The organism is Gryllotalpicola kribbensis (assembly GCF_039538245.1).
GTDB lineage: Bacteria > Actinomycetota > Actinomycetes > Actinomycetales > Microbacteriaceae > Gryllotalpicola > Gryllotalpicola kribbensis.
In genome coordinates, this window is record NZ_BAABBX010000016.1 from 339,613 (window position 1) to 397,283 (window position 57,671).

General features: G+C 70.3%; 53 protein-coding genes and 1 tRNA gene (2 of these 54 only partly in view). 40 read left to right on the top strand and 14 right to left on the bottom strand.

Translation table 11 applies throughout. The features are described from left to right. Nucleotides 1-389, top strand: the end of a protein-coding gene (gene pyk, locus ABD716_RS13925) for a pyruvate kinase (RefSeq protein WP_344777877.1). It extends 1,057 nt beyond the left edge of the window; only the last 389 of its 1,446 coding nucleotides appear in the window; its start codon lies off the left edge, out of view; it ends in the stop codon at nt 387-389. Here pyk and ABD716_RS13930 read toward each other — a convergent pair. Together ABD716_RS13930 and ABD716_RS13935 are read right to left on the bottom strand one after the other, a co-directional pair. After that, nucleotides 353-853 (bottom strand): phosphoribosyltransferase family protein, encoded by a 501-nt coding sequence (locus tag ABD716_RS13930; protein ID WP_344777879.1) that lies wholly within the window; start codon nt 851-853, stop codon nt 353-355. The two genes, pyk and ABD716_RS13930, sit on opposite strands and share 37 nt — an antisense overlap. Nucleotides 854-862: 9 nt before the next feature. Next, the gene (locus ABD716_RS13935) at nt 863-1,750 is read right to left on the bottom strand and encodes an EamA family transporter (RefSeq protein ID WP_344777881.1); all 888 of its coding nucleotides are present in this window, start codon (nt 1,748-1,750) and stop codon (nt 863-865) included. Between the two features lie 61 nt (nt 1,751-1,811). Between ABD716_RS13935 and ABD716_RS13940 the strand changes: the two genes are divergently transcribed. From ABD716_RS13940 to ABD716_RS13955, 4 genes are read left to right on the top strand one after another with little or no spacing between them, the layout of a single operon-like run. Beyond that, nucleotides 1,812-2,243, top strand: coding sequence for a VOC family protein (locus ABD716_RS13940; RefSeq protein WP_344777883.1), 432 nt, complete (start codon nt 1,812-1,814; stop codon nt 2,241-2,243). A gap of 10 nt (nt 2,244-2,253) precedes the next feature. After that, nucleotides 2,254-2,913, top strand: a complete 660-nt coding sequence (locus ABD716_RS13945; RefSeq protein ID WP_344777885.1) for a histidine phosphatase family protein — start codon at nt 2,254-2,256, stop codon at nt 2,911-2,913. 3 nt (nt 2,914-2,916) lie between these two features. Next, a complete protein-coding gene (locus ABD716_RS13950) occupies nt 2,917-3,303 on the top strand; it encodes a hypothetical protein (RefSeq protein ID WP_344777887.1) in 387 nt (128 codons plus the stop codon). 36 nt (nt 3,304-3,339) lie between these two features. Next, nucleotides 3,340-4,053, top strand: coding sequence for an HAD family hydrolase (locus tag ABD716_RS13955; RefSeq protein ID WP_344777888.1), 714 nt, complete (start codon nt 3,340-3,342; stop codon nt 4,051-4,053). A gap of 99 nt (nt 4,054-4,152) precedes the next feature. On the opposite strand, the gene rlmN is transcribed toward ABD716_RS13955, so the two are convergent. Next, nucleotides 4,153-5,364 (bottom strand): dual-specificity RNA methyltransferase RlmN, encoded by a 1,212-nt coding sequence (rlmN, locus tag ABD716_RS13960; RefSeq protein ID WP_344777889.1) that lies wholly within the window; start codon nt 5,362-5,364, stop codon nt 4,153-4,155. 58 nt (nt 5,365-5,422) lie between these two features. On the opposite strand from rlmN, the gene ABD716_RS13965 reads away from it, so the two are divergent. Then, nucleotides 5,423-5,749, top strand: a complete 327-nt coding sequence (locus ABD716_RS13965; protein WP_344777890.1) for a hypothetical protein — start codon at nt 5,423-5,425, stop codon at nt 5,747-5,749. A gap of 27 nt (nt 5,750-5,776) precedes the next feature. Here ABD716_RS13965 and ABD716_RS13970 read toward each other — a convergent pair whose 3' ends face one another. Together ABD716_RS13970 and ABD716_RS13975 are read right to left on the bottom strand one after the other, a co-directional pair. Continuing rightward, a complete protein-coding gene (locus tag ABD716_RS13970) occupies nt 5,777-5,905 on the bottom strand; it encodes a hypothetical protein (RefSeq protein ID WP_344777892.1) in 129 nt (42 codons plus the stop codon). 115 nt (nt 5,906-6,020) lie between these two features. Then, on the bottom strand, nt 6,021-7,952 hold the full coding sequence (locus ABD716_RS13975; protein WP_344777894.1) for a dipeptidyl-peptidase 5: 1,932 nt from the start codon (nt 7,950-7,952) through the stop codon (nt 6,021-6,023). Between the two features lie 183 nt (nt 7,953-8,135). Here ABD716_RS13975 and ABD716_RS13980 point away from each other — a divergent pair, with 183 nt between their 5' ends. From ABD716_RS13980 to ABD716_RS13995, 4 genes are all read left to right on the top strand, one after another. Next, the gene (locus ABD716_RS13980) at nt 8,136-8,687 is read left to right on the top strand and encodes a hypothetical protein (protein ID WP_344777896.1); all 552 of its coding nucleotides are present in this window, start codon (nt 8,136-8,138) and stop codon (nt 8,685-8,687) included. 101 nt (nt 8,688-8,788) lie between these two features. Further along, a complete protein-coding gene (locus ABD716_RS13985; protein ID WP_344777898.1) occupies nt 8,789-9,379 on the top strand; it encodes a GNAT family N-acetyltransferase in 591 nt (196 codons plus the stop codon). Nucleotides 9,380-9,882: 503 nt separating this feature from the next. Then, nucleotides 9,883-10,380, top strand: a complete 498-nt coding sequence (locus ABD716_RS13990; RefSeq protein WP_344777900.1) for a hypothetical protein — start codon at nt 9,883-9,885, stop codon at nt 10,378-10,380. Between the two features lie 179 nt (nt 10,381-10,559). Then, entirely contained in the window at nt 10,560-11,210 is a 651-nt protein-coding gene (locus ABD716_RS13995) for an HNH endonuclease (RefSeq protein ID WP_344777902.1), read from the top strand. Nucleotides 11,211-11,381: 171 nt separating this feature from the next. On the opposite strand, the gene ABD716_RS14000 is transcribed toward ABD716_RS13995, so the two are convergent. Then, nucleotides 11,382-11,464, bottom strand: a tRNA-Leu gene (locus ABD716_RS14000). Between the two features lie 134 nt (nt 11,465-11,598). Between ABD716_RS14000 and ABD716_RS14005 the strand changes: the two genes are divergently transcribed. Next, complete coding sequence (locus tag ABD716_RS14005; protein WP_344777904.1) at nt 11,599-12,210, top strand: ANTAR domain-containing response regulator; 612 nt, start codon at nt 11,599-11,601, stop codon at nt 12,208-12,210. A 50-nt stretch (nt 12,211-12,260) separates the two neighbouring features. Here ABD716_RS14005 and ABD716_RS14010 read toward each other — a convergent pair whose 3' ends face one another. From ABD716_RS14010 to ABD716_RS14020, 3 genes are all read right to left on the bottom strand, one after another. Beyond that, entirely contained in the window at nt 12,261-12,854 is a 594-nt protein-coding gene (locus tag ABD716_RS14010; RefSeq protein ID WP_344777905.1) for a GNAT family N-acetyltransferase, read from the bottom strand. A gap of 208 nt (nt 12,855-13,062) precedes the next feature. Then, nucleotides 13,063-14,550 carry an AAA family ATPase gene (locus ABD716_RS14015; protein WP_344777906.1) on the bottom strand — a complete coding sequence of 496 codons (1,488 nt, stop codon included), beginning with the start codon at nt 14,548-14,550 and terminating at the stop codon, nt 13,063-13,065. A gap of 95 nt (nt 14,551-14,645) precedes the next feature. Further along, on the bottom strand, nt 14,646-15,002 hold the full coding sequence (locus ABD716_RS14020) for a PaaI family thioesterase (protein WP_425553487.1): 357 nt from the start codon (nt 15,000-15,002) through the stop codon (nt 14,646-14,648). A gap of 141 nt (nt 15,003-15,143) precedes the next feature. On the opposite strand from ABD716_RS14020, the gene polA reads away from it, so the two are divergent. The 7 genes from polA (at nt 15,144) to ABD716_RS14055 (ending at nt 25,211) form a co-directional block, all read left to right on the top strand. Continuing rightward, on the top strand, nt 15,144-17,819 hold the full coding sequence (gene polA, locus ABD716_RS14025; RefSeq protein WP_344778426.1) for a DNA polymerase I: 2,676 nt from the start codon (nt 15,144-15,146) through the stop codon (nt 17,817-17,819). A 20-nt stretch (nt 17,820-17,839) separates the two neighbouring features. Continuing rightward, entirely contained in the window at nt 17,840-19,510 is a 1,671-nt protein-coding gene (locus tag ABD716_RS14030) for a DUF885 domain-containing protein (RefSeq protein ID WP_344777909.1), read from the top strand. A gap of 242 nt (nt 19,511-19,752) precedes the next feature. Beyond that, nucleotides 19,753-21,201 (top strand): 30S ribosomal protein S1, encoded by a 1,449-nt coding sequence (gene rpsA, locus ABD716_RS14035; protein WP_344777911.1) that lies wholly within the window; start codon nt 19,753-19,755, stop codon nt 21,199-21,201. 87 nt (nt 21,202-21,288) lie between these two features. Then, nucleotides 21,289-21,894 (top strand): dephospho-CoA kinase, encoded by a 606-nt coding sequence (gene coaE, locus ABD716_RS14040; protein ID WP_344777913.1) that lies wholly within the window; start codon nt 21,289-21,291, stop codon nt 21,892-21,894. 28 nt (nt 21,895-21,922) lie between these two features. Beyond that, nucleotides 21,923-22,528, top strand: coding sequence for a GrpB family protein (locus ABD716_RS14045; protein ID WP_344777915.1), 606 nt, complete (start codon nt 21,923-21,925; stop codon nt 22,526-22,528). Between the two features lie 83 nt (nt 22,529-22,611). Then, a complete protein-coding gene (locus tag ABD716_RS14050) occupies nt 22,612-24,045 on the top strand; it encodes a class I adenylate-forming enzyme family protein (RefSeq protein ID WP_344777917.1) in 1,434 nt (477 codons plus the stop codon). Further along, a complete protein-coding gene (locus ABD716_RS14055; protein WP_344777919.1) occupies nt 24,042-25,211 on the top strand; it encodes an acyltransferase in 1,170 nt (389 codons plus the stop codon). Before ABD716_RS14050 ends, ABD716_RS14055 begins: the two co-directional genes overlap by 4 nt. Here ABD716_RS14055 and ABD716_RS14060 read toward each other — a convergent pair. The 3 genes from ABD716_RS14060 to ABD716_RS14070 form a co-directional block, all read right to left on the bottom strand. Further along, the gene (locus ABD716_RS14060) at nt 25,156-26,415 is read right to left on the bottom strand and encodes an MFS transporter (protein ID WP_344777921.1); all 1,260 of its coding nucleotides are present in this window, start codon (nt 26,413-26,415) and stop codon (nt 25,156-25,158) included. The genes ABD716_RS14055 and ABD716_RS14060 overlap by 56 nt on opposite strands. Nucleotides 26,416-26,594: 179 nt before the next feature. After that, nucleotides 26,595-27,281, bottom strand: coding sequence for a M56 family metallopeptidase (locus tag ABD716_RS14065; RefSeq protein ID WP_344777923.1), 687 nt, complete (start codon nt 27,279-27,281; stop codon nt 26,595-26,597). Nucleotides 27,282-27,293: 12 nt separating this feature from the next. Beyond that, nucleotides 27,294-27,635: a BlaI/MecI/CopY family transcriptional regulator gene (locus tag ABD716_RS14070; RefSeq protein ID WP_344777925.1), complete on the bottom strand. Its 342-nt coding sequence runs from the start codon at nt 27,633-27,635 to the stop codon at nt 27,294-27,296. 133 nt (nt 27,636-27,768) lie between these two features. On the opposite strand from ABD716_RS14070, the gene ABD716_RS14075 reads away from it, so the two are divergent. Genes ABD716_RS14075 through ABD716_RS14125 form a run of 11 tightly spaced genes read left to right on the top strand, consistent with a single transcriptional unit; the run spans nt 27,769 to nt 41,447 of the window. Continuing rightward, on the top strand, nt 27,769-29,328 hold the full coding sequence (locus ABD716_RS14075) for a cytochrome ubiquinol oxidase subunit I (RefSeq protein WP_344778428.1): 1,560 nt from the start codon (nt 27,769-27,771) through the stop codon (nt 29,326-29,328). A gap of 15 nt (nt 29,329-29,343) precedes the next feature. Next, nucleotides 29,344-30,417 (top strand): cytochrome d ubiquinol oxidase subunit II, encoded by a 1,074-nt coding sequence (cydB, locus tag ABD716_RS14080; RefSeq protein ID WP_344777927.1) that lies wholly within the window; start codon nt 29,344-29,346, stop codon nt 30,415-30,417. Next, nucleotides 30,414-33,797 (top strand): thiol reductant ABC exporter subunit CydC, encoded by a 3,384-nt coding sequence (gene cydC, locus ABD716_RS14085; protein ID WP_344777929.1) that lies wholly within the window; start codon nt 30,414-30,416, stop codon nt 33,795-33,797. The genes cydB and cydC overlap by 4 nt, the downstream gene beginning before the upstream one ends. Before the next feature lie 49 nt (nt 33,798-33,846). Next, nucleotides 33,847-35,919, top strand: a complete 2,073-nt coding sequence (uvrB, locus tag ABD716_RS14090) for an excinuclease ABC subunit UvrB (RefSeq protein ID WP_344777931.1) — start codon at nt 33,847-33,849, stop codon at nt 35,917-35,919. 38 nt (nt 35,920-35,957) lie between these two features. Then, nucleotides 35,958-36,641 (top strand): DUF4129 domain-containing protein, encoded by a 684-nt coding sequence (locus ABD716_RS14095; RefSeq protein WP_344777933.1) that lies wholly within the window; start codon nt 35,958-35,960, stop codon nt 36,639-36,641. Then, the gene (locus tag ABD716_RS14100; RefSeq protein WP_344777935.1) at nt 36,638-37,132 is read left to right on the top strand and encodes a hypothetical protein; all 495 of its coding nucleotides are present in this window, start codon (nt 36,638-36,640) and stop codon (nt 37,130-37,132) included. The genes ABD716_RS14095 and ABD716_RS14100 overlap by 4 nt, the downstream gene beginning before the upstream one ends. Nucleotides 37,133-37,142: 10 nt before the next feature. Then, nucleotides 37,143-38,183 (top strand): AAA family ATPase, encoded by a 1,041-nt coding sequence (locus ABD716_RS14105; protein ID WP_344777937.1) that lies wholly within the window; start codon nt 37,143-37,145, stop codon nt 38,181-38,183. Further along, nucleotides 38,180-39,544 (top strand): DUF58 domain-containing protein, encoded by a 1,365-nt coding sequence (locus ABD716_RS14110; RefSeq protein WP_344777939.1) that lies wholly within the window; start codon nt 38,180-38,182, stop codon nt 39,542-39,544. The genes ABD716_RS14105 and ABD716_RS14110 overlap by 4 nt, the downstream gene beginning before the upstream one ends. Further along, a complete protein-coding gene (locus ABD716_RS14115; RefSeq protein WP_344777941.1) occupies nt 39,541-40,053 on the top strand; it encodes a hypothetical protein in 513 nt (170 codons plus the stop codon). The genes ABD716_RS14110 and ABD716_RS14115 overlap by 4 nt, the downstream gene beginning before the upstream one ends. 39 nt (nt 40,054-40,092) lie before the next feature. Beyond that, nucleotides 40,093-40,815 (top strand): tyrosine-protein phosphatase, encoded by a 723-nt coding sequence (locus ABD716_RS14120; RefSeq protein WP_344777943.1) that lies wholly within the window; start codon nt 40,093-40,095, stop codon nt 40,813-40,815. A 59-nt stretch (nt 40,816-40,874) separates the two neighbouring features. Further along, entirely contained in the window at nt 40,875-41,447 is a 573-nt protein-coding gene (locus ABD716_RS14125) for a GNAT family N-acetyltransferase (RefSeq protein WP_344777945.1), read from the top strand. A gap of 54 nt (nt 41,448-41,501) precedes the next feature. On the opposite strand, the gene ABD716_RS14130 is transcribed toward ABD716_RS14125, so the two are convergent. Further along, nucleotides 41,502-43,076: an ABC-F family ATP-binding cassette domain-containing protein gene (locus ABD716_RS14130; protein WP_344777947.1), complete on the bottom strand. Its 1,575-nt coding sequence runs from the start codon at nt 43,074-43,076 to the stop codon at nt 41,502-41,504. Nucleotides 43,077-43,381: 305 nt separating this feature from the next. Here ABD716_RS14130 and ABD716_RS14135 point away from each other — a divergent pair, with 305 nt between their 5' ends. After that, complete coding sequence (locus ABD716_RS14135) at nt 43,382-44,920, top strand: HNH endonuclease signature motif containing protein (RefSeq protein ID WP_344777948.1); 1,539 nt, start codon at nt 43,382-43,384, stop codon at nt 44,918-44,920. Nucleotides 44,921-44,970: 50 nt separating this feature from the next. Here ABD716_RS14135 and add read toward each other — a convergent pair whose 3' ends face one another. Beyond that, nucleotides 44,971-46,035, bottom strand: coding sequence for an adenosine deaminase (add, locus tag ABD716_RS14140; RefSeq protein ID WP_344777949.1), 1,065 nt, complete (start codon nt 46,033-46,035; stop codon nt 44,971-44,973). Between the two features lie 175 nt (nt 46,036-46,210). Between add and uvrA the strand changes: the two genes are divergently transcribed. The 10 genes from uvrA to ABD716_RS14190 all read left to right on the top strand — a co-directional run. Continuing rightward, a complete protein-coding gene (uvrA, locus tag ABD716_RS14145) occupies nt 46,211-49,105 on the top strand; it encodes an excinuclease ABC subunit UvrA (RefSeq protein WP_344778430.1) in 2,895 nt (964 codons plus the stop codon). A gap of 2 nt (nt 49,106-49,107) precedes the next feature. Further along, nucleotides 49,108-51,084 carry an excinuclease ABC subunit UvrC gene (gene uvrC / locus ABD716_RS14150; RefSeq protein ID WP_344777950.1) on the top strand — a complete coding sequence of 659 codons (1,977 nt, stop codon included), beginning with the start codon at nt 49,108-49,110 and terminating at the stop codon, nt 51,082-51,084. Between the two features lie 22 nt (nt 51,085-51,106). Next, on the top strand, nt 51,107-52,003 hold the full coding sequence (gene rapZ, locus ABD716_RS14155) for an RNase adapter RapZ (RefSeq protein WP_344778432.1): 897 nt from the start codon (nt 51,107-51,109) through the stop codon (nt 52,001-52,003). Nucleotides 52,004-52,026: 23 nt separating this feature from the next. Then, nucleotides 52,027-53,004 (top strand): DNA-binding protein WhiA, encoded by a 978-nt coding sequence (gene whiA / locus ABD716_RS14160; RefSeq protein ID WP_344777952.1) that lies wholly within the window; start codon nt 52,027-52,029, stop codon nt 53,002-53,004. Nucleotides 53,005-53,104: 100 nt separating this feature from the next. Then, nucleotides 53,105-53,728 carry a superoxide dismutase gene (locus ABD716_RS14165; RefSeq protein ID WP_344777954.1) on the top strand — a complete coding sequence of 208 codons (624 nt, stop codon included), beginning with the start codon at nt 53,105-53,107 and terminating at the stop codon, nt 53,726-53,728. Between the two features lie 100 nt (nt 53,729-53,828). Further along, complete coding sequence (gene gap, locus ABD716_RS14170; RefSeq protein WP_344777956.1) at nt 53,829-54,833, top strand: type I glyceraldehyde-3-phosphate dehydrogenase; 1,005 nt, start codon at nt 53,829-53,831, stop codon at nt 54,831-54,833. A gap of 41 nt (nt 54,834-54,874) precedes the next feature. Continuing rightward, nucleotides 54,875-56,098, top strand: a complete 1,224-nt coding sequence (locus tag ABD716_RS14175; protein ID WP_344777958.1) for a phosphoglycerate kinase — start codon at nt 54,875-54,877, stop codon at nt 56,096-56,098. Beyond that, a complete protein-coding gene (tpiA, locus tag ABD716_RS14180) occupies nt 56,095-56,901 on the top strand; it encodes a triose-phosphate isomerase (protein ID WP_344777960.1) in 807 nt (268 codons plus the stop codon). The genes ABD716_RS14175 and tpiA overlap by 4 nt, the downstream gene beginning before the upstream one ends. A gap of 139 nt (nt 56,902-57,040) precedes the next feature. Next, a complete protein-coding gene (gene secG, locus ABD716_RS14185; protein ID WP_344752739.1) occupies nt 57,041-57,286 on the top strand; it encodes a preprotein translocase subunit SecG in 246 nt (81 codons plus the stop codon). A 58-nt stretch (nt 57,287-57,344) separates the two neighbouring features. Continuing rightward, a protein-coding gene (locus ABD716_RS14190; RefSeq protein WP_344777962.1) for an RNA polymerase-binding protein RbpA crosses the window boundary here: on the top strand, nt 57,345-57,671 show its 5' portion. The gene runs 36 nt beyond the window's last position; the window shows 327 of its 363 coding nt (coding positions 1-327); its start codon is at nt 57,345-57,347; the stop codon falls past the right edge of the window.

Genomic DNA, 57,671 nt, shown 5'->3' on the forward strand with positions numbered 1-57,671 from the left:
CGATCACCCTCGCCGCTGCCGATGTCGCCGAGTTCGTCGGCGCGAAGTTCGTCTGCATCTTCACCGAGTCGGGCGACACCGCACGCCGCATGTCGCGCCTGCGTCACGCCATCCCGATGCGGGCGTTCGCGACCGACGAGGCGACCCGCCGTCGCATGGCGCTCGTGTGGGGCATCCAGTCGTCGCTCGTCCAGCCCGTGACCTACACCGACGAGTACTTCCGCCAGGTCGACGACGTGCTGCTCGGCGAGGGTCTCGCGACCTACGGCGAGAAGGTCGTCGTCATCTCCGGGTCCCCTCCCGGACTGCCCGGCACGACGAACGACATGCGCGTCTACACCGTCGGCCACGCTCACAACGAGGTCGCCCCGGCGTACGCCCAGTCCTGACCGTCACGCCGCGATCCGCGGCCGAGCGCGGCCCGCACCTCGTCTTCCGGCACCTCCGGCAGCTCGCGGTACCAGCGCCGGATGCTCGCGAGAGGTGCGGGCCGCGCTATCGCGTAGAGATCCGCTGCGAGCCGGCCCAGGCTGTGCCCCTGCGGCGCGACCGGAACCGCGGCGACGACGCGGGCCGCGCCTGCCGCCCCGACCGTCTCGAGGGCGGCGCGCATCGTCGCTCCCGTGTCGATGCCCTCGTCCACAACGATGACGGTCCTTCCGGCGACATCGCCGTCGACGACGCATCCCTCGGGCATCACCGCCCCAAGAGGTGCGCCCAGCCGCTCGGCCACGACGCGCGCGATCAGCACGCCGCCGGCGGGAACACCGAGCACCAGAGGTCGGGACCCCCTCAGATTCAGCAGCACGTCGGCGAGCAGCTCGCCCGCCTCATTGCGGTCGCGGAACAGCACGGCGGCAGGCTACGCGGGTCCCGCCTCTGCTGCGACGGCGCCCGCCTGTGAATCCGGTTCGCGATGGCTCAAGATCGCGACGGCCGAACTGGCGATCACGAGGGCGATGCCGGCGATCATGGCGAGGGTGAAGCTCTCGCTCAGCACGAGCCAGCCGAACACCGCGGCGACCGCCGGGCCGAACGCGGTCACGACGCCGTAGACACGCGGCGTCAGGCGGCGCAGCACAAAGGTGTCGAGGCTGTACGGCACCGCGCTCGACAGCACCCCGAGCGCGAGCAGGCGCAGCCAGTCGCTCACCGTCACGCTCTGCCAGGCGATGGTCGCGAGCGCGACCGGCACCGAGACGACGGTCGTCACGATGCTCGCGACCGTGATGCCCTCGAGCCCCGGCAGGCCGAGGGCGACGCGGCGCGAGAACAGGATGTACGCCGCCCAGAACGCGGCGGCGAGCAGCGCGCACACGAGGCCCAGCGCATTCAGCTCGCCGGATGCCTCAGACAGCAGCACCACGCCGCCCGCGGCGGCGACGGCGCACAGCCCGTCGATCAGCCGACGCGAGCCGATCACGGCGAGGGCGAACGGACCCAGGTACTCGATCACCGCCGCGACGCCGAGGCCGAGAAGGTGCACCGCCACGTAGAACGTGAGGTTCATGCCGAGCAGGGCGAGGCCGAGCACGACGGCGGGCCACAGCCGCCGCCAGCCGAGCTCCGCGCGGCGCGGGCGCCAGAACGGCGCGAGGGTCGCGACCGTGACGAGCTGGCGCGCGGCCACGACCGGCACCACGCCGACGGTGGGAATGAGCAGGCCGGCGACGGCGGAGCCGAAGTTGACGCTCACGAGGCTGCCGAGCTGCACCGCAGCGCCGCTCCACAGGCGGCGGGGTGCGGTCATCCCTCCACACTAGGTGCGCAAGCGCGGTGCGGATGTCGGTGGCCGCTGCTTCACTTTCCGCATGGACATCGCAGATCCGCAGACCGTCTTCCCGAAGATCGTGGCGACCGTGCTCGACACCACCGACGCGCGCCGGCTGGCCGAGTTCTACCGCGAGCTGCTCGGCTACTCCTACTTCCCGGGCGACGAGCCGCCCGCAGACAGCGGGCCCGACGACGCCGACTGGCTGCGGCTGCGCGAGCCGGGCGGCGCGTTCCGGCTCTCCTTCCAGCAGGTCGAGAAGCTCGACCCGCCCACCTGGCCAGAGGGCCCTGTGCCGCAGCAGCTGCACCTCGACTTCGCGGTCGGCTCTGCGGCCGAGCTGCAGCGGCAGAAGGCGCGGGCGCTCGAGCTCGGCGCGACGCTGCTGCGCGACCGCTTCGACGACCCCGACGAGCCGCTCTTCGTCTTCGCCGACCCGGCGGGGCATCCGTTCTGCATCTTCGTCGGCTAGCGTCGAGAGGGTGCGCCTGCTCCTCATCCGTCATGGTCAGACCCCCGCCAACGTTCTCGGCGAGCTCGACACCGCCGCCCCCGGCCCGGGCCTGACCGAGCTGGGGCAGCAGCAGGCCAGAGCGGTTCCCGACGCTCTGCGCGATGAGAACCTGCAGGGCATCTACGCGTCGCGGCTCGTGCGCACGCAGCTCACCGCGGCACCGCTCTCGGCGGCGCGCGGGCTCGACGTGGTGGTCCACGACGGGCTGCATGAGATCGAGGCCGGCGAGCTCGAGGCGAAGAGCGACGAGGCGTCGGTGAAGGCCTACCTCGACACGATCATCAAGTGGGGCACCGGCGAGCTCGACGCGCGCATGCCGGGGGCGTTCGACGGTCACGACTTCTTCGGCCGCTTCGATGCGGCGGTCGCCGAGATCGCCCGCGCGCACGACGACACCGCGGCGGTGTTCAGCCATGGCGCGGCGATCCGCGCGTGGGTCGGGGCCCGCGCGCTGAACGTGAGCGGCGAGTTCACCCTGCGCAATCCGATCGACAACACCGGTGTCGCGGTGCTCGACGGCTCGGTCGAGCGCGGCTGGCGTCTGATCAGCTGGGCGAACACGCCCGTCGGCGGTGCAGAGCTCGCCGATGTCCAGGCACCCGACCCGACCGGCGAACGCGTCGGCTGAACCATGGCGGGCGGGCAGATCGACCCCGAGGCCGAGGGGCGACGCGTCGGGCGCGAGCTCTGGCCGGCCGGGGCGAGCTGGGTGCCCGACGAGGTGCTCGACGCGTGGCGGGCGCTCGCGGCCCGGCATCCCGAGATCGATGCGGATGCCCCGCGCACGACGTTCCTCAACGCGGCGCGCGCTGCGCGCAGGTCGGCGCCGACGACCCGTGAGGCCCAGGGCCGCAGCGAGCTCCTCGCGCGGCTCGCCGCAGCGAACGCCGCGCGCACGGCGGCGGCGCGAGCGGCCGCCGACGCCGCCGGCGCCGAACGCGACCCCGACGCGGCCGTCATCGCACGCCGGCGGCGCGAGTCGCTCGAGCGCCGCCGCGCCCGACACGAGAACCCGTGACGCGCGCGCCGACCGAGTCGGCGCTACAGTCGCCCCATGGCGGGGATCGTCCTGTTCGACTTCGACGGCACGCTCGCGAGGCGACCCTGGATCAGCTTCGGCCGCATCCTGCTCGACGTCGTGCGGGCGCACGACCCGCAGACGCCCGTCACCGCGTCCGACCTGTGGGCCGGGCTCGAGGGCGGCTTCCCCTGGCACCACCCCGATGAGCCCCACCCCGAGCTGAACGGCGACCCCGACGCGTGGTGGGGCCGGCTCGAGCCCGTGCTGCTGATGTCGTGCGTCTACGCCGGCGTCGATGCCGAGATCGCCGAGCAGGCGGTGGCTGCCGTGCGCCCGCGCTTCTCAGACCCGGCCGAGTGGGAGCTGTTCCCCGAGACCACCGACGCATTGGAGGCGCTGCAGGAGGAGGGCTGGCGGCTGGCGATCGTCAGCAACGCCGTGCCCGAGCTGCGCCGGATCGTGGCCGGGCTCGGCATCGCGTCGTACTTCGATGCCATCATCTCGAGCGCCGAGGTGGGCTACGAGAAAGGGCACCCCGAGATCTTCCGCATCGCCCTGCGGGCGCTGGGCGAGCCCGAGCCGACAGCACCGGTGTGGATGGTGGGCGACAACCTCGAGGCCGACATCGAGGGGGCGACGCGGCTCGGCTTCGGCACCGTGCTCGTGCACTCGCAGGCATCCAACGGCGTCGCCCACGACTTGCGCGATGCGGCTTACATCATCCTGATGGCGGCGGAGCGGGCCTGAGCGGTCGCGCGCGCCGCGCTGATCGACTCGGCGAAGCCCAACGCCGGTCGACTCGGCGAAGCCCAACGCCGGTCGACTCGGCGAAGCCGAATGGAGACCCTATTCCGCGGCGGCGAGCTGCCCGCAGGCACCGTCGATCTCCTTGCCGCGGGTGTCGCGGAGGGTCGTGGGAATCCCCGCGACCTCGAGCCGCCGGATGAACTCACTCATCACCTCGGGCTCCGACGACGTCCAGATGGACCCCGGCGTCGGGTTCAGGGGAATCGGGTTCACGTGGACCCAGCCCCGACCGCGCGCGTTGAGCTTCTCGGCGAGCAGGTCGGCGCGCCACGCGTGGTCGTTCATGTCCTTGATGAGCGCGTACTCGATCGAGACCCGGCGGCCGGTCTTCTCGAAGTAGTACCGCGCGGCGTCCAGCGCCTCGTCGACCTTCCAGCGGTCGTTCACGGGGATCAGCTCGTCGCGCAGCACATCGTCGGGGGCGTGCAGCGAGAGGGCGAAGGTCAGCGGAAGGTCCTCGTCGGCGAGCTTGCGGATTGCGGGCACGAGGCCGACCGTCGACACCGTGATGTGACGCGCGCTCATGCCGAGCCCCTCGGGCGCGGGCGCCACCATGCGGCGCACGGCGTTCATGAGCCGCTTGTAGTTGGCGAGCGGCTCGCCCATGCCCATGAAGACGATGTTGGTGACGCGCGGCGAGTCGAAGCCGCCGTCTTTGCGCAGTCCGCCGAGCTCGCCGTTCGCGATGGCGCGGTTCGCGGCGACGACCTGGTCGACGATCTCAGCCGTCGAGAGGTTGCGGGTGAGCCCCGCCTGGCCCGTCGCGCAGAAGGGGCAGTTCATTCCGCAGCCGGCCTGGCTCGAGACGCACAGTGTGACGCGGCCGGGGTAGCGCATCAGCACCGACTCGACGAGCGCGCCGTCGAAGAGGCGCCACAGGAACTTGATCGTCTCGCCCTTGTCGGTGCGCAGGCGGCGCACCTCGGTGAGCAGGGGCGGCAGCATCTTCTCGACGATCTCGTGACGAGAGGATGCCGGAAGATCGGTCATCTCGTCGGGGTCGACCGTGTAGTGCTCGAAGTAGTGCGTGCTGAGCTGGGTGGCGCGGAACGCGGGGAATCCCAGCTCGATGAGCTTCGCCTTTCGCTCCTCGAGCGTCAGATCGGCGAGGTGCGTCTCGGGCTGCGCGCGGCGGGGCTGGCGAAACTGCAGCAGCGGCCGGCCGCCGGCATCCGTCGCCTGGGTCCAGCCCTCGGCCTTGGGGCGGACCTGCGGGCGCGTGCGATGCGCGGCCGTCGTGTGCTCAGTCATACGCCCATTCTCTCAGGCGCTCGCTGGGCGGCGCCCCGCCACTCACTAGCGTGGTGACATGGACGAGTCCGAAGACGCCGACCGCGGCGCGCTGCTCGCGCGCATCAGGCCGTGGAGCGTGGGCGTCAATCTCGCCGGGTTTCCGGTGAGCGCGGGATTCCCCGCCCCGCGGCGCTTCGAGGTCTACGAGAACGGGCTCCTCGTGCGGGCCCTCACCACGACCGAGTTCATCGAGCGCGGCGACATCATGCTCATCACGCGGGTCCCGCTCGGCGTGCGCATCCACTGGGAGTACGGCGCAGGCGAGGCGATCGCCTTCGTGTCGTCGTTCCGGCGCGGCCGGATCGTCCGCGCCCTCGAAGGCGCGGGCTTCCGGGTGGCGTAGCCCGTCCATGGGCGGGCCCGCCCGCAGTCACTCATCCGTGTTGTCCACGTAATCGACCTCGCAGTCGTCGCAGCGCAATGCCGTTCCGGCGTGACGCAGCGCGGCTCCGCAGATCGGGCAGTCCGCCGTGGTCATGGACGTCTCCGTCGTCGTCATAGCCACCGACCATAGGTCGCGCTCATCGACCGGATCGACGCCTTGACATGCACGGGGCCGGTGTGGGCGGCGCCCGGCCCGGCCATCGGGTCCGGGACTGCCGACCCCGGCGCCGTCAGCGCAGCTCGATCGGGGGAACGCCCGGGGGAGTGAACCCGAGCACCTGGCCGTAGAACGAGAGCTCGGCCTCGTTCGCGTCGATCAGCGTCTCGGCCTTGCGGAATCCGTGCGACTCGCCCTCGTAGAAGCGGGCCGCATACGGGATGCCCTTCGACGCCAGCGCCTCGATGAACCGCTCGGCCTGCGAGGGCGGCACGATCGGGTCATCCAGCCCCTGCAGCAGCAGCACGGGCGTCGCGAGCTTGTCGACGTTGCTGATGGGCGCGCGCGAGAGGTAGAGGTCGGATGCCTCGGGCAGCGGCCCGATGAGCCCGTCGAGGTACCGCGACTCGAAGTCGTGCGTCTCTTTCGCGAACTCGGTGAGCTCGGCGACGCCGAAGTAGGACGCTCCGGCGGCGAATGCGTCGGACTGCGTCAGCGCCGACAGCACCGTCCAGCCGCCGGCCGATCCGCCCCTGATGAGCAGCCGCGCGCCGTCGGCGACCCCGGCCTCGGCGAGGCCGCGCACGGCGGCGATCGTGTCCTCCACGTCGACGACGCCCCATTGCCCGCGCAGGCGCTCGCGGTACTCGCGCCCGTACCCCGTCGAGCCGCCATAGTTCACGGCCACGATGCCGATGCCGCGGCTCGTCCAGTAGGCGATCGAGGGCTGAAGAGCGGGCACGCTGCGGCTGGTCGGGCCGCCGTGCACAAGTGCGATGAACGGCGGCAGCTCGCCCGCCGGCGCGCGGAACCCCGGATTCCGCGGGCGGTACACCACGGCATGCACTTCGCGCCGCGCGCCCTGAAAGGTCATCAGCTCGCCGGCCGGCAGGTAGGCCGCGTCGGGCAGCTCGCCGCCATCGAGGCGTACGTCTTCGAGCACGCCGTCGGCGTGCAGAATGCGGATGCCCCCGGCGAGGGCGGCGCTGCCGCCGACGAGCAGCAGGTCGCCGTCGCGCTCGGCCACCGCGTGGACAGTGGTGAGGGGCGTCTCGATCGGGGTGAGACCGCCTGTCTGCGGGTCGATCGAGATCAGGCGATCGGTGCCGAGGGTCGCCGTCGCGACGATGCGCCCGTTCGGCAGAGGCAGGTACCAGGCTGCGTCGAGCGTCCACATCGGGCCGCCGATCTCTTCGGCGATCGGCGCGAGGTTCTCGGGCTCGCCGTCAAGCGGCACGCGATAGAGGTTCCACCAGCCGCTGCGGTCGCTGATCGCGTAGAGCTCGTCGGGGGAGTGCCACTCGGGCTGCAGCACCGACTCGGTCGCCCCGCCGAGCACTGCCCGCCACGACGACACCCGGCCGTCTGCACCGATCTCGCCGACACGAAGTTCGGTTCCGTCCCACGGCATGTTCGGGTGGTCCCAGGCCACCCACGCGAGCCGTGTGCCGTCGGGGGAGAAGGCGGGGTGGGCGAGGAACCACGACCCCGCGACGACAGAAGTGATGCGCGAGGCATCCGCCACCGCCGCCCCGTCGAGCGGAACGAGGACGATATCGCGCGTGAGATCGCTCGGCCCGTCACCCGTGTGGGTCTCGCGGATCGCGAGCACCGCGTCGCCGTGGATCGAGATGCCGCCGAAGCGGAAGCCGCCCTCGGACGGGGTGAGCGGAACCGGCTCCTCGCGCGGGGTCAGCCGGTAGAGCCGCTGATCGCGGAACTCGACGAACACGACATCGCGGCCGGCCGGCGCCCAGGCGCCCCCGCCGTACTCGTGAACGCGGCTGCGCGCATTCCACGGCGCGGGCAGCAGGTCTTCGACCAGACCGTCCGCGCGCCGCCGTCGCACCGCGTACCGGCCGGACTCTGCCGGAACGGACTCGAGCCACCAGACCTCATCGCCGACGAAATGGGGCGAGGTCGCGCCGCTGCCGGCAGTGGCCACGTCGGCCGCGGTGATCGGGGACTCCCACTCGCCATACGGCGCGGTGATCGGCTCGCTCATGCCCCGAGCTTACGAACCCGGGGTCGGTGCCGGCGGAGGGCTGCCCGAAACGAGCTCTTCAACGGCGAACCGCTCTACGTGCCGGCCGCACGCTGATCAATCGCTCAGCGGGCAGTGGGCTGGGTGCTGAGCGACGGACGCGCATATGGGCGCTCGAGGTGAGTACGTCGATATTGTCTGAGCATGGGGTCGCCGGGTGTGGTGGCCGTCCTCGGAATCGAGGCGGCGGTGGTCGCTGTCGCACTCGCCGGCTGCTCGGCCGCGCCCGGTACGTGGTTCACGCCGTCGACGCCGACGATCTCGATCGCCGCGACGTCCTCGTGCCCGGCCACCCTCGGTGCCGCGCGCGACGTGCCCGATCGCTCGGCGGGATCCGCGACCCTACTGCCTGCGTCCGGTAAGCCGCCTGCCGCCCTCGCCTGTTCCTACACGGACCGCGAGCTCTCCTCCCAGACACGTCTGGGAGCGGCGGCCTCTCGGGAGCTGGCCTCCGTCGTCAACGAGATCGATCTGTCGAAACCGACGGGCACGACCAGTTGCCCAGCCCAGTTGGATCAGATCACGGTGATCGCCTTCGAGATCGGGAACACAGACGACGTCGACTTGTGGTGGAACGACTCTGGCTGCCAAACCGTCGACAACGGTCGGCTAGGCGCGTTCCAAGGCGGCAACCCCTCGTTCTACCGCACTTTCCAGAGCACCTACGCGCGGCTCGTGTCGGCCGCAGCCAGCTAGCCGCCCAACCGCAGCATCCGAGCTTCGCTTCAACCACCGAGCGCACACGGCGGGTTGCCGTTGCGTACGAGGTGCTGCCCTCTGGATGTCAGTCTTGAGGCATGAGCGTTGACGTGAGAGTCATGCGCGCGGACGACCCGCAGCGTGCCCACCTGGAGGCTGACGGCTGGGTCGCCATCGCTCGGTCCTGGGGAGCTGCGCTCGATCTCGGCCGAGCTGACCCGGAGGAGCTGAGCGGCCTCGCTGCCCGTGCCGACGCGCTCGGCTCAGTGCGCGAACTCGGCCAAGAGGATGTTGACGCGGTCCTCGAACTCGATGTCGCAACCACCGGCGACTACCCGGGAAGCATCGCCACCCAGCACGAAGTGCTCGAACGCAGCCGCGCCACACCCTCAGCGACGCGGGCGGCGTGGGGGTTCCACACCCCCGACCGGACCCTGGCCGCCGTGACCTTCGTTGACATCGATGGCGACCGCGTCGAGATCGACTTCACCGTTGTGGCTCGCGCCTGGCGAGGCAAAGGCGTTGGCACCGGACTCAAGGCGTCGGCCGTTCTGGCGCTGCTCCACCGCGGAGTCCGGGCTATCCGCACCGGTGGATCGGCCGACAACCCGGCGATCATCGCCGCGAATAAGCGGCTCGGATTCACCATCGACGAGGAGTGGGTGACGCTGCAGCGAGCTGCCTTGTGAGCGATCCCGCCGCTGCGCGCTCGGCTGCGACGCGCTCTTCGAATGGGGTTACGTCGCTGTCGGCAGTCGCGCGCTCATCGAGTCCGGGCGCCCCACAGGCACCGCCGATCTTCGCGCGTCTGTTGCGGCGTTGTTGGGGCGATCGTGTTCGGCGTTCAACGAAGCGACCGCCGCGGCGCTTGAGAGAGCATGCCTTCGAATTTATGCGGGAACGAAGGCGCATGCCCCCAGGCGTTCTCGATGCAAACCTTCCCTACTCTGCATCGCCCGCAGCAGGTATGGCCGACTTCGTTGCTAAGAGGTCGGTAGTAGTGCTTCAAGCAGCCGTTGCGGCCGCATGTCCGTGGGCCGGGACCAACCATCTGCATTCTCCTTTGGCCAAGGCCGCTGACCTATGCGAGGCGCCCTCATCATTGCTAGAGGCGGCGTTAGGTTCATAGCGGTCGCTCTCCTATGCCCCACGACGCGACGAATTATTCCGTCGACCGGGTTATCGTGGCGCCGTGACCGCTCCATGGACGACTGGCCCTGCCACTCAGGTCACGCGTAAACCGGAGCGCGGCTGGCTATGGGCTGTGGTGGCCTTCATCGGCGGGATTCTCGGCGTGCTGCCTGCGGCCATCATCATCGCGGCGGAGTCTTTGTCCGACCCGGATCTGTTCGGCGTGCGTGGGACCGCGACGGACCCATATCCATCAGACGCGTCAGCGCTCGGAGGGATTCTCATTGCCGCAATACCGGTCTGTTTTGCACTCGGAGCGGTAGCGGCTTGCGCCTCCTACGGGCTCGGAGTCGCCATTTCACAGAGGGCTAATCTCTGGCTGGCCGCGTTCATCGGCGCGCTGCTGACGGGACCATTCGCGTGGGTGGGCGTGGCAGCGTTCTCGCGGCTGACCTCCCCGCCTGCATTCGTTACGCCTCTGGTCGCGGTGCTTTCGGTGGTGTGCGCATTTGGCCTCGGCCGGGTGCTGCTCGGCGCGCGCAGGCACTCGGAGTCTTAGCGAGGCTCGCACGGTACGGCGCCCAGCAGGGACAATCGAGTCACGCCCGGCCTCAATACGCGCCCACCCCGTGATCTCAGCGTCGCCGACACGCCCTTGCGTGACGGCTGCTGGGAGAGGGTGCCGCGGAGACGATTCGGGGCCGGGCCGTAATCGGTGCTTCGTGATAGAACTCGGACATGGCCAAGGGTCCGCTCCAGGAGATCGCATGCAAGGGGTGCGGCGGTCTTATGCAGACCCATCTGCGGAACGTTCTGTATTGCAGCGCTGAGTGCCGGATCTACTACTTGGCCTCCGGCTTGCGCTGCATCGTGTGCAGGACAAAACACGAGCATTTGCCCTTTGACCTGTTCCTGATCCCGAGCGGAAGCCAGCTCTACGCGGCCGACGAGGCGGAGTTCGTGAAGGCGCACGAGAAGTGCCGCCGCGACTGGCTCGCCGCGAACCAGAGATCGTTAGAGTGCGACTGCGCCGATTGCCGTGAGTCGAAAGGCCTACCTCGCAAGCGGGACGCCAGGTACCCCTGGATCGAATCAAGCGGCCGCTCCACGGCATATCGGAAGCACTTCGATGCCGTGGCGACTCGCGATGGCTGGACTTGCCAGATCTGCGATCTGCCGGTGGACCAACAGGCGTTGCCGCTCGCTGACAAGGCGCCGGTGCTTGACCACGTTCGCCGCGTCCGAGACGGCTGCGACGACGAGACCGAGAATCTCCGGCTCGTCCATCGGTGGTGCAACGCGATGCGCGAGTTCGGCGGTCTGTATCGAGACGATGACGAGGTCTGGGTGCTGGCGCAAGACCGATTCGCTACCGAGGACGTGGAGTAGCCAACTGCGGTCGCGAGTCAGGCTCGCAGTACCTCACACTGGTCGACCCAACGAGCGAGCACGCTGAGAGCGGCTGCGGGGGAGATGAGCCCCCAATCACTTCGCCCAAGAGGGAACATACCTATGGCCTCACCGGTCATCTCCTCGAAGAGACCGTGAGGCCATGGTCGGTGCCGGCGGTGGGACTCGAACCCACACGCCCTTTCGGACAAAGCATTTTGAGTGCTCCGCGTCTGCCATTCCGCCACGCCGGCCGACACCGCCTCTCGAAGATACCGCAGCGAGGCATCCGCACCGCGCGTCGCAGGCCGGGCCACAACACCCGGCCACACGCCCGGCGTGACCGCGTCTTCAGGGCCGTGCCGCACCGCTCGTATACGCTTGAACCGTGACTGACCAGCCGGAGAACAACGCGCCCCGCCGCGTCGTCGTTGCCGAAGACGAATCCCTCATCCGCCTCGACATCGTCGAGATCCTGCGTGACAACGGTTTCGAGGTCGTCGGTGAGGCGGGTGACGGCGAGACCGCCGTGGCGCTCGCGACCGAGCTGCGCCCCGATCTGGTGGTGATGGACGTGCGGATGCCGAAGATGGACGGCATCGAGGCGGCAGACCGCCTCGGCAAGAACCACATCGCGCCCGTCGTGCTGCTGACCGCATTCAGCCAGAAGGAGCTCGTCGAGCGCGCTTCAGAGGCCGGCGCCCTTGCCTACGTGGTGAAGCCGTTCACGCCCAACGACCTGCTGCCCGCAATCGAGATCGCGCTCGCCCGCTACCAGCAGATCATCACGCTCGAGGCCGAGGTCAGCGACCTCGCCGAGCGCTTCGAGACCCGCAAGCTCGTCGACCGCGCCAAGGGCCTGCTCAACGAGAAGATGGGTCTCACCGAGCCCGAGGCGTTCCGGTGGATCCAGAAGGCGTCCATGGACCGCCGCCTCACCATGCACGACGTCGCCAAGGCGATCATCGACCAGCTCGCGCCGGGCACAGCCAAGAAGTAGCGCGTTTCAGATATGAAGAGCGGATGCCTGCCGGCATCCGCTCTTCGCATCTATCGGTCCTGCCATTCTTCGGCGAGCAGGCCGTAGACGATCCCGTCCAGCCACTCGCCCGAGCGGTGCAGGCTGGACTTGCGGCTGAACTCCTCGCGGCGCATGCCGAGGCGCTCCATGACCCGCCAGGACGGCTCGTTCGCGGCGAAGCAGCCGGCATAGACGCGGTGCAGCCCGAGTGGGCCGAAGCAGGCGCCGATCACCGCGCGCACGGCCTCGGTCGCATAGCCGCGGCCCTGGAAGTCCGGGTCGAGCGTCCAGCCGAGCTCGGCCTGCGCGTTGCGGGCCCGCTCTAGCACTTCGGCCTGCGCCCAGCCGTCTTCGATGCGCACCATGAGGTCGCCGATGAGCCGTCCGCGGTTGCCAGGGTCGGCCGAGTCCTCGAGCCCGATGACGAGCTCATTCAGCAGCCGTGCGGGCTCGGCGAACCGCAAGCGGTAGGTCTCGAAGTCGGCGGGCGCACTCGAGATCCACTCGCCGACTTCGGGAAGCCTGCGCCAGACCCAGGTCGCCTCGGCATCGGCGGTGGTCGCGCGGTGGATGCTCAGGCGCTCGGTTCGCAGCGGCCAGGTCACAGCGCTCAGCGGATCCATGCAGGCCACGCTAGCGAGGAACGGGGATCGGTGCCGGTGGCCCGATACCGTCTTCCCATGACGGACTTCTTCGTGGCGGATGCCGCGGCTCTGGAGAGCCGTGCGGTTCAGGAACTCTTCGAGCAAGACCTCGCTGCGCTCAAGTCGGCGCGCCGATTCCTCGTCGTGCTGCCGGCCGGGCAGGCGGGTGAACGCGGCGCGCCTCGAGTCACTCCTCTTCGTCGGGCGCGAGCTCGAAGCTCGCGGTCGTCATGAAGGCGCGCGCACCAGGACCGAACGCGACGAACCGCTGGCCCATATCGTCCGGCTCGTCGTCGACCGACTGCTCTGGTGCCCGCGGCGTGCCGAGCATCGCGCGCGTCAGTTCAGCGCTCGCGGAGAGCAAATCGTCGAGGGCCCGCTTCAGGTGGTCTGCGGTAGCCGGCACCGACTCGCGCGCCGCGGCGAGCGCGGTTCGTCGCATCAGCTCCTTGGCAAAGGAGCCGGTCACTCCCTCGGCCCGTGCTGCCGCGTCATCCAAAGCCTCGTCCGGAAGATCTAGACGCTGCGCATAGCGACGGAACAGCTCCTTGCGTGCAGCCACATCCGGCAGGGGGATCTCCACTGCGAGGTCGACGCGGCCGGGCCGCTGTGCGAGCGCCTTCTCGAGCACCGAGACCCGGTTCGTGGTCATGATGAACGCGACGTCCGCGTCGCCGTCCAACCCGTCGAGCGCGTCCAGCACCTCGAACAGCAGCGGCTGCGGCGTCATATGGCGCTGCATGGCAACGAGGTCGATGTCCTCCAGCACGACGAGCGACGGCTGGAACGTGCGGGCGATCTCGGTGGCTGCGCCGATGAACTGGATGCTCTCGCCGGTGAGCACGACGGCCGTGACCCCTTCGGTCGCCGACAAAATCCGCCGCACCGTCAACGTCTTGCCGGTGCCCGGCGGCCCGTACAGCAGCACACCGCGCTTCAGATGCTGACCGGCCGCGCGCAACTGCTCGCGGTAGGCCGCGATCCCGACGACGTGCCCGTCGATCATCTCCATCACCCCCGGTGGCAGAACGACATCGTCGGCGGCCACGCGCGGGCGCTCGAGGAAGGTGGCCCCTGCGGCGTTGCCGTACTCGGTCGCGTGGAACGAGAGGACCTTCCCGCGCAGCACACTGAGCTCCACCATCAGGGTGCGCACCCTGTCGAGCAGCGCTGCGGCCACCTCTGGCGACGGGGCGAGCACCTCGAGAGTTGCGGCCTGCCGGCCGAACTCATGGGCGGCGGCGCGCTGGAGAACCACGACCGGCGTTCCGTCGAACTCGAGTAGCCACGCGCCGAACGAGACCACCTGGGTCGTCGCGCTCGGCCCCGATGCGGCGGCGACGAAGTCGACCGGGCCGACATCGAAGCGCGCGTGCGTGTGCGCGACCAGCTCGGGAAGCCCGCTGTGCATGCGCATACTGCCCCCGCTGACGCCGATCAGGCGATCCGGGTCGCCTCCGCTCAGCTCGCGCAGCGCCACATCGGCGTCGACGAGCCGGTGCTCGGCGATCGCCTCGGCAACAACGGGCAGCCGCTCTGGCGCTGTTCCCAGATGGGCGGCGAGGCGGTCGCCGAACGGCGTGCGCGACCCCGCTTCGTCGACCTGCCCGACCGCGCGCTCCATGAACGCTTGGAAGGCACGAAGTACGTCACGGTCGAACTCGCTGAGGCTCACGGCCTCATTCTCGTGATCGGATGCTTGTGCGCGCAGCATCCCTGATCAGGGGTAGCGGCCTCCGTGCACGACAGACGGCCCAGAAGCGGCCCGCGCTACTTCCGCTCGCGGATCAGGTTCGTGATGCGGATGGTCGACAGGCGGCGCCCGGCCTCGTCGGTCACCACGATCTCGTGCACCGTGATCGTCCGCCCCGCGGACAGGACGCGGCAGGTTCCCGTGACCCACCCCGAGGTCGCCGAGCCCGTGTGCGTCGCGTTGATGTCCACGCCGACGGCGAAACGGCCCTCGCCGCCCTGCTGCGCGAGGTAGTTCGCGTGCATCGAGCCGAGCGATTCGCCGAGCACGCAGTAAGCGCCGCCGTGCACGAGACCGAGGGGCTGCGTGTTGCCTTCGACAGGCATCCGCGCCACCGCGTGCTCACGATCGAACTCGAGGATCTCGATGCCCATCCTGTCGGCGAGCGCGCCCTGCCCGCGCGAGATGTACCACTCGACGTCGTCGGTCACTGAGGTCCTTTCGAGACGGGGCCGGTGTCGGTGGCCATCGCTAGGCTTTGACCCGTGCCAGATACGCCCAAGAAGCCTACTTTGATGATCATCGACGGCCATTCGCTGGCGTTCCGGGCGTTCTTCGCGCTGCTGCCGGCAGGCCGCTTCGTCACCGACGACGGGCAGCACACCGAGGCGATCCACGGCTTCATCTCCATGCTCCTGAAGCTCCTGAAAGACCATGAGCCGACGCACCTCGGCGTCGCCTTCGACATCAGCCGCTACTCGTTCCGCACCCGCGAGTACCCGGAATACAAGGGCGGCCGCGGCGAGACGCCGCCCGAGTTCATCGGCCAGGTGCCGCTTCTGCAGGAAGCGCTCACCGCGATGAACGTGCAGTGGCTTCAGAAAGAGGACTTCGAGGCCGACGACATCCTCGCCACGCTGGCCACGCAGGGCGCGGCGCAGGGCTTCGAGGTGCTCGTCGTCTCGGGCGACCGCGACAGCTTCCAACTCGTCGGCGACAGCACGACCGTGCTCTACCCGAGCGTGCTCGGTGTCAGCGAGCTGAAGCGCTACGACGCGCAGGCCGTCTACGACAAGTACATGGTGTGGCCCCACCAGTACCCCGAGCTCGCGGCACTCACGGGCGAGAAAGCCGACAACCTGCCCGGCGTCGACAAGGTCGGCCCCAAGACCGCTGCGAAGTGGATCGCCCAGTGGGGCACCGTCGACGAGATCGTCGCCCATGCCGACGAGATCAAGGGCGTCGTCGGCGAGAAACTGCGCGAGCAGAAAGAGAACGCGCTGCGCAATCGCCGCCTCAACCGGCTCGTCACCGACGTCGAGCTGCCGGTCGGCCCCGCCGACCTCGAGCGCCGCGCGATCAACGAGCAGGCGGTGCGCGAGGTCTTCGGGCGACTGCAATTCCGCACGCTTCTCGACCGGGTGCTCAAGCTCGGGCCGACGGATGCTTCACCTGACGGCGCCTCGACCGAGCCGATCGCCGAGCCCGAGATCGAGACGGCGCCCCCGGTGCGCACCCTCGTCGACGAAGAGCTCGCGCACTGGCTGGCCGCGGCATCCGTCGACAAAGAGGGCGGCACGCAGCCCGTCGCGGTGCAGCTCGACTACGGCCCCGCCGGCATCGCGGGCTACGGCCTGTCGATCGCCGACGACAGCGCCTATGTGCCGTTCAAGGAGGGCACCGGCGACTACGAGGCGTTCGCCGCGTGGCTCGCCGACCCGTCGCAGCCGAAGCTCTTCTTCAACGCGAAGCCGCAGATCGAGGCATCCGCTCGTGCGGGTCTGCCCGTGCGCGGCGTGGCGGGCGACACCCGCGTCGCCGGTGCGATCCTGAACCCGGCGAAGGCGCCCGCCAGCCTCGCCGACCAGGTCTACGAGGTGCTCGGCGAGAGCCTGCCGACGCCCGACCCGAACCAGCTCGTGCCCGACTCCGAGCCAATCAGCGCCGCGAGCCAGGCCTGGTACGTGCTGCGCATCGCCGACGACCTCGACATCGCGTTCGCCCCGGGCACCAAGCAGGTCTACGAGACGATCGAGGTGCCGCTCGTCGAGGTGCTCGCGAAGATGGAGCTGACGGGCGTCGCTGTCGACGCCGAGGTGCTGCGCGGCCAGCGCGAGGTGCTGAGCGGCTGGGTCGACACCTACCAGCAGGCCGCCTACGCGGCCATCGGGCACGAGGTCAACATGGGCAGCCCGAAGCAGCTGCAGACCGTGCTGTTCGACGAGCTGCAGCTGCCGTTCACGCGCAAGACGAAGACCGGGTACTCGACGGATGCCGACTCGCTCGCCGACCTGCAAGAGAAGGTCGACTCCGACACCCCCGGCTACGTCTTCCTCGACGCGCTGCTGCGTCACCGCGACGCGACCAAGCTGCGGCAGATGATCGAGACCCTCGAGAAGTCGATCGACGCGAACGGGCGCATCCACACGACCTACGACCAGGTCGGGGCGGCCACCGGGCGCATCTCGTCCAACGACCCCAACCTGCAGAACATCCCCGTGCGGTCCGAGACCGGCAAGCAGATCCGTTCCGCCTTCGTCGCCGGCGAGGGCTTCGAATGCCTGCTGACGGCCGACTACTCCCAGATCGAGATGCGCATCATGGCGCACCTCTCGGCAGACGAGGGTCTGATCGCCGCCTTCACCGAAGGCGAGGACTTGCACCGCTTCGTCGGCTCGCACGTCTTCGGCGTTCCGCCGGAAGAGGTGACGCCGATCATGCGCTCGAAGGTCAAGGCCATGTCGTACGGCCTCGCCTACGGCCTCGGCCCGTTCGGCCTCGCCAAGCAGCTGCGCATCTCGCAGGGCGAGGCGAAGCAGCTCATGAGCGACTACTTCGAGCGTTTCGGTGGCGTGCGCGACTACCTGCGCAACGTCGTCGCCCAGGCGAAGGTCGACGGCTACACCGAGACGATCTTCGGCCGCCGGCGCCCGTTCCCCGATCTCAACAGCCTGAACCGCGTGCTGCGCGACAACGCCGAGCGCGCGGCGCTCAACTCGCCGATCCAGGGCTCGGCCGCCGACATCATGAAGATCGCGATGCTGGGCGTGGCGAGCGACATGGCGGATGCCTCGCTCGAGTCGCGCATGCTGCTGCAGGTGCACGACGAGCTCATCTTCGAGGTGGCGCCGGGGGAGTGGGACACGCTCGAAGAGATCGTCACCCGCCGCATGGCCGGTGCGGCCGACCTGAGTGTGCCGCTGACCGTGCAGGTCGGCCGGGGCGCCAACTGGGACGAAGCCGCCCACTAGAGACTGGATAGGGTCGACATATGAGCGACGAACGCACTCCGACAGAGATCGACGCCATCGCCGAGCGGTGGCTCGACACCAGCCTCGACCTGTACCCCGAGATGCGCGTGTACCTCGGCCGACCCGGCCGCGAGGGCGAGTACGGCGACTACTCGCCCGCCGGTCATCAGCAGGCCGCCGACGCCGCTCGCCGGGCCCTCGCCGAGATCCAGGCGGCAGAGCCCACCGACGAGACCGACACCGTCACGAAGCTCGACCTCACCCGCGAGCTCGAGCTCGACATCGAGAAGCACGAGGCGGGCTTCTGGCAGCGCGACCTCAACAACATCGCCTCGCCCCTGCAGAACCTGCGCGACGTGTTCGACCTCTCGGCGACCGCGAGCGCCGACGACTGGGCCGTGATCGCCAAGCGCATGGCCAACGTGCCCGCCGCGGTCCGCGGCTACATCGAGTCGCTGCGCGTCGGCATGTCCAGCGGGAACGCCCCCGCGGCGCGGCAGGTGCGCATCGGCATCCAGCAAGCAGACGAGCTCAACTCCCGCGACGGCTTCTTCTTCACGCTCGCAGGCGAGGCGAAGAGCGCCGACGGCTCCGAGCTTCCCGACTCGGTCAAGGCCGATCTGCAGCGGGGCGCGCAGGCCGCAGCCGCCGCCTACGGCGAGCTCAGCTACTTCCTCGACGACGAGCTGCAGCACGAGGCGCCAGAGCGCGACGCCGTCGGGCGCGACATCTACTCGCTCGCGAGCCGCGGCTTCCTCGGCGCGAAGATCGACCTCGACGAGACCTACGAGTGGGGCATCGAAGAGCTCGCGCGCATGGTCGCCGAGCAGGAGGCGATCGCGAAGCAGATCAAGCCCGACGCCTCCGTCCGCGAGGCGATCGAGTTCCTCGACTCCGACCAGAGCCGAAAGCTGCACGGCACCGACGCGCTCCGGCGCTGGATGCAGGAGACCAGCGACCGCGCCGTCGCCGAGCTCGGCAAGACCCACTTCGACATTCCCGAGCAGATCCGCACCCTCGAGTGCATGATCGCGCCGACGCAGAACGGCGGCATCTACTACACCCCGCCGGCCGACGACTTCTCGCGCGCCGGCCGCATGTGGTGGAGCGTGCCGCCGGGCGTCACCGAGTTCGACACGTGGCGCGAGCTCACGACCGTCTACCACGAGGGCGTTCCCGGTCACCACCTGCAGCTCGGCACGGCCGTCTACAACAAGGCGCAGCTCAACGCCTGGCGCCGCTTCGCCGGCACCTCGGGCCATGCCGAGGGCTGGGCGCTCTACGCCGAGCGGCTGATGGAGGAGCTCGGCTATCTCGACGACCCCGCCGACCGCCTCGGCATGCTCGACGGCCAGCGCATGCGCGCCGCCCGCGTCGTGCTCGACATCGGCGTGCACCTCGAGAAGCCGCTGCCCGACGGCTCCGGCATCTGGACGGGCGACTACGCCTTCGGCTTCATGGGCCGCAACGTCAACATGGAGCAGGGCTTCGTCAACTTCGAGGTGAACCGCTACCTCGGCTGGCCGGGCCAGGCCCCGTCCTACAAGGTCGGCCAGCGCGTGTGGGAGCAGATCCGCGACGAGCTGAAGGCGCGGGAAGGCGGCGCGTTCGACGTCAAGGCGTTCCACAAGAAGGCGCTCGACATGGGCGGCGTGGGCCTCGACACCCTGCGCACCGCACTGCTCGGCTGAGGTCCGCCAGGGGCGCGAGAGCGGATGCCTCCCCGCCAGCGGCGCGAGAGCGGATGCCTTCCGGGAGGCATCCGCTCTCGCGGATCGGGAATGCCCGCGTTGAGGCATCCGTTTCAAATCGGGTAAACTTGAACGTCACATTCGTGACTTCTATATCCGCTCGCCTGAAGCGGGGCGTGTTCACAAACACTCGGTGCCATCGTTTCGGGCCTGATTCATGTCCATCCCGGAGTAACCACTCAATGACTACCACTACGACCGAAAAGGCAGCCAAGCAGGTCGCCATCAACGACATCGGCTCTGCTGAGGACTTTCTTGCCGCGGTCGAGAAGACTCTGAAGTTCTTCAACGACGGTGACCTCATCGAAGGCACCGTTGTGAAGGTCGACCGCGACGAGGTCCTCCTCGACGTCGGTTACAAGACCGAGGGTGTCATCCCCTCTCGTGAGCTTTCCATCAAGCACGACGTCGACCCCAGCGAGGTCGTCGGCGTCGGCGACACCGTCGAGGCCCTCGTTCTCCAGAAGGAGGACAAGGAAGGCCGTCTGATCCTGTCGAAGAAGCGGGCTCAGTACGAGCGCGCCTGGGGCGATGTGGAGAAGATCAAGGAAGCCGACGGCGTCGTGACCGGCCAGGTCATCGAGGTCGTCAAGGGCGGCCTGATCGTCGACATCGGCCTCCGCGGCTTCCTGCCCGCGTCGCTGATCGAGCTGCGCCGCGTGCGCGACCTCACGCCGTACCTCGGCCAGGAGATCGAGGCGAAGATCCTCGAGCTCGACAAGAACCGCAACAACGTCGTGCTCTCGCGCCGCGCCTTGCTCGAGCAGACGCAGTCCGAGTCGCGCACCACCTTCCTCAACAACCTCCACAAGGGCCAGGTCCGCAAGGGCGTCGTCTCGTCGATCGTCAACTTCGGTGCGTTCGTCGACCTCGGCGGCGTCGACGGCCTCGTCCACGTCTCCGAGCTCAGCTGGAAGCACATCGAGCACGCCAGCGAGGTCGTCGAGGTCGGCCAGGAGGTCACCGTCGAGATCCTCGAGGTCGACCTCGACCGCGAGCGCGTCTCGCTGTCGCTCAAGGCCACGCAGGAGGACCCGTGGCAGGTCTTCGCCCGCACCCACGCGATCGGCCAGGTCGCCCCGGGTAAGGTCACGAAGCTCGTTCCGTTCGGCGCATTCGTCCGCGTCGCCGACGGCATCGAGGGCCTCGTCCACATCTCCGAGCTGTCGGGCAAGCACGTCGAGCTCGCCGAGCAGGTCGTGTCCGTCGGCGAAGAGGTCTTCGTCAAGGTCATCGACATCGACCTCGAGCGCCGCCGCATCAGCCTCTCGCTGAAGCAGGCCAACGAGGGCGTCGACCCCGAGGGCACCGAGTTCGACCCGGCGCTCTACGGCATGCCGACCGAGTACGACGAGCAGGGCAACTACAAGTACCCCGAGGGCTTCGACGCCGAGACCGGCGAGTGGAAGGAAGGCTTCGAGGAGCAGCGCGCCAAGTGGGAGGCCGACTACGCGGCCGCTCAGGCCCGCTGGGAGGCCCACAAGAAGCAGGTCGCCCGCCAGCTCGAGGAAGAGGCGAACAACACCGGCCAGTCCAGCTCGTCGTCGTTCTCGACCGAGTCGGCTGCGACCGGCACCCTCGCCGACGACGAGTCGCTCGCCGCTCTGCGCGAGAAGCTCTCGAGCAACTAAGGCTGCCGCAGCGCTAGCTGAGCAGTGAGCATCGGGGCCGGGTCCGCAAGGGCCCGGCCCCTTTCGCATGCCGGTAGCGTGGAGGCCGTGAAGCTCATCGCGCTCACCGGGGGCATCGCCTCGGGAAAGTCCACCGTGTCCGCACGACTCGCCGAGCACGGCGCCGTCATCCTCGACGCCGACAAGCTGGCCCGCGAGGTCGTCGAGCCGGGGCAGCCGGCGCTCGCGCAGATCGTCGCCGAGTTCGGCGAGCACCTTCTGCTGCCCGACGGCACGCTGAACCGCCCCGCGCTCGGGTCGATCGTGTTCAACAACACCGCTGCGCTGAAGAAGCTCAACGACATCACGCACCCGGCCGTGTGGGAGCTGGGGCAGGCGAAGCTGCGCGCGATCGAGGCGGACGACCCCGACGCGATCGTCATCTATGACGTGCCACTGCTGGTCGAGGCATCCGCAGAGCGCCCCATGAGCTTCGAGCAGGTGATCGTCGTCAACGCGAGCCGCGACGAGCGCGTGCGCCGCATGGTCGCCGACCGCGGCATGAGCCGGGCCGAGGCCGAGGCGCGCGTCGGGTCGCAGGCGACGGATGCCGAGCGTCTGGCCGTCGCCGACGTGGTGCTCGACAACGACGGCACCCGCGAGGAGCTGCTCGACGCCGTCGACGAGCTCTGGGCGACGCTGCGCGCCGCGTAGCGAGCGGGCCTCTCGATAGGATCCTCTGATGCCCACCATCGACGAGATCCTCAGCTTCGACGACTCGCCGCCGCCGCCCGGTGCGAGCCCGTGGGTCGTCGAGCCGGTTGCCGCACCGATCACGCTGGTGGATTACGACCCGAGCTGGCCCGCGCAGGCCGCCGCGGTCGCCGCGCGCATTGCGGCCGCGCTCGGCACCCGCGCGCTGCGGATCGAGCATGTGGGCTCGACGTCGGTGCCCGGTCTGCCGGCCAAGCCCGTCATCGATCTCGATCTGACCGTGGCCGCCCCCGTGCACGAGGCCGGCTGGCTGCCGCAGCTGCGGGCCGCAGGCTTCGTGCTGACGGTGCGCGAGCCGTGGTGGCATGAGCACCGGCTGGTGCGCGGCGCCGCCCCCGCCGCGAACGTCCACGTCTTCGGCCCCGACAGCCCCGAGACCGTGAAGCACACGGTCTTCCGCGACTGGCTGCGCAGCAGCGCCGCGGACCGCGAGCTCTACGCCGCAGCCAAGCGCGAGGCGGCCGAGGCGACCACCCGCGGGCGAGGTCTCGTCATGGACTACAACCAGAGGAAAGAGGGCGTGATCCGCGAGATCTACGGGCGGGCCTTCCGCGCGGCGGGCTTCCTCGACTGAGCGCTGTGCGGAAGAACGCGCCTTTTAGGGGCGCGATGACGAACACACCAAAGCGACTCAGAAGCGCCACGTAGGCTGGTCAGGTGGTACAAAGCGCGAAAAGTTCGAGTGGGGGAGACGGCGGGACACTCGCCGAACTGATCGCGAAGAGGGCGGCAGAGTCACCGGCCGCCGTGTTCCTCGAGGATGCCCGTTCGGAGCGCGTCGTGCGCTACGGCGAGCTCGCCGGCCTGCCCGCACGTGCCGCCGCTCTCGGCGCCGACGGCGCCGTGCTGATCGCCGCAGAGGACCCGATCGGCTTCGCCCTGAGCTACCTCGGCGCTCTCGCCGCGGGGCTGCGCGTCGCCCCGGTGGCACCCGACCTGTCAGACGGAGCGCTCGAGACGCTGCGCGGGCAGTTCGACGGCAGGACCGTCATCGTGCGCCGACTCTCGGACCTGCCCGCCGCCGACACCGGCGCCGCGCGCCTCGGAGACGCCGCGTCGGGCAGCGCGGTGCTGTTCACCTCGGGGTCGACCGGCACGCCGAAGGGGGTCGAGCTGGGCGAGGCGCAGCTGCTGCACGTGGCCCGCGCGGTCGCCGCGCACAACGCCCTGGCGCCGGGCGACCGCGGCTACAACCCGCTTCCGCTCTTCCACATCAACGCCGAGGTCGTCGCTGTGCTCGCGACCCTCGTGGCCGGTTCGACCCTCGTGCTCGACCGGCGCTTCCGCCGCACGGGCTTCTGGCAGCTCATGCGCGAACGCCGCATCACGTGGATCAACGCCGTTCCGGCGATCCTCGCGATCCTCGCGAAGGACCCGATCGACGTGCCCGAGGGGCTGCGCTTCATCCGCAGTGCATCGGCGCCGCTTCCCGAGCCCGTGGCCGCGGCGTTCGCGGGCATCCCGCTCGTCATCAGCTACGGCATGACCGAGGCCGCCAGCCAGATCACGGCGACACCGCTCGACGGCTCGGCACCCGCCGGATCGGTCGGGCGCCCGGTCGGGGCGCAGGTCGAGGTGCGCGACGACGAGGGGGCGGTGCTTCCTGCGGCATCCGTCGGCGCGCTCTGGATCCGCGGCGACGGCGTCATCTCGCGCTACTTCGGCGGCGTCGCGGCCGACCGCTTCGATGCGGACGGCTGGCTCAGCACCGGCGACGTGGGCCGCGTCGACGCCGACGGCTTCGTCACTCTGCTCGGCCGCAGCGACGACGTGATCAACCGCGGCGGCGAGCTCGTGTACCCGGCCGACGTCGAGGACACGCTGCTGCGCGACCCGCGCGTGCGCGAGGCCGTCGTGGTCGGCCGCCCCGACCCCGTGCTCGGCGAAGTGCCCGTCGCGTACGTCATCGCCGCCGATGCCGAGACGGATGCCGCCGGCCTGACCGCCGCGCTGACCGAGCGTGCCTCGGCCGAGCTGCCGAGGCATCTGCGCCCCGTCGACATCATCGTGACCGAGGACCTGCCCCGTGCGGCGACGGGGAAGGTGCAACGTGCCCGGCTCCGCGCCGCGTTCGAGGAGGGTGCCGAATGACGGAGGCGACGGAGCCGGCCGCCGAGCCGAAGAGCACGCCGGTGCGGAAGCGCCGGCACATCCACGAGATCGACATCATCCGCATCCTGACCTTCGCGTCGGTGATCGGCGTGCACACCATCAGCCACACCGTCGACGCCGACGATGTCCCGCTGCACGTGCTGCTCGCGCTGCTGCACTTCACGCGCGAGCCGTTCTTCTGGATCACGGGCTTCGTGCTGATGTGGAGCTACTTCCACAAACCGGTGCCGATGAGGAAGTTCTGGCCGCGGCGCTTCCTGCTGGTCGGCGTGCCCTACCTCGTGTGGTCGCTCGTGTATCTCGTGATCTACGACTACCCGCGCACCCACCACGACCCCTCCTTCGGCGGATTCGTGCTCGACTATGTGAGGGCCGTGCTGACGGGCACCGCGTGGTACCACCTCTACTTCCTGCTCGTGACGATGCAGGTGTATCTGCTCGTGCCGGTGATCGCCTGGCTGGTCAAGAAGACCCGGGGCCGGGGGCAGTTGGTGCTGCTCGGCGCGGCGGCCGTCGTGCAGGTCGCGCTGATGAGCTGGTACCACTACTGGCCCGACGTGCTGCCCGGCTTCGTCGCCTACGACAAGCAGTACTTCTTCAGCTACAGCTTCTTCATCCTCGCGGGAGCCGTGTGCGCCGACCACGGCGAGGGGTTCCTCGGCTGGATCGCGCGGAACCGCGGCAAGGTCGGCCTCATCACCCTCGCCTGCGGCCTGGTCTACCTGGGGGTCTTCGCGATCCAGGTGGCGACGGGCGCGAGCCTCTATTCGGCCGGCTCGCCGGTGCAGCCGGCCATCGTGGTCTGGGGCGTCGGCGTGGGGCTCGGCTTCGCCGCGATCGGCAGCGTGTGGTCGGACCGGCGCAGGGAGGGCAGTCTGCTCGCCCGGTCGGTCGACACGGCGACCGACCGATCGTTCGGCATCTTCCTGTCGCACCCGCTGATCCTGTGGACGCTGCTGTGGGCCGGCGACGAGTGGTTCGCACGTGCCGTGCCCGACCCGTGGCGCAGTCTGTGCGCCTACCTGATCGTCGTGCTCGGGGCGATCGGGCTCACCGAGCTGCTGCGGCGCAGCCCGGCGAGCCTCTGGTTCACGGGGCGTCCACCTCGGCGACGCCGCGCGGAAGCACCCGTCGCGGCTTCATGACGGCGGCGACCACCGCCGACAGCGCGAGCAGGGCGATCGAGATGCCGAACGGCCACTGCCAGCCGACCGAGTCGACCATCGCGCCGAACACGATGGGCGAGAAGATGCCGGCGATGCCGAAGCCCGTGTTCATCATGCCGCTCGCCGTGCCCGACCACTCGGGCGCGACATCCATCGGGATCGCCCAGAGCGTCGCGTTGCACAGCTCGAGGAAGAAGAACGAGAGCGACAGCGAGATCGTCGCGACGGTGAGCGTGTGCTGGAACAGCAGCGGCGTGAGCCACGCGAGCGAGCCGATGAGCCCGATGAGCAGCACGGTGCGCCGCGAGTTGCGCAGATTCCCCGTGCGCCGCAGCAGGAAGTCGGCGAACATTCCGCCGACCGTGTCGCCGACCACACCGCCGACGAGCACGAGAGACGTGAACAGCGCGTACTTCGACAGCGGCAGGTTGAAGGTGTCGGCGAGGAACGTCGGGATCCAGGTGAGGAACACCCAGAGCACCCAGCCATAGCCGAAGTCCACGATGCTCACCGGCAGGATCGTGCGGACGAGACGCCCCCACGGCGTGGCCGGGCGAGCGGCCTTCTCGAGCTCGCGTGGGATCTCGGAGAGCTCCTCGGCGGTGACCTTGGGGTGGTTCCGCGGGCGGTCGCGGTACGAGATCATCCACAGCAGCGCCCACACGACGCTGAGCAGGCCGATGAGCAGGAACGAGATCTGCCAGCCGGCGACGAAGGTGTTCAGGCTGTCGCCCCAGATGATCAGGCCGCCGACGACGAGCGGCGCGACGGCGTTGCCGAGACGCGACGCGGAGTGCACGACGCCCTGGGCGAAGCCGTTGCGGTCCGGCGGCACCCAGCGCGCCATGGCGCTCGTCGCGGTCGGGAACGCCGCCGACTCGGTGAGCCCGAGCAGCAGGCGCGCACCCACGAGCGACCACAGCCCGACGGAGAATCCGGTCGCGATCGTCGCGACGCCCCACAGCACGCCGATCCAGAACAGGGACTTGCGCGCGCCGAAGCGCTCGCCGATGTTGCCGCCGAAGATCTGCAGCAGGGCGTAGGGGATCGAGAACGCCGACACCGCGATGCCGAACTGCGTCGCGTTGAGGTGCAGGGCCTGCATGATCGTCGGCCCGGCGGTGGAGATGTTGGTGCGGTCGAGGTACGCGATGGCGTACATGACGCACAGGAGCAGCAGCACCTTTCCCCTGACGCGGTGGAGGATCGGCGTCGCGGCCGCTTTGGGACGGGAGAGGGATGTCTGAGAGCTCAACGTGCAGGTCCGATCGGTGCGTCAGGCGTGGTCTGTTCTCAACCTTGCTATCAGCCCGGTACCCCGGATTCGACAGATTGAGTTCAGGATCTGTTCAAGATCGTGCGTCAGGCGCGCACGAGCCGCGCGACGCGGGGCGCCACTGCTGCGGCATCCGCGCCCGCAACCGCCGTGACCGCTGAGGCGAGCACGCTGTCGGGGACGACCTGGCGCGCGTCGTCATCGGCGAGCAGCTCGACGAGAAGCGCGACCGCCTCTTCCGCGCGGCTCGCGATGGGGAACCAGGGGAGCGCGGTGCGCCAGGCCTTGAACGCCATGAGCACGATGTGGTGATGCTGGGTCACGTGGGCGCGCTCGTGGGCGACGACGGCCGCGAGCTCGTCGTCGGAGAGCAGGCGCAGCAGGCCGTCGGAGAGCACCGTGACGGAACGCGGCGCGCCGGGCAGGCAGTAGGCGACCGGCGCCTCGTTCTCGATGAGGCGGGTGCCCGGACGGTCGGGCATCGGCGTCGACAGCAGGTCGACGAGCTGGCGGTGGCGGCGGCGCTGCCTGCTGGTGCCCACCGCGGTGAGGCCGAGGTTGAGCAGCAGGTGCAGGGCGAGCAGGGCGGCCGCGCCCTGCGAGATGAACCACAGGGCGCCGATCATCGAGAGCCCGCCGGCGACGGCGATGGCCTGCCAGCAGAGCATGGCCAGCGCAGGCATCCGCACCGCCCAGCGCGCCCGCGCGAGCAGGACGGGCACGGGCCACGCGAGCAGAATCGCGATCGCGGCGGGGATCAGGACTTTCGTCACTGCGTCGGCGCCTTACGACCCGAGAAGCTTGCGGAGATGGTCGGTCTCACTCTTGCTCGCGCGCCCCAGGAACCGCGCCAGCACAGCCTCGCGGTCGGGCGCCGAGGTCAGCACCTCGTGCATCAGCTCGGCCATGTAGTCGTCGCGACTCAGGGTCGCGCCGAAGAGATGCGGCCGGCGTTCGCGGTCGCGGGTGACGAAGCCCTTGCCCTCGAGGCGGGTGAGCACCGTCAGCACCGTGGTGATCGCGGGCGAGCCGGGAAGTGCGTCGCGCACCTCGGTCGCGGCCAGCGGAGCGGCCGACTGCCAGAGCAGATCCATGACCGAGCGTTCCAGTTCCCCTAGCGATGCCACGCCGCTATTCTACGCGTGGTAGAAAGTAACAAGTTCTACGTTATGTAGAAGTCGGCGAGAGCCGGCGCCTTTCTCATCCGTCGCCCGGAAGGGCGGAAACGTCCGAGAGGACACGACAGTGCATCTGACCGCGCTGGACCCCGTGCTGATCGCCCGCTGGCAGTTCGGCATCACGACCGTCTACCACTTCTGGATGGTGCCACTCACCATCGGCCTCGGCCCGCTCGTGGCCTACTTCCAGATCCGCTGGCACCGCTCCGGCGACGCGCGCTTCTACCGGGCGACGAAGTTCTGGGGGAAGCTCTACCTGATCAACTTCGTGATGGGCGTCGCCACGGGCATCGTGCAGGAGTTCCAGTTCGGCCTCGCCTGGGCGCAGTACTCGCGCTTCGTCGGGAACATCTTCGGCGCACCGCTGGCCATGGAGGCGCTGCTCGCGTTCTTCCTCGAGTCGACCTTCCTCGGCCTGTGGATCTTCGGCTGGGGCCGGCTGCCCAAGGGCATCCACACCGCCACGCTCTGCATCGCCGTCGCCGGCTCGATCATCTCGGCGTACTTCATCATCGTCGCGAACTCGTGGATGCAGCATCCGGTCGGCGTGACGATGGAGCACGGCCAGCCCGTGATGACGGATGTCTGGGCGATCCTGTCCAACAACACCGCGGTCTGGTCGTTCCTGCACACGATCCTCGGGTCGCTGATGGTCGGCGGCATGTTCCTGCTCGGCATCAGCTGGTACCAGCTGTGGCAGCGCCGCAAGGACGGCATCGACGGCGTCGATGCCGACGGCCGCGTGATCCCCGGCGAGAACGCCGCGATCCCCGGGCGCGACCGTGCGGACCACCGGCTCTGGCTCGGCTCGCTGCGGGTCGGATCGGTGGTCGCGATCGTCGCCTTCGCCTTCGTCTTCATCACGGGCGATCAGCAGGGCAAGCTCATGTTCGTGCAGCAGCCCATGAAGATGGCCGCGGCCGAGGCCGCCTGCGACACGACAACCGACTTCTCGGTGCTCTCGTTCGGCGCCTGGAACGCCGAGAGCTGCCACAGCGTGCGCGACGTCATCGTCGTGCCCGGGGTGCTGTCGTTCCTCGCGAACGGCAACTTCGACACCCCCGTGAAGGGCGTGAACCAGCTCATCCCGATCTACCAGGAGCGCTACGGCACGCACGCATCGAACGGCAACGAGATCAACTACGTGCCGCTCATGCCCGTGACCTACTGGGGATTCCGCGTCATGATCACCCTCGGCGGCCTCGCCGCCTTCGCGGCGCTCGTCGCGCTGTGGCTCACCCGGAAGGGCACGGTGCCGCGCTCGAAGTGGGTGATGCGGCTCGCCCTGCTCGGCATCCTCGCGCCGTTCGCCGCCAACTCGGCGGGCTGGGTGTTCACCGAGATGGGGCGCCAGCCCTTCGTCGTCGCCCCGAACCCCACGGGCGACGACAAGCTGTTCCTGCTGACGCAGGTAGCGAACTCTCCGTCGGTGGGGGCGGGGGAGCTCGTGTTCTCGATCGCGTCGCTCGGCGGCCTCTACCTGATCCTCATGATCGTCGAGGCCTGGCTGATCACGAAGTACGTGCGCGGCGGCGCGGCGAGCGCGATCCCCGAGCTGGGCAAGAAGCCCGACGACACGGATGCCCCCGGCGGCGGGACCGGCCAGAAATCGCCCGACGACGTCCTGGCCTTCGCCTACTAGAAGAGGAGCGAGCTCATGGTCGACTTCCTGCCCACGCTGTGGTTCATCCTGATCGCGGTCCTGTGGACCGGCTACCTCTTCCTCGAGGGCTTCGATCTCGGCGTCGCGATGCACATGCTGCTGCTCGCCCGCGACGAGAAGGACCGGCGCGTCATGCTGAACACCATCGGGCCCGTCTGGGACGGCAACGAGGTGTGGCTGCTCACCGCCGGCGGGGCGACGTTCGCGGCCTTCCCCTTCTGGTACGCGTCGCTGTTCTCGGCGCTGTACATTCCGCTGATCCTCGTGCTGCTCGGACTCATCCTGCGCGCGGTCGCCATCGAGTACCGGGGGAAGGGCGACTCGCAGCGCTGGGTCGAGCTGTGGACCTGGTGCCTGGGCCTCGGGTCGTTCGTCGCCGCGTTCGGCGTCGGCGCCGCCCTCGCGCTCACCTCGACCGGCCTTCCGCTCGACCGCAACGGCGACATGATCGGCGGCCCGTTCGCATGGTTCAACGGCTACGCCGTGCTCGGCGGGCTCGCCGTCGTGGGCTTCGCGCTCGTGCACGCGGCCGACTTCCTCGCCCTCAAGACCGAGGGGCCCGTGCGCGAGCGTGCCGCCGCGTTCGCGTGGCCATGGGGCGTCGTCTGCCTGCTGCCGATCGCGCTCTGGGCGATCTGGGTCACCGTGCGGGCGGGGCATCCGATCGCCTGGGTCACGCTCGCGATCGGGGTCGCGGCCGTGGTGTGGTGGGCGATCGAGGCGCGGGCGCGCCGCGAGGGGCTCGCGTTCCTCGGCCTCGGGGTCTTCATCGTCGCCGGGGTCGCGACGATCTTCGAGGCGATGTACCCCGTGGTGCTGCCCGCCTCGAACAACCACGCCTTCGACCTGACGGTGACGAACGCCTCGGCAGCGCCCTACACGCTCGAGGTCATGTCCTGGGTCGCGCTCATCGGGGTTCCGCTCGTGCTCGCCTACCAGGCGTGGACCTACTGGGTGTTCCGCAAGCGTCTCAGCGGCGACGCGATCCCCGAGTCCACGCCGTTCCGCGCCGCCGTCGCGGCGGCGGCCGGCGGCAGCGACGCGGCGAGCCAGCCGTTCGCCAAGTGAAGCCGCTGCTCGACGACCTCGGGCGGCCCGCGCTCTATCTGCTCGGGCTGCTCGGGGCGGTCAAGGCGGCGGGCCTGGTGCTCGTCGCCCAGGGCGTGGCCGCGGGGCTCGCGGCGCTGTTCGACCACACGGATGCCTGGCGCTCCGCCCTCTGGGTCGGGCTGCTCGGCGCCGCGCTGCGCGGCCTGTCGACCTGGGCGCTGCAGGCGGCATCCGCGCGCGTCGCGCTGGGCGTGAAAGAGAAGTTGCGTAGCCGTGTGCTGGATCGCGCGGTGACGGATGCCCGCGGCACGGTGGGCGCGACGACGACGGTCGCCACCGCGGGCCTCGACGAGCTCGACCGCTACTACACGGTGTTCCTGCCGACGCTCGTCGGCGCCGCCACGGTGCCGCTGCTCGTCGGCATCCGGATCCTGACCGCGGACTGGGTCTCCGCCCTGATCGTGGTGGTGACGATTCCGCTGATCCCCGTCTTCATGGTGCTGATCGGGCTCCATACGCGCGAGTCGGTCGCGACGGCGACGAGCGCGCTCGCGCGCATGTCCGACCACATGGTCGAACTGGCACGCGGCCTGCCGGTGCTGATCGGCCTGGGGCGTGTGCGCGAGCAGAGCGCGGCGCTGCGGAAGCTCTCGGACGACTGGCGCGTGACGTCGCTCGGCACCCTGCGCACCGCGTTCCTCTCGGCGCTCGCCCTCGAGCTGATCGCGACCCTCTCGGTCGCGGTCGTCGCCGTCTTCGTCGGCGTGCGGCTGGTCGCCGGCACGATGCCGCTCGAGGCGGGGCTGCTCGCGCTCGTGCTCGCGCCCGAGTGCTACGCCCCGTTCCGCGACATCGGGTCGGCCTTCCATGCCTCGCAGACCGGGCTCGACGCGCGCCGGCGCGTGCAGGGCGTGCTCGATGAGCCGGCCGCCGCCTCCGGCCTCGCGCGGTCGGTCACGACATCCGGCCTGGCGGTGACGGAGCTCACGGTGCGGCACGCGTCACGCGGCTCGGCCGCCGTCAGCGAGCTGTCGTTCGCGGCGCGGCCGGGTGAGATCGTCGCGCTCGCGGGGCCGAGCGGCGCGGGGAAGTCGACGGTGCTGCGCGTGCTCGCCGGGCGCGGGGCTCAGCTGTCGAGCGACGCAGCGGTGACCGGGACGGTCGAGGCGCCGGCCGAGCTCGCCTGGCTTCCGCAGCATCCCCAGTTCGCACGCTCGGGCGCGGTTGCCGAGTTGGCGGCATATGGGGCGACGGATGCCTCGGCCCGCGCTCTGCTCGAGCGGCTCGGTCTTCCCGACGCCGACCCGGCGCGGATGTCGCCGGGGGAGCAGCGCCGCCTCGCGTTCGCCCGCGTGCTCGCACGGGTCGACGCGGGGGTGCGCGTCGTGCTGCTCGACGAGCCGACGGCTCACCTCGACGACGTGTCTGCGGCGCTCGTTCGCACCGAGATCGCCGCGCTGCGCGAGCGCGGGGTCGCGGTGCTGGTCGCCTCGCACGACCCCGAGCTGCGCGCCGCTGCCGACCGGGTGGTTGCGGTCGGCGGCGCGGCTCCCCGGGCTGGGGCCCCGGTCGTTACTTTTTCGCCCAACACCGCCGTCGAGAGCCGTGTTTCCGACGACCGGGCAGACGGTTCCGACGCACGGTCGTCACGTGTGCGGGAGAACACCCCTGCAGAAGCCCCAATCGCGACGACCGGCGGGGACGGGGCCGACCGCGGCGGCAGCGCCCTGCGCGAACTCGCCCGCGTGCTCGGCCCGGCGCGCTGGCGGGTGCTCGGCGCCATCGGGCTCGGAACGCTCGCCGCTCTGTTCGCGACGGCCCTCACGGCGCTCTCGGGCTGGCTGATCGTGCGCGCCGCGGAGCACCCGCCGATCCTGTTCCTCGAGGTCGCGATCGTGGGCGTGCGGTTCTTCGGCATCGGCCGCGCCGCCCTGCGCTACGCCGAGCGGCTCATCACGCACGACGCCGTCTTCACCTCGCTGACCGAGCTGCGCATGCGGCTGTGGCGCGGCCTCGCCGCGCAGGGACCCGCGGGACGCGTCGAGCTGACCGCCGCGAACACCCTCGACCGGCTCATCGGGGACGGCGACCGGGTGCGCGACCTCGCCCCGCGCGTCGTCGTGCCGCTCGCCTCGGGGGTCGTCGCGCTCGTCGCCGCCGTCATCGCACTCTGGATCCTCTGGGCGCCGGCCGGCATGCTGCTGCTCGCGTGCTCCGCCGTCGCGCTCGGGGGCGGGGCGCTCGTCGCCGTGGCAGCCGACGCGCGCGCCTCGCGCGGGCGCGACCTCGATCGCTCCGCCGTCGTGCGGCGGGTCGCCGCCCTGCTCGCCGCCCGCGACGACCTCGTGGCCAACGGCGCGGCAGGCGGCGAGCTCGAGGCCGTCTCTCGTCTCGACGCGCGGGCGGGGGCATCCGCCAAGCGCTCCGCCGGCGCGCTGGGGGCGGGCGCCGCTCTGGCCGTCCTCGCCTGCGCCGCGACGTCGATGGGCATGCTCTGGCTCGGCCAGCAGGCCCACCTCGCCGCAGGCCTGCCCGTGCCGGTGGTCTCGGTGCTCGTGCTGACGCCGCTCGCGCTGATCGAGCCGGTGCTCGAGGCCATCTCGGCCGCACAGCGCTGGCCCGAGCTCGCGCAGGTGCTGCGGCGCGTGAGCCCTGTCACGGCGGCGGCCGATGCCGCCGCGCACGACGAGCCCGGCCTTCCGGTGGGGCCCGTGCGCGGCATCCACCTCGACGACCTCGCGTACCGCTACCCGCACACCTCGGGCGACGTCTTCCGCCACGTGTCCGCGCGCGCCCGAGCGGGCGAGACGCTCGTCGTCACGGGGCCGTCCGGAAGCGGGAAGACCACGCTGCTCGGCGTGCTGCTGCGCTACCTGGCTCCGTGCGCGGGCCGCTACCTCGTCGACGACGCGGACGCCGCCCGACTCGCCGCCGACGAGCTGCGCCGGCGAATCGCCTGGTGCCCGCAGGAAGGGCACCTGTTCGACTCGACGCTGCGCGGCAACCTGCAGATCGCGCGCGGCCGCGATGACCGGGCGACGGATGCCGAGCTCATCGGCGTGCTGGAAGAGGTCGGGCTCGGGCCCCTGCTCGCGACCCTGCCGCTGGGGCTCGACACGCCGATCGGCCAGGGCGGCGCGTTCCTCTCCGGCGGGCAGCGCCAGCGGGTGGCCGTGGCGCGCACCCTGCTGGCGAACGCGGACGTGGTGCTGCTCGACGAGCCGACCGCGCACCTCGACGAGGAAGCGGCCGACGCACTGATCGCCGATCTCGCGGTCGCGCTGCGCGCGAAGACGCAGGTGCTCGTCACGCACGACGCGCGGTTCCGCGGGGTGGGCACAGTGCTGGAGCTGGGCGCGGGCGAACCCGCTCGGACGGTGGACGCCCGGTCGCGCTGACGCGCGGCTTCCCCGCGCCAATGTCACCCCCTCTTCCTAGACTGGATGCATGGCCCAACCCACTCGTGCCGTGCGCCCGTTCGAGGTCGTCAGCGAATACGAGCCGAGCGGCGATCAGCCGCAGGCGATCAGGGAGCTCGCCGGGCGCATCAACGCCGGCGAGACCGACATCGTGCTGCTCGGCGCCACCGGAACGGGCAAGTCGGCGACCACCGCGTGGCTCATCGAGCAGGTGCAGCGGCCGACGCTCGTGCTCGCGCACAACAAGACGCTCGCCGCGCAGCTCGCCAACGAGTTCCGCGAGCTGATGCCGAACAACGCCGTCGAGTACTTCGTCTCGTACTACGACTACTACCAGCCAGAGGCCTACGTGCCGCAGACCGACACCTTCATCGAGAAGGACTCGTCGGTCAACGCCGAGGTCGAGCGGCTGCGGCACTCGACGACCAACGCGCTGCTGTCGCGGCGCGACGTGGTCGTGGTCTCGACCGTGTCGTGCATCTACGGCCTGGGCGCCGTCGACGAGTACCTCGGCGCGATGACCGTGCTGCAGGTCGGCGACGTGGTCGGCCGCGACCGGCTGATCCGCACCTTCGTCGACGCCCAGTACGAGCGCAACGACATCGACTTCTCACGCGGCAAGTTCCGCGTGCGGGGCGACACGATCGAGATCATCCCCATCTACGACGAGAACGCCGTGCGCATCGAGCTGTTCGGCGACGAGGTCGAGGCGATCTCGCTGCTGCACCCGCTCACGGGCCAGGTGCTGCAGCGGCTCGACTCGGTGTCCATCGCGCCCGCGACGCAGTACGCGGCCAGCCAGGCCGCGGTGCACCGGGCCATCGGCACGATTCGCGAAGAGCTCGCCGAGCGGCTGGAAGAGCTCGAGCGGCAGGGCAAGCTGCTCGAGGCGCAGCGGCTGCGCATGCGCACCACCTTCGACCTCGAGATGCTCGAGCAGATCGGCTTCTGCTCGGGAATCGAGAACTACTCGCGCCACCTCGACGGGCGCAACCCGGGCGAGCCGCCGACCTGCCTGCTCGACTACTTCCCCGACGACTTCCTCGTGGTGATCGACGAGTCCCATCAGACCGTTCCGCAGATCGGTGCGATGTACGAGGGCGATGCGAGCCGCAAGCGCACGCTCGTCGAGCACGGCTTCCGGCTGCCGAGCGCCCTCGACAACCGGCCCCTGACGTGGGACGAGTTCAAGAACCGCGTGGGCCAGACCGTCTATCTGTCGGCGACGCCCGGCCGCTACGAGATGAGCATCGCCGACGGCGTCGTCGAGCAGATCATCCGCCCGACGGGCCTGGTCGACCCCAAGGTCGTCGTCAAGCCGACGAAGGGCCAGATCGACGACCTGCTGGAAGAGATCCGCACCCGCGTCGACCGCGACGAGCGCGTGCTCGTGACGACGCTGACGAAGAAGATGGCCGAAGAGCTGACCGACTTCTTGACCGAGGCGGGCGTGCGGGTGCGCTATCTGCACTCCGACGTCGACACCCTGCGCCGCGTCGAGCTGCTGACCGAGCTGCGCCAGGGCGTCTTCGACGTGCTCGTCGGCATCAACCTGCTGCGAGAGGGCCTCGACCTGCCCGAGGTGTCGCTCGTCGCGATTCTCGACGCCGACAAAGAGGGATTCCTGCGCTCCGGCACCTCGCTGATCCAGACGATCGGGCGCGCCGCCCGCAACGTCTCGGGCGAGGTGCACATGTACGCAGACACGATGACCGACTCGATGAAGGCCGCGATCGAAGAGACCGACCGCCGGCGCGACATCCAGATCGCGTACAACACCGAGCACGGCATCGACCCGCAGCCGCTGCGCAAGCGCATCGCCGACATCACCGAGGTGCTCGCCCGGGAAGAGGCCGACACGGCGAAGGTGCTCGCCGAGCGCGGTCGCGGCGAGGGCAAGGCGGGCAAGGGCGCCAAGAGCCAGCGCGTCGGCATCGCCGCTCAGGGCGCCAACGAGCTCGAGCAGCTCATCGCCGACCTCAACGGGCAGATGCTCGAGGCCGCGGCAGAGCTGAAGTTCGAGCTGGCGGCTCGGCTGCGCGACGAGCTCTCCGACCTCAAGAAGGAGCTGCGCCAGATGGAGAAGGCGGGGCACGCCTGAGCCGGCCGGCCCGCAACCGCACCCTCATCGGCTGCGCCGTGGCCGGCGCGGCTCTGGTCGTCGCGGTCCTGTTCGGGGGCGCGCCGCATTTCGGCCGGCCCGTCTGGCTGCCCGAGGGGCTGGGTGCGCCGCCCCAGCCGCAGCACGACCAGGCGCCGCCGCCCTCGCTGCCGCCCGTGCCGCCTCAGAGCCACGGCTCCGTCTGGCCGCTGATCCTGCTCGGGGTCGTCGTGCTCGCGGCCGCCGTCGCGTTCTGGCTCGTGCTGCGCGCACTGCTGCGCGCCCGCCAGGCGCCGCCCCGGCTTCCTCTCGATGGTGCGGCCGAGCCGACCCCGCCGCCGCTCCCGGCCGATGCGAGCGCCGACGACGAGCCCGAGCCCGACGCGCCGACGGTGCACCGGGGCCTGCGGCGCGCCCTCGACGAGCTCGACGCGCCACGCGAGCCGGGCGACGCCATCGTCACGGCATGGCTCGGGCTGCAGGCCGCCGCCGAGGACTCGGGCGTCGAGCGCCGGCCGGCCGAGACGCCGACCGAGTTCACCCGCCGGGTGATCACCAGGGTCCAGGCCGACGAGCGCGCGGCCGAGCAGCTCGTCGAGGTCTATCAGGGCGTGCGCTTCGGCGCGCATCCGATCACCTCCGCCGACGTGCGCGCCGCGCGCTCCGCCGTCGAGCGCATGCTCGATTCGTGGCATGAGCCCATCCTCAGGAGTCGGCGATGACGCCGTTCACCCGTTCGCACGTGCTCGCCCCCTCCCTCGCGGCCGGCGTGATCGCCGGGGGCGGCGTCTGGTACTTCGGCGCCTCGCCGTGGTGGGCCGTGGCGATCGGCGTCGTGGTGGCGGCCGCGGTCGCTCTCTGGCGCGCGTTGCCGCGCCTCGACGAGCCGATCTGGCCGAAGCGCGTGCCCGAGACCACGGCCGGTGCGCGCGACGACGTGCACGTGCTCGGCTGGGCGGTCGCCGACCTCAAGGGGCGCGTGCAGCCGCGCGCGCTCGAGCGGGTTCGCGGCATCGCCCGCGGGCGTCTGGCGCAGCGAGGCCTCGACCTCGACGCGGCATCCGATCGCTCGCGGGTCGAAGGCCTGATCGGTGCGCGCGCATACGCGACGCTGCACAGTAACGTGTCGAACATGCCCAGCCAGGCAGCGCTGCTGGCGACGCTCGACGCCCTCGATCGGGTCGAGCTGCCGGGCGCCGCCTCGCCCCGATGAAGGAGCCGACATGACCGACGCACCGATGGCCGACGCCCGAGGCGCGGGGGCGCCCGCCGACGCTCTGCCGATCGCCGAGATCTCGCGGCTCGCGAACGAGGTGCTCGACCGGGTCGGCAGCGTCGTCGTCGGCATGCGCGAGCCGCTCACGGCCGCGCTCGCGACGATTCTGGCGGGCGGCCACGTGCTCTTCGAGGACGTGCCGGGTCTCGGCAAGACGCTCGCCGCACGCAGCATCGCGTCGGCGCTGGGCTTGCGCTTCCGTCGGCTGCAGTGCACTCCCGACCTGCTGCCCTCCGACATCACGGGGTCCTACGTCTACCAGCCGAGCACGGGCGAGTTCGTCTTCCGCGAGGGCCCCGTCTTCACCGGGCTGTTCCTGGCCGATGAGATCAACCGCACCTCGCCGAAGACGCAGTCGGCGCTGCTCGAGGCGATGGCCGAGGGGCAGGTCACCGTCGAAGGGCGCAGCTTCCCGCTGCCGAAGCCGTTCCACGTCGTTGCGACGAGCAACCCGATCGAGTTCGAGGGCACCTACCAGCTGCCCGAGGCGCAGCTCGACCGCTTCATGGTGCGGCTCGCGGTCGGGTACCCGGGGCGCGACGGTGAGCGGCAGGTGCTGCTCGCGCGCGTCGAGCGCCGGCACGAGGTCGCGAACGTCGAGCCGGTGGTCACGGCAGAGACGCTCGCCGCCATGCAGGCAGGGGTCGAGGCGGTGTACGTCGACCCCGACATCGCGGGCTACTGCGTCGACCTCGCCGTCGCGACGCGCACGCACCCCTCGGTGCAGGTCGGCGCCTCACCGCGCGGGTCGCAGGGGCTGATGCTCGTCGCCCGCGCCCGCGCAGTCATCGCCGGCCGTGACTACGTGACGCCCGACGACGTCAAGGCGGTCGCCATCCCCGTGCTCGCGCACCGGCTCTCGCTCACGGCCCAGGCGTGGGCCACCGGGGTCAACCCGCGCGACGTCGTCACCGAACTCGTGAACGTGGTCGCGGGGCCGCCCGCCGTCGGGGTCGGCGACGCCGGCGGGGTCGGCTCCCGGGCATGAGCACGCCGCGGCCCGGCGCACCCCAGCCGCGCTGGAGGCTCACGATCGCGCAGACGGGCGCGATCGTGGTCGGATTCCTCACCGCCGCCGCGGGCATCGTCTCGGGGCATCCCGATGTCGTCGTGATGGGCCTGCCGCTGCTTGCGCTCGCGGCGTGGGCCTGGGATCGCCGGCCGCGGGCCATGGCGGGGGAGCAGGCGACGGATGCCGCCGCTGCGGCTCCCGTGCACTACGCGCTCACCGCCGATCGCGCCGCGCGCGAGCACACCCTGGGCTACCGCGTGCGCCTCGAGACGGCGCCCGGCGTCGAGGCGGTGCAGCTGCGTGTCCTCGAGCTGGGCGTGCGCCCGCGCCTGCACGTGCTGGCCGCCTCGCCCGAGCGGCCCATCGACGTGCGCGGCCGGGTGCCCGCACCGCACTCGGGCCCGCAGCGCATCGTCACAGCGGACTGGCGGCTGGTGGCCGCCGGGGCAGCGCTGCTCACCGACGTCAGTGCGCCCATCGGGGTCGACCGCACGATCGAGCCCGCCTTCGTCCCCATCACCGCGCTGCCGCTGCCCGCGCGGCTGACCGGCCTCACCGGCAGCCACGACTCCTCGCGGCCCGGCGACGGCGGAGACTTCCACGACATCGATCGCTTCCGGCCCGGCGACCGGCTGCGTCGCATCGACTGGAAGGCCACCGCCCGGCTCGCGCGGGACCCCGGCGAGCTCTATGTGCGCCGCACCCGCGCCCAGGCCGACGCGACAATCTTCGTCATCGTCGACAGCGCAGACGATCTCGGCGAGAGCGTCGACACCTGGGAGCTGTTCGACCCGGTGCGCAGCGGCACGACCTCGCTCGATATCGCCCGGTCGGCCGCGTCGGCGATCGCCGCCGGCTATCTGCACCGCGGCGACAGGGTCGCGCTCGCCGACCTCGCCGTCCCGGGCCGGGTCGCGCGGCCCGGCGCCGGCACCCGGCACCTCGACCGGGTGCTGCGGGCCATCGCGGCGACGCAGCCCGTCGGGGCGGCGCGCGTGACGCGGCGGCCGCCGCTCGTCACTCCCGGCGCCGGCGTGTTCCTGCTGTCAACGTTCCTCGACGACCACCCCATGTCGGCGGCCCTGCAGTTCGCCGCCGCGGGGCACCGCGTGGTCGCCGTCGACGTGCTGCCGCCCGGGCGCACCGACGAGCTGACGACGGCGCGGCGCATCGCCCACCGCCTCGTCATGATGGACCGCGAGAACCGCATGGCGGCGCTGCGCCGCGGCGGGGTCGACGTGCTGGTGTGGGGGCTCGAACGGGGCGACCCCGAGCGTGACGCCCGCCTGCTCGCGCTCGCGCGGCCGCGGAATCCGGCATTGGCGGCCGCCCGATGAGTCGCGCACTGGCGGGGACGGGCGTCGAGGCCCCGGCGTGGGCCGTGCGCGCGGCTCTGGGCGTCGTGCTGCTCGCGACCGCGGCACTGCACCTGGCCGACGCGTGGGGCTGGGTCGCGGTGCTCGGCGCTCTGGCCGCCGCGACGACGCCGTGGGTGCAGCTCGCATGGGTCGCGATGCTGAGTCTCGCGCTGTCCGAGCTCTCCCAGCCGCCGGGCGCCGGCTCGTGGCATCCGTATGCCGTGCTCGCGGGCATCGCGCTCGCCCACGTTCTCGCCGCGCGCGCCGCGCTCACGCCGCTCGCGGCGCGCGTCGAGCTGCGGGTCTTCGCGCGGCCGCTCGTCGTCGCCGGCATCGTCGTCGTTCCCTGCGAGGGGATGCTCGCCCTGACACTCTGGCTGCGCGGTGCGCCGCACCCCGAGTGGGCGCCGGCAGCCGTGATCGCCGCGATCGCGCTGCTCGCGCTCGGCGCCGTGCTGTTCGCGCGGCTCGCCAGACGCGTGGAGTGAGAGCGGATGCCGCGCAGGCGCGGTCCGTAGGCTGACCGCATGCGCGAGCTCGCCTGGGACGGCTACGTCAACGCCAAGGATCTCGGCGGCCTGCCCACCGCCCTGTCGCCGAGCGGCGTGACGGCGTTCGGCCGCGTCGCGCGCGGGCCGCGCCGCGAGCGGCTCACGGCCCTCGGCTGGCAGCAGGCGCGCGACTGGGGGCTGCGCGCGATCGTCGACCTGCGCTGCGCGCACGAGGTGGGGCCGCGCGAGGGGGACCCGCAGCTCGCGCCCGCCAGCATCGCCGACATCACCGTGGCGGATGCCCCGACCGAAGACCAGAGCGACGAGGAGTTCCGGCGGCTCTGCTTCCCGATCCTCGACTCGCCCGAGTACTGGGCGCACAACTGGCGCCTGCAGCCGCACCTCGTGCGCGGGGCTCTCGAAGCAGTGGCTGCCGCCGGGCCGGGCGTGCTCGTGCACTGCAGCGCGGGGCGCGACCGCACGGGCATGATCTCGGCGCTGCTGCTGGGCAATGCGGGGGTCGCCCCCGACGCGGTCGCGCAGGACTACGCGCACTCGGTGCGCGCGATGGCGGGTGCGGCGAATCACGCGCCGACGGTCGATCGGCAGTCTCGCTGGACGGCCGATGAGACCGACGCATGGCTCGCCGACAAACTGCCGATCGTGCGCGAGACCGCGGCGAGCGCGCCGCAGATCATGACCGACCTCGGGGTGGACGAGGAGACGCGGGAACGACTGCGAGGGCTTCTCGTCGTCTAATGAGTGAGGAGTGCGCTGACCGTGCCCCCAGTGCTCCTTCGGCCCCCTAGGCTCGTGGCGTGCCCGCCCCCGACTCAGCGCCCCGGACTCCCGAAGACTCCACCGACCGGCTCGACCTCTATCGCCCCACGCTCGACGACGTCGACGGACTGCACGCGATCCTCTCAGACCCGCGGGTCTGGGAGCACTTCCCGAGCCTGCGCCCCACTGAGCGCGCGCAGACGGTCGGGAGGGTGCGGCGCTGGATGGCCGTCTGGGATGCCGTCGGGCTCGACACCTGGGTCGCACGTGAGCGTGGCGGCGACCGGATCGTCGGCTACGGCGGCTGCTCGGTGCTGCCCGGCGGGGTGTGGAACCTGGGCTACCGCTTCGCGCCCGCGGCGCAGGGTCGTGGTTTCGCGACGGAGCTCAGCCGGCGGGCGATCTCGCGAGCAGAGGCCGCGCGCCCGGCATCCCCAGTCATCGCGTACCTGCTCGAGCACAACGCGGCGTCGAAGGCGGTCGCCGAGAAGCTCGGCATGAAGCTCGTGCACCGCGGGCCCGATGCCGGCAACCCGGACCCGTCGGCGGTTCGGCTCGTCTACGCCTTCCGGGACCTCGCCGACACCGAGCTCGCGGCCGCCCTGCACTGAAACGACGCGGCCGGCGTCACGTGCGCAGGGCGTCGCGTGCGCAGGGCGTCGCACTCAGCGCGCCAGCGTCGTGAGGTTGCCGGATGCCTCGAGCCGCAGCTCGACGTCGAGGTTCAGCCTCTCGAGGAACCCGCGATCGTGGCTCACGACGAGCAGCGCGCCGCGATAGGCGCAGAGCGCCTCGACCAGCCGGTCGATCGAGTCGAGATCGAGGTTGTTGGTCGGCTCGTCGAGCACCAGCAGCTGGGCCGGCGGGTCGGCGAGCAGCAGCCGAGCGAGCCCGACCCGGAAGCGCTCGCCGCCCGACAGACTCGAGACCGGCCGGTCGACGGCGTCGCCGCGGATGAGGAAGCGGGCCAGCCGATTGCGCAGCTCACCCGTCGTGGTGTTCGGCGCCGACGCGGCGACGTTCGCCAGCACGGTTCCGCTCTCGTCGAGGGTGTCGATGCGCTGCGGGAGGTACGCGACCCGCTCCGCCAGCAGGCCCTCGCCGCCCACGAGTCGCTCGAGCAGTGTGGTCTTGCCGACGCCGTTCGGCCCCGTGAGAGCGACCCGCTCGGGGCCCTGCAGCACGAACTCGCGCCCGTCCGCGCTGCGCAGCACGGCGATCCGGCGCCCGCGCGCAAGTCCCGGGTCCGGCAGGTCGACCGTGATGCGATCGTCGTCGCGGATCAGCAGGTCTGCGGCCTCGACCGCCGCCTTGGCCTCGGCTTCGCGCCCCGCATGCAGGCCACGGATCTTCGCGCCGGACTTCTCACCCGAGTTCTTCATCGCATCGAACATCGCCTTGCCGAAATCGCCGTTCGCTCGCTTCTTCCGACCGTCTGCGGCACTGCGCGCCACTTTGGCCTCGGCCCTGATCCGGTCGCGCTGCTCCACGCGCAGGCGCTGCTTGGCGGTGGCGAGAGCCTGCCGAGCCGCCGCCTGCTGCTCGTCGAGCCAGGCGCGATAGGCGCTGAACGGGCCGCCGAAGACCGTGAGCGCGCCGCCACGCAGCTCGGCCGTGTCATCCATCAGCTCGAGCAGCGCCGTGTCGTGGCTCACCACGATGAGCGCGCCGCGCCACCCGCGCACCAGCTCGTAGAGCCGCTCACGCGCGTCGCCGTCGAGGTTGTTGGTGGGCTCGTCGAGCAGGGCGACGGATGCCCCGCGCAGCCGCACCCCGACGACGCCGGCCAGCATCGCCTCGCCTCCGCTCAGCTCGTCGACCCGGCGGTCGAGGTCGGCGGGCAGCCCCGTCGCTGCGAGCTCGGCGGCGGCACGCTCTTCGAGATCCCAGCCGTCGCTGCCGATGAGGTCGTAGTTCGCGGGGTCCGTGTCGCCGCGCATGACCGCGCGGACGGCGTCGACCGCGGCGCGCACCCCGAGCAGCTCGGCCACCGTGGCATCCGCATCGAGCGTGAGGTGCTGCGGCAGATAGTCCACCGTGCCCGTGACGGTCGCGATCCCGCTCGTCGGCGTGAGACGGCCCGCGATCAGCCGCAGCAGCGTGGATTTGCCGGCGCCGTTCGCGCCGATGAGGCCGGTGCGGCCGCGGCCGAAGGAGCCGGTGAGGCCGTCGAGGGCGAGATCGCCGTCAGGCCAGGTGAATGTGAGGTCGTTCAAGACGACCGAGGGTGCAGAGGGCATGGAAAAGGCTCCGGTTGGTGTCGAGATGGAATGCCGACACGGCGGAGCCTTGGTGCTCGATCAGGGGCGGGCAGGCGGCGGTGTCAGCGAGTGGTCGCGAAACCGGTGATGCCCGTCATTCCCTGTCCTTCCTCCCGTTCCCTGGCATAGCGGGTGATCCGCGGGAACACGTCAATGATGGCATGGATGCGTGGGCCGGTCACCCGTTGGGCAGCACTTTCCGCTCACATACCGAAATCAACGAAATAGTACACACATTCGCCATCCAGGCCTTGAATGTCGGTGGTTCGCTCTAGCCTGATGGCGTGTCTTCGGTACTCGAGTCGCTTCAGAGCCTGGCCGCCATGGTCGACCGGGCGCTGCCGTGTGCCGACGATCTCGCGGCGCTGACGCCCGACGAAGAGGCCCGGGCGACGCAGCTGCTCGGCGGCATCCGCTCGCGAATCGGCGGAACCATCTCACTGCTCGCCGCCGACATTCAGCGCAAGTCCGCGCGCGAGCTCGGAGTCGACGGGCTCGCCCAGCGGCGCGGCTTCAGAGACGGCGTCGGGCTCATTCAGAACCTCACGGGGGTGAGCCGCGACGAGGCCACTCGGCTGATCCGTGTGGGCGATCTGCTCGAGACCGCCCAGGCGGTCGCCCCCGTTCATCCGACGGCAGGTGAGCCGCGGGGCGAGCCTGCGCCGCGCTCGATATCGGCCCTCGCCGGCCTGCCCGGCTCGTGGGACGCGCCGATCGGCGTCGCCGTGCGCAACGAGTGGCTGAGCGCGGCGCAGGGCGACGCGCTACGGCGAGCGCTCGGCACGCCCCGGCTGAGCGAGCTGGCTGTCGCGTGGCGCCGCGGGGTGCTCGAACTGATCGCCGACTGCTGGTCGGGCCAGTGGTCTCCTGAAGACCTCTCCCGTGCCGCTCAGCGCATGCGCGCCTCGCTCGACACGCTGGCGGCCGCCCGCGAGGCCGAGCAGCGGAAGGAGATGCGCTCGTTCCGACGGCACGTGCGTACGAGCGGCATGGTGCACTACGACATCGATCTCGACCCGGAATCCGATGCACGGTTCTATGGGCCGATCCGTGCCATGCTGTCGCCGCGGCTCGGCGGCCCGCGCTTCCGCGACGAGGCCGAGCTCGCTTGGGCACGCGAGCTCGACGACGACCCGCGCAGCAATGAGCAGCTACAGGCCGACACGCTCGTCGACCTGGTCGAGTGCGGCGGCCGGTCCGAGCAGAACGTGCTGCTCTCGCGGCAGCGGCCCCAGGTCACGGTGGCGGTCACCACGCGCGATCTCGCCAGGGCGCGCACGGCGCAGGCGATTCTCGCGCGGCATCACGCGGGCGATCACACCAGCTGCCCGGGCGCATCCTTCGGCCTCCCGTGTGCGGGGCCCGATGAGGGCATCGCCTGGGTCGACGGGGCGAACGCCCCGATCACCGCGACGGATGCCTTGCGGATGGTCTGCGGCAGCGGGTTCACCCCCATGCTCTTCGACGAGACAGGCCAGGCGATCGACGTCGGAAAGGACCAGCGGCTCTTCACCGGCAGACAGCGGCGAGCGATGGCGACGCGCGACGGCGGGTGCCTTTGGCCCGACTGCCCGATGCCTCCCGGTGCCGCTGAGGCGCATCACGACAACCCCTGGGGCGCGAGTCCCGCGAACCGCAGAACCGAGACGCGCGACGGCGTCCTGCTCTGCAGGCGACATCACCTGATGCTGCACAACCATGGTGCGCGCGTCGAGCGGCGCGGCTCGGAGTACTGGCTGCTGTGGCCGGGGCGAGATCCGATCAGGCTGCACTCGAAGGCCGGGGGGCAGGCGCAGCTACGGCTCGAGAGCGTCGGCGCATGAGGCGGAAGTGTGTGTGTGTGTGGCGTCGCGCTGCGGCCGGCCGCGTGCGGCTACGCGGGCGCGGCCGCGTGCGCCCCTGGTTCGAGCAGCGCGTCGAGCGCCAGGAACTCGGCGTGGAATGCCGCGCGCAGCCGAGCCTTCTCATCACTGTCGCAGAACGCGCCGTCGATGCCGGCGAGAGCGACCGCCTTGGCGCCCTCCGCGTCGATGCCGAACGAAAAGAGGCCCTCGCTGTACTCGCGGCCGATATCGGTTCGGAAGAAGACGCCGTCATCGGTCGAGACCGAGACGTTGAGCCCGGCGCGGATCATCCGCGCAATCCGGTGACCGGGGTCGAGCGCCCACCCCGACAGTGCGCGGGTCGACAGGGGAGTGGTCGCGAACGGCAGCTGCCGCTCGCGCAGGCGCGCGACGAGCTCGGGGTCGTCGAGCACGCGGTAGCCGTGGTCGATGCGATCGACCCCGAGCACGTCGACGGCCACGCGCACGTCCTCTGCAGAGGCGGTTGCGGTCTCGCCCGCATGGGCGGTGAGGTGGAAGCCGTGCCGCTTCGCCAGCGCGTATGCCTCGGCGAAGCGCCCGGGGTCCTCGGTGTTCTCGGGCGTGAGGTCGTCCTGCCCGAGCGCGACCACCTCCGGGTACGGGTGGCTGATCATCTGCTCGACCAGCTCGACGGCACTTCCCGCCGACTCGCGCCGGTTGATCGCCACCACGAGTCGGAAGCCGACGCCCAGATCGCGCTCGGCTGCACGCAGGCCGTCGATCACCGGCTCGAGGAACTCGCGGTAGCCCATGCCGCGCGCAGCGAAGTACTGCGGGTTCACGCCGTACTCGCGGTAGCGCAGATTGCCCGCGATCACCGCGGCACGGACCCCGTCGTAGGCGGTCGTCGCGAGGTCCTCCGACGTGCGCAGCACGTCGGTCGCCGCCCGGAACGCCACGAGGAAGTCGGCGAGGTCGTCGTAGGCGAACAGCTCCTCGGGGTCGGTGGTCGGCAGCTCGACCCCGTAGCGGTCGGCGAGCGAGATGAGTCGTGCGGCACTCAGCGTCGAGACGAAGTGGCAATGCAACTCGGTCTTGGGAAGGAGCCTGAGGTAGTCGCGGTATGCCAGCACGCGATCATCGTGGCACGGCCGCCGTCACTCGGTACAGAGGCCCGCGCCAAGCGCAGGCGAGGCTCGGCCGAGGCCCGCGCCAAGCGCAGGCGAGGCCCCCGCCAAGCGCAATGTCGGTGGTCGAATCTAGACTCGAAAGGTGACGTCCCCCACTACTTCCGCAGCGTTCGGGCACGTGCACCCGGTCGGCTCGCGAGCCAAGCTCAGCGTGCGCGGCGCGCGCGTGCACAACCTGCACAATGTCGACCTCGAGATCCCCCGCGATGCCCTGGTGGTCTTCACCGGGCTCTCCGGCTCAGGCAAGTCCTCGCTCGCCTTCGACACGATCTTCGCCGAGGGCCAGCGCCGCTACGTCGAGTCGCTGTCGGCCTATGCGCGCCAGTTCCTCGGCCAGGTCGACCGCCCCGACGTCGACTTCATCGAGGGTCTGAGCCCCGCGGTCTCGATCGACCAGAAATCCACGAACCGCAACCCGCGCTCGACCGTCGGCACGATCACCGAGATCTACGACTACATGCGCCTGCTCTGGGCGCGCATCGGCGTCGCTCACTGCCCCGTGTGCGGCGAGAAGATCCAGCGCCAGACCGTGCAGCAGATCGCCGACCAGCTGATGGAGCTCGAAGAGCGCACTCGCTACCAGGTGCTCGCCCCCGTCGTGAAGCAGAAGAAGGGCGAGTTCGTCGACCTCTTCAAAGAGCTCGCGGCCAAAGGCTTCGCCCGCGTCCTCGTCGACGGCGAGCAGCACGCGCTGACCGAGCCGCCGACGTTGAAGAAGTCCTACAAGCACGACATCTCGGTCATCGTCGACCGGCTGGTCGCCGGGCCCGAGATCCTCGGCCGGCTCACCGACTCCATCGAGACCGCGCTCGGCCTGAGCGACGGCCTCGTCGACGTGAACTTCGTCGACGCCCCGGCAGACTCGCCCGAGGCATGGGTGACCTTCAGCGAGAAGCTCGCCTGCCCGAACGGGCACCCGATCCAGCTCACCGAGATCGAGCCGCGCACCTTCTCGTTCAACGCGCCGTTCGGCGCCTGCCCCGAGTGCTCCGGCCTCGGCGTGCGCATGGCCGTCGACGACGAGCTGCTGCTCGGCGACCCCGAGCTGAGCCTCGCCGAGGGCGTCATCATCCCGTGGACGAGCCAGGGCAAGAGCCTCTACCAGTACTACGAGAAGCTGCTCGCCGGCCTCGCACGCGACCTCGACTTCGACCTCGACACGCCGTGGAACAAGCTGCCCGAGCGCGTGCGCACGGCGGTCATGCACGGCGAGAACTTCGAGGTCAAGGTCAAGTGGCGCAACCGCTTCGGCCGCGAGATGAGCTACACCTCGGGCTTCGAGGGCGTCGTGCCCTACATCGAGCGCCAGTACGCCCAGGCCGAGACCGACACCCAGCGCCAGCGCTGGGCCGAGTTCCTGCGCGAGGTGCCGTGCCCTGTCTGCGACGGCAAGCGCCTCAAGCCCGAGGTGCTCTCGGTGCTCATCCACGACCACTCGATCGCCGATGTCGCCGAGCTCAGCCTCACCGACTCGCGCGAGTTCATGAACAAGCTCACGCTCACCGACCGCGAGGCGACGATCGCCGCTCAGGTGCTGCGCGAGATCAAGCTGCGCCTCGACTTCCTCATCCAGGTCGGGCTGGGCTACCTGAACATGGCGCGCGCGGCCGGAACCCTCTCGGGCGGCGAGGCGCAGCGCATCCGGCTCGCGACGCAGATCGGCTCGGGCCTCACGGGCGTGCTGTACGTGCTCGACGAGCCCTCGATCGGCCTGCACCAGCGCGACAACCGCCGCCTCATCGACACCCTCGTCGCCCTTCGCGACCTGGGCAACACGCTGATCGTCGTCGAGCACGACGAAGACACGATCCGCACCGCCGACTGGATCGTCGACATCGGCCCCGGCGCGGGCGAGGGCGGCGGCAAGGTCGTCCACTCCGGCACCTACGACGAGCTCGTCGACAACAAGGACTCGCTGACCGGCGACTATCTCGCCGGCCGCAAGGCGATCGCCGTGCCGAAGAAGCGCCGCAAGGTCGACAAGAAGCGGATGCTGCAGGTCGTCGGCGCCAATGCGAACAACCTCAAGGACCTGACGGTCGAGTTCCCGCTCGGCGTCTTCACCGCGGTGACGGGGGTGTCCGGCTCCGGCAAGTCGACCCTCGTCAACGACATCCTCTATCGCGTCCTCGCGCAGCGCCTCAACGGCGCACGCAAGGTGGCCGCCAAGCACACGCGCGTGACCGGCGTCGACAACCTCGACAAGGTCGTGCACGTCGACCAGGCGCCGATCGGCCGCACCCCGCGGTCGAACCCGGCGACCTACACCGGCGTGTTCGACAAGATCCGCACGCTGTTCAGCGAGACCGTCGAGGCGAAGTCCCGCGGCTACCAGCCCGGCCGCTTCAGCTTCAACGTCAAGGGCGGCCGCTGCGAGAACTGCCAGGGCGACGGCACGATCAAGATCGAGATGAACTTCCTGCCCGACGTCTACGTCGACTGCGAGGTCTGCCACGGCGCACGCTACAACCGCGACACGCTGCAGGTGCACTACAAGGGCAAGAACATCGCCGAGGTGCTCGACATGCCGATCGCCGAGGCGGCCGAGTTCTTCGAGCCGATCGGCTCGATCCACCGGTTCCTGAAGACCCTCGTCGACGTCGGCCTCGGCTATGTGCGACTCGGCCAGTCCGCCACGACGCTCTCGGGCGGCGAGGCGCAGCGCGTCAAGCTCGCCACCGAGCTGCAGCGCCGCACCAACGGCCGCAGCATCTACGTGCTCGACGAGCCGACGACGGGCCTGCACTTCGAAGACGTGCGCAAGCTGCTGCTCGTGCTCGACAGCCTCGTCGAGAAGGGCAACACGGTCATCGTCATCGAGCACAACCTCGATGTCATCAAGAGCGCCGACTACCTGATCGACCTCGGGCCTGAGGGCGGCGCGGGCGGCGGTCAGGTGATCGCCACGGGAACGCCCGAGCAGGTCGCCCAGGTCGAGGCGAGCCACACGGGGTTCTTCCTGCGCGAGATCCTGGGGCTCGACGAGCGCGCTCTCGCGAAGGCATCCGCCTGACCGTGGGCCCCGCCATCACCAACGGGCGCGCGCCGAGCCAGACCGTTCCCTACAAGCCGAAGACGGGCGAGATCCCGACCTCTCCCGGCGTGTACCGCTTCCGCGACGCGAGCCAGCGCGTGCTCTACGTCGGCAAGGCGAAGAACCTGCGCGCGCGGCTCTCGAACTACTTCCAGCCGCTGCGCAATCTGCACGAGCGCACCCGCCGCATGGTCACGACCGCGGCGAGCGTCGAGTGGACGGTCGTCGGCAACGAGTTCGAGGCGCTGCAGCTCGAGTACACCTGGATCAAGGAGTTCAACCCGCCCTTCAACGTCGTCTTCAAGGACGACAAGAGCTACCCCTACCTCGCCGTCACCCTCGGCGAGAACGTGCCCCGCGCGCTCGTCACCCGCAGTCGCAAAGACAAGACGAGCCGCTACTTCGGGCCGTACACGAAGGTCTGGGCCATCCGCGAGACGCTCGATCTGATGCTCAAGGCGTTCCCGATGCGCTCCTGCTCCGACGGGGTGTTCCGCCGCGCCGAGCAGACCGGCCGCCCGTGCCTGCTCGCCGACATCGGCAAGTGCGCGGCGCCCTGCGTCGGCCGCATCACCCGCGAAGAGCACCGCGAGCTCGCGAACGAGTTCGTCGACTTCATGTCCGGCAGCGACCAGCGCTACCTGCGCACGCTCACCAAGGAGATGACGGATGCCTCGGCCGAGCTGAACTTCGAGCTGGCCGCCCGCTATCGCGACCGCATCCAGGCGCTGACCGCCGTGATGGAGAAGACCGCGGTCGTCCTCTCCGACAACGTCGACGCCGACGTCTTCGGCATCGCCCACGACGAGCTCGCGGCCGCGGTGCAGCAGTTCATCGTGCGCGGCGGCCGCATCCGCGGAACACGCAGCTGGGTCGTCGACAAAGAGCTCGACCTCGAGCTCGGCGAGCTCGTCGAGACCGTGCTGCAGAACGCCTACGACGGCGACTTCGCGCCCCCGCGCGAGGTCATCGTGCCCGAGGTGCCCGACGACAGCGAGGCGCTCGAGCAGTGGCTCACGGCCCGGCGCACCGAGTTCGACGGCGCGAGCCGCGGGGGAGCGGTCGCGCTCCGCACCGCACAGCGCGGCGACAAGGCCCAACTCGCCCAGACCGCCGCCATCAACGCGAAGGGCGCTCTCGCCCTGTACAAGACGCGCCGCAGCGCCGACTTCACCGCCCGCTCGCAGGCGCTGAACGTCATCCAGGACGCGCTCGGCATGGCCGAGGCGCCGCTGCGCATCGAGTGCTACGACGTCTCCCATCTGCAGGGCACGAACGTCGTGGCCTCCATGGTCGTCATGGAGGACGGCCTGCCGCGCAAAGACCAGTACCGCCGCTTCTCGATCCCCGAGACGACCGACGACACCGACTCGATCTACCAGGTGCTCACGCGGCGCCTCGCCTATCTGAAAGAGGAGGCGGCGGCCCCCGTCGGCGAGCGCGACGACGAGACGGGCGAGACCCGCCGGAAGAAGTTCGCGTATGCCCCGCAGCTGCTGCTCGTCGACGGTGGCCAGCCCCAGGTGAATGCCGCGAAGCGCGCGCTCGACGAGTCCGGCGTGCGAGGCATCCAGCTCGCGGGCATCGCCAAGCGCCTCGAAGAGGTGTGGCTGCCCGACTCCGACTATCCCGTGATCCTGCCGCGCAACTCCGACGCGCTCTTCCTCATCCAGCGCATCCGCGACGAGGCGCACCGCTTCGCGATCACCTATCAGCGCTCGACCCGCAAACGCGACATCTCGACCGTGCTCGGCACGGTGCCCGGCCTCGGGCCGGCCCGCGTCAAAGAGCTGCTAGGGCACTTCGGCTCCGTGGCGCGTCTGCGGCAGGCATCCGTCGAGGCGATCGCCGAGGCGCGCGGCATCGGCCCCGCGCTCGCGCAGGCCGTGTACGACACCCTGCACGTGGCGGACGCGGCGCAGGCGGCACAGCCGGCCCCCGGTGCCACCGGCGAGTGAATAGGCTGGTGGTGTGACGGCCATGCCACCAGCGCAGACAGCACCGGGCACCGCCATGTCGACGCAAGAGGTGCTCATCGTCACCGGGATGTCCGGCGCCGGCAGGTCGACCGTGGCGAAGGCCCTCGAAGACCTCGACTGGTTCGTCGTCGACAACCTGCCGCCGCAGATGCTGCGGCCGCTGCTCGACCTGGCGGGCCGCACCGAGCAGGACACTCCGCGTATCGCCGCCGTGCTCGACGTGCGCGGCCGCGACTTCTTCACCGAGCTCCAGGACCTCCTGCCGTCGCTGCGCGACAACGTCCGCCTGTCGGTGCTGTTCCTCGACGCGTCGGATGCCGCGCTGGTGCGGCGCTTCGAGTCGGTGCGCCGCCCGCACCCCCTGCAGGGCAACGGCACGATCCTCGACGGGATCATGGAGGAGCGCACGCGGGTCAAGCAGCTGCGCGAGTTCGCCGACAAGGTGATCGACACCTCCGAGCTGAACGTGCACCAGCTCACGAACCAGATCCACGACGCGTACAAGACCGACACGACTCCCGGCGTGCAGCTGACGATCTCGAGCTTCGGCTTCAAGTACGGGCTGCCGAGCGACGCGGACATGATCGCCGACGTGCGCTTCCTGCCGAACCCGTTCTGGGTTCCCGAGCTGCGTGCGCTGAACGGCACGGACGAGCCGGTGCGCGACTACGTCTTCGAGCAGGACGGGGCGGCCGAGTTCGTCGATCTGTGGAGCCGCATGCTCGAGGTGGCCCTCGCCGGCTACCAGCGCGAGAACAAGCGCCACGCGATGATCGCGATAGGCTGTACCGGCGGCAAGCACCGCTCCGTCGCGATCGTCGAGGAGCTGGCGCGGCGGGCCTCTGCCCTGCCCGGAGTCGCCGTCAACGTCAAGCACCGTGACCTTGGCCGCGAGTGACGCGGCAGATTGGACGTAACTCAGTGGCACTGACCGCGGACGTGAAGGACGAGCTTCTCTCGGTCGAGGCGGGCAAGACCACGGTACGTGCGGCGGAGCTCGCCACCATCCTGCGCCTCGCCGGCGGCCTGCACGTCATCTCGGGCCGCATCGCCATCGAGAGCGAGCTCGACAGCCCGCAGCTCGCGCGCCATGTGGCTCGAGGCCTGGCCGAGCTGTACGGAGTCCGCTCAGAGGGCGCCGCGATCAAGGCGTCCGGAACGCGTCGCACCGACCAGTTCGTGGTCCGCGTCGTCGACGGCGGTGAGACGCTCGCCCGCCAGACCGGCCTGCTCGACGCGCGCCGTCGCCCCATCCGCGGGCTGCCCAACAAGCTCACGACGGGTTCGCGCGACGAGCTGGCCGCCGTGTGGCGCGGGGCGTTCCTCGCCGCGGGCTCCCTCACCGACCCCGGTCGCACCGCCTCGCTCGAGATCACGACGCCCGGCAACGAGACCGCCATGGCGCTCGTCGGCGCGGCCGGGCGCCTCGGCATCGCGGCCAAGGCGCGCGAGGTGCGCGGCGTGCATCGGGTCGTGATCCGCGACGGCGAGGCGATCAGCGGCATGCTGTCGCTGATGGGCGCCGCCGGCACCGTGCGCAGCTGGGAGGAGCTGCGGCAGCGCCGCGAGGTGCGCGCAACGGCGAACCGACTCGTGAACTTCGACGACGCGAACCTGCGCCGCAGCGCCCAGGCGGCGGTCGCCGCGTGCGCGCGCGTCGAGCGCGCGCTCGAGATCCTCGGGCCCGATCTGCCCGAGCACCTGAAGTACGCGGGCGAGCTGCGCCTCGCCCACCGCGACGCGAGCCTGGACGAGCTCGGCCACCACGCCGACCCGCCCATGACGAAGGACGCGGTCGCCGGCCGCATCCGCCGGCTGCTCGCGATGGCCGACAAGAAGGCCGCGGATCTCGGGATTCCCGGCACGGAGGCGAACCTTCCCCCCGAGCTCGAGGAATAGGCCGTAACGCAAGCGGGCATGCGGTCCTTCGAGCCTTATCCGCACGCTCTCGCGTTACTAGAGTTGAGAACGTCTGCAGAAGATACGAGGAGAAGAGTGAATGGCTGACTACACGCTCGCCGACCTGCCCTATGACTACTCGGCACTCGAGCCGAACATCTCGGGCCGGATCATGGAGCTTCACCACGACAAGCACCACAAGACCTACGTCGACGGTGCGAACACCGCTCTCGCCAAGCTCGCCGAGGCGCGCGACGCGGGCGACCTCACCTACGTCAACAAGCTTCAGAAGGACCTGGCCTTCAACCTGGCCGGCCACGTGAACCACACGGTCTTCTGGAACAACCTCTCGCCGGACGGGGGCGACAAGCCCGAGGGCGAGCTCGGCGCGGCGATCGACGAGTTCTTCGGCTCGTTCGACAAGTTCCGGGCGCACTTCACCGCCTCGGCCCTCGGCATCCAGGGCTCCGGCTGGTCGATCCTCGCGTGGGACTCGCTCGGGCAGAAGCTCATCATCGAGCAGCTCTACGACCACCAGGGCAACCTGGCCGCCGCGACCGTTCCGCTGCTGCTCCTCGACATGTGGGAGCACGCGTTCTACCTCGACTACGTCAACGTCAAGGCCGACTACGTCAAGGCGTTCTGGAACATCGCGAACTGGGCCGACGTCAACGCCCGTTTCGAGAAGGCGCGCACCACCACCTCCGGTCTGCTGCTTCCGTAGCTGATGTCCGGCGCCCGGCACACAATGCCGGGCGCCGGTTCTGCACCTCACCACCCTCACCAGCCGGCAGCGCCGGCATCGACACCACCTGGAGATCCCCGTGTCCGTAAAGATCGGAATCAACGGCTTCGGCCGTATCGGTCGCAACTTCTTCCGCGCAGCGCTCGAGAAGGGCACCGACCTCGAGATCGTCGCCGTCAACGACCTCACCGACGCCAAGACGCTCGCGCACCTGCTCAAGTACGACTCGATCCTGGGCACGCTGAAGGAGACCGTGGCGGTCGACGGCGACGACATCGTCGTCGACGGCAAGCGCATCAAGGTCCTCGCCGACCGCGACCCCGCCAACCTGCCGTGGGGCGAGCTCGGCGTCGAGATCGTCATCGAGTCGACCGGATTCTTCACCAACGGCGAGAAGGCAAAGGCGCACCTCGACGCCGGCGCCAAGAAGGTCATCATCTCGGCCCCTGCCACCAACGAGGACGGCACCTTCGTCATCGGCGTGAACGAGGACTCGTACGACCCGGCGACGCAGCACATCATCTCGAACGCCTCCTGCACGACCAACTGCCTCGCGCCGCTGGCCAAGGTGTTCAACGACAAGTTCGGCATCGAGCGCGGCCTCATGACGACGGTGCACGCCTACACCGCCGACCAGAACCTGCAGGACGGCCCGCACAAGGACCTGCGCCGCGCCCGCGCCGCCGGCCTCTCGATCATCCCCACCTCGACGGGTGCGGCGAAGGCCATCGGCCTGGTGCTGCCCGAGCTGCAGGGCAAGCTCGACGGCTTCGCGCTGCGCGTGCCGACCCCCACCGGCTCGATCACCGACCTCACCGTCACCACCAAGACGCCGGTGACCGTCGACGAGATCAAGGCCGCCTACAAGGAGGCAGCAGAGGGCCCGCTCAAGGGCATCCTCGAGTACACCGAGGACCCGATCGTCTCGCGCGACATCGTCGGCAACCCGCACTCGTCGATCTTCGACGCCGGTCTCGTCCGCGTCATCGGCGACCAGGTGAAGCTGTCGTCCTGGTACGACAACGAGTGGGGCTACTCGCGCCGCCTCGTCGACCTGGCCGACTACGTGGCCGAGCGCCTCTAAGCCGCTCGAGGCCGCACCGACGAGAGACAAGAGGACACGCAGTGGCGCTTCGCACCCTGGAATCACTGGGCTCGCTCGCAGGCAAGAAGGTCGTGGTTCGCTGCGACCTGAACGTTCCGCTGAAGGACGGCGTCATCACCGATGACGGCCGCGTGCGCGCGTCCCTGCCCACCCTCAACGCGCTGCTGTCGCAGGGCGCCCGAGTCGTGGTGATCAGCCACCTCGGGCGCCCCGACGGCGCACCCGACCCGAAGTACTCGCTCGCGCCCGTCGCCGCCCGACTCGGCGAGCTGCTCGGCGCATCCGTCGAGTTCGCGACCGACACGGTCGGCCCTGATGCCGAGGCCAAGGTCGGGGCGCTGGAAGACGGCGGGGTGGTCGTGCTCGAGAACCTGCGCTTCAACCCCGAAGAGACCTCGAAGGACGAGAGCGCGCGCACCGCGTTCGCCGGCCGGCTCGCCGCGTTCGGCGACGCGTTCGTCTCCGACGGCTTCGGCGTGGTGCACCGCAAGCAGGCATCCGTCTACGAGCTCGCTGAGGCGCTGCCGAGCGCCGCGGGCCTGCTCATCCAGGCCGAGCTCGACGTGCTCGACCGCCTCACCGAGAACCCCGAGCGCCCCTACACGGTCGTGCTCGGCGGCTCGAAGGTCAGCGACAAACTCGGCGTCATCGGCCATCTGCTGCCGCGCGTGAACTCGCTCGCCATCGGCGGCGGCATGCTGTTCACCTTCCTCGCGGCCCAGGGCCACAAGGTCGGCTCGAGCCTGCTCGAGGCCGACCAGATCGACACCGTGAAGGGCTACCTCGCGAAGGCCGAGGAGCTCGGCGTCGAGATCGTGCTTCCGACCGACGTCGTCGTCGCCGAGAAGTTCGGCGCCGACGCCGCGCACGAGGTGCGCCCGGTCGACGACATCGAGGGCACCCCCTGGGGCTCGGCCGGTCTCGGGCTCGACATCGGCCCCGAGACCGCCGCGGCGTTCGCCGAGAAGATCGCCTCCGCCAAGACCGTGTTCTGGAACGGCCCCATGGGCGTGTTCGAGCTCGCGCCGTTCGCGGCGGGCACCAAGGCCGTCGCCCAGGCGCTGACCGAGGTCGACGGCCTCTCGGTCGTCGGCGGCGGCGACTCCGCAGCCGCCGTGCGCGCGCTCGGCTTCCAGGACGAGCAGTTCGGGCACATCTCCACCGGCGGCGGCGCCAGCCTCGAGTTCCTCGAGGGCAAGAAGCTGCCCGGGCTCGAGGCGCTCGGCTGGGAGGCCGCCGAGTGAGCGACGCGCCCGTGGCCGAGACCCGCCGCACCCCGCTGATCGCGGGGAACTGGAAGATGAACTTCGACCACCTGCAGGCGATCGCGTTCGTGCAGAAGCTCGCGTGGACCCTCAAGGATGCCCAGCACGACTACGACGACGTCGAGGTGGCGGTCTTCCCGCCGTTCACCGACCTGCGCAGTGTGCAGACGCTCGTGCAGGCCGACAAGCTGCAGCTGAAGTACGGCGGGCAGGACGTCTCGACGCACGCCGCCGGCGCCTACACCGGCGAGATCTCGGCGGGCTTCCTCAAGAAGCTCGACTGCGACTATGTGATCGTCGGCCACTCCGAGCGCCGCTACCGGCACGTGGAGTCCGACGAGACCATCGCCGCCAAGGCGAAGGCCGCGAAAGAGACCGGCCTCGTGCCGCTCATCTGCGTCGGCGAGACCGCGAAGGACCTCGAGCGCCACGAGCCGAGCGCCGTTCCCGCGAACCAGCTGCGCGGCGCGCTCATCGACTTCAAGCCCGGTGACGAGTTCGTCGTCGCGTACGAGCCTGTGTGGGCGATCGGTGCGGGGGCCGCGGCCACGGCCGAGCAGGCGCAGAACGTGGCATCCGTGCTGCGCGATGTGGTGCGCCAGGTCGTGGGCGACGAGACGGCGGCGACCACGCGCATCCTCTACGGCGGCTCGGTGAAGTCCGACAACATCGTCGGCTTCATGAAGTGCCCCGACGTCGACGGCGTGCTCGTCGGCGGTGCGAGCCTCGACGTCGACGAGTTCGCCGCAATCGTGCGCTACAAGAAGCACGCGACCTACTGATCGGCGGGCCGGCCGGGCAGCGGTCGCGACCGTGATCGGCCGACCCGACCTGACCGTCGGCAATCGACGCTCGTTTATACTGGCAGACGGTGCCGCGGACGCTTACCGCCGGTGCCGACGCTGAAGAAAGGCCCATATCGTGCAAATCCTCCAGGTCGTCCTGCAGGTGCTCCTCGGCATCACCAGCCTGCTGCTGACCCTCCTGATCCTGCTGCACAAGGGGCGCGGCGGCGGCCTCTCCGACATGTTCGGCGGCGGCATGACCTCGAACCTCGGCGCCTCGGGCGTCGCGGAGCGGAACCTGAACCGCATCACCGTGATCCTCGGCCTCGTCTGGGTCATCTGCATCGTGGTGCTCGGTCTCATCACCCGCTTCACGTCGTGAGCACCGCACAGCTCGCGACGGCATCGCACACGCACACCCGAAACATCTAGGAGGAGCAATGGTTTCCGGAGGCAGCGCCATCCGGGGTTCCCGCGTCGGCGCGGGCCCGATGGGCGAGCAGGACCACGGCCATCACGCCGATCGCATCGCGGTCTCGTACTGGGACGCTCTCGGAAACGAGACCGTCCGCTACTTCGCGGCGAACCTGCCCGAAGAAGAGATCCCCGAGACCATCGACTGCCCGACGTCGGGTCTTCCGGCGGGTCGCGACAAGGCGAACCCGCCGGCGGTCGCGAAGAACGAGCCGTACAAGACGCACCTCGCCTACGTGAAGGAGCGCCGCACCGAGGAAGAGGCCGAGGCCCTTCTGCAGGAGGCGCTCGAC

Excerpts from the sequence above, each read along its gene's own strand:
- ABD716_RS13950 (WP_344777887.1), top strand. The coding sequence starts at position 2,917 with ATGGCGGGCGGGCAGATCGACCCCGAGGCCGAGGGGCGACGCGTCGGG.
- ABD716_RS14100 (WP_344777935.1), top strand. The coding sequence starts at position 36,638 with ATGACGCCGTTCACCCGTTCGCACGTGCTCGCCCCCTCCCTCGCGGCC.
- ABD716_RS14120 (WP_344777943.1), top strand. The coding sequence starts at position 40,093 with ATGCGCGAGCTCGCCTGGGACGGCTACGTCAACGCCAAGGATCTCGGC.
- ABD716_RS13980 (WP_344777896.1), top strand. The coding sequence starts at position 8,136 with ATGGGGTCGCCGGGTGTGGTGGCCGTCCTCGGAATCGAGGCGGCGGTG.
- ABD716_RS13970 (WP_344777892.1), bottom strand. The coding sequence starts at position 5,905 with ATGACGACGACGGAGACGTCCATGACCACGGCGGACTGCCCGATCTGC.
- ABD716_RS14105 (WP_344777937.1), top strand. The coding sequence starts at position 37,143 with ATGACCGACGCACCGATGGCCGACGCCCGAGGCGCGGGGGCGCCCGCC.
- rpsA (WP_344777911.1), top strand. The coding sequence starts at position 19,753 with ATGACTACCACTACGACCGAAAAGGCAGCCAAGCAGGTCGCCATCAAC.
- ABD716_RS14010 (WP_344777905.1), bottom strand. The coding sequence starts at position 12,854 with ATGGATCCGCTGAGCGCTGTGACCTGGCCGCTGCGAACCGAGCGCCTG.
- ABD716_RS14055 (WP_344777919.1), top strand. The coding sequence starts at position 24,042 with ATGACGGAGGCGACGGAGCCGGCCGCCGAGCCGAAGAGCACGCCGGTG.
- ABD716_RS14130 (WP_344777947.1), bottom strand. The coding sequence starts at position 43,076 with ATGCCCTCTGCACCCTCGGTCGTCTTGAACGACCTCACATTCACCTGG.
- rlmN (WP_344777889.1), bottom strand. The coding sequence starts at position 5,364 with ATGACTGAGCACACGACGGCCGCGCATCGCACGCGCCCGCAGGTCCGC.
- ABD716_RS13975 (WP_344777894.1), bottom strand. The coding sequence starts at position 7,952 with ATGAGCGAGCCGATCACCGCGCCGTATGGCGAGTGGGAGTCCCCGATC.
- cydB (WP_344777927.1), top strand. The coding sequence starts at position 29,344 with ATGGTCGACTTCCTGCCCACGCTGTGGTTCATCCTGATCGCGGTCCTG.
- ABD716_RS13965 (WP_344777890.1), top strand. The coding sequence starts at position 5,423 with ATGGACGAGTCCGAAGACGCCGACCGCGGCGCGCTGCTCGCGCGCATC.
- ABD716_RS14020 (WP_425553487.1), bottom strand. The coding sequence starts at position 15,002 with ATGGGCATCGAGATCCTCGAGTTCGATCGTGAGCACGCGGTGGCGCGG.
- ABD716_RS13985 (WP_344777898.1), top strand. The coding sequence starts at position 8,789 with ATGAGCGTTGACGTGAGAGTCATGCGCGCGGACGACCCGCAGCGTGCC.
- ABD716_RS14165 (WP_344777954.1), top strand. The coding sequence starts at position 53,105 with ATGGCTGACTACACGCTCGCCGACCTGCCCTATGACTACTCGGCACTC.
- polA (WP_344778426.1), top strand. The coding sequence starts at position 15,144 with ATGATCATCGACGGCCATTCGCTGGCGTTCCGGGCGTTCTTCGCGCTG.
- uvrB (WP_344777931.1), top strand. The coding sequence starts at position 33,847 with ATGGCCCAACCCACTCGTGCCGTGCGCCCGTTCGAGGTCGTCAGCGAA.
- ABD716_RS14115 (WP_344777941.1), top strand. The coding sequence starts at position 39,541 with ATGAGTCGCGCACTGGCGGGGACGGGCGTCGAGGCCCCGGCGTGGGCC.
- ABD716_RS13935 (WP_344777881.1), bottom strand. The coding sequence starts at position 1,750 with ATGACCGCACCCCGCCGCCTGTGGAGCGGCGCTGCGGTGCAGCTCGGC.
- ABD716_RS14045 (WP_344777915.1), top strand. The coding sequence starts at position 21,923 with ATGCCCACCATCGACGAGATCCTCAGCTTCGACGACTCGCCGCCGCCG.
- ABD716_RS13955 (WP_344777888.1), top strand. The coding sequence starts at position 3,340 with ATGGCGGGGATCGTCCTGTTCGACTTCGACGGCACGCTCGCGAGGCGA.
- ABD716_RS13995 (WP_344777902.1), top strand. The coding sequence starts at position 10,560 with ATGGCCAAGGGTCCGCTCCAGGAGATCGCATGCAAGGGGTGCGGCGGT.
- ABD716_RS14110 (WP_344777939.1), top strand. The coding sequence starts at position 38,180 with ATGAGCACGCCGCGGCCCGGCGCACCCCAGCCGCGCTGGAGGCTCACG.
- rapZ (WP_344778432.1), top strand. The coding sequence starts at position 51,107 with ATGCCACCAGCGCAGACAGCACCGGGCACCGCCATGTCGACGCAAGAG.
- ABD716_RS13940 (WP_344777883.1), top strand. The coding sequence starts at position 1,812 with ATGGACATCGCAGATCCGCAGACCGTCTTCCCGAAGATCGTGGCGACC.
- ABD716_RS14030 (WP_344777909.1), top strand. The coding sequence starts at position 17,840 with ATGAGCGACGAACGCACTCCGACAGAGATCGACGCCATCGCCGAGCGG.